The sequence below is a fragment of the Pseudomonas sp. 22490 genome (assembly GCF_052044465.1).
Lineage (GTDB): Bacteria > Pseudomonadota > Gammaproteobacteria > Pseudomonadales > Pseudomonadaceae > Pseudomonas > Pseudomonas aeruginosa.
The window spans coordinates 1-55897 of sequence record NZ_JBQENS010000038.1 but is presented as its reverse complement, the minus strand read 5'-3'; the positions used below and the strand labels follow the sequence as shown (position 1 = coordinate 55897).

Here is a 55897-nt window from a genome sequence, read left to right as displayed (position 1 = left end):
TGCCAGGAGCTTCGCGGGCCAGGGCACGATAACCACCCTGTTCGGCAGATCCGGGATCGATGTCAGCGAGATATCGATCGAGGGCGATGAGCAGGAGATCCTCTACGACAAGGGGACCGACATGCGCGTACTGCTCAGCGCCAAGGATGGGCAGGGTGTGACCCGTCGGGTGCTCGAAGAGGCCACGCTGGGGGAACGGAGCGGCCACGGCGAGGGACTGCTCGATGCCCTGGACCTGGCAACCGGGACGGATCGTTCAGGCAAGCCCCAGGAACAGGACCTGCGCCTGAGAATGCGCGGCCTCGACCTGGCCTGACCGGTCGACGGCAGAGACGGACACTCCCAAGGGGTGTCCGTTTTCATTTGCGCCGTACAGCGTCGGGCGCAATGGGCGGCAAGGAGGCCTGCCTGGCTGCCACCGGTTGGTGGCGGACACCGGTGCCCGGCGTCCCACCTCGATCCTGCGAACGAGACGCAGTCAGAATTCTCCGAGTATGCTTCCTGCATAACGAAACGATCGGAATAACTGTGGTAACTTTGCCGCCCACCGAGATGGCCTATTGATGGCTCATACGGTTCGTGCATCGCTTCCCGCACGATTCTTTCGGATTTCCAAGGCCGGCCGGGAGCGCCGGTTGATCGACGCATTCGTATTTCAAGGAAAGAAATCGTGGCCACCCCATTTCGCCCCTCGCCTTGGCGCGCCGCCGTGCCGCCTGGCCTTCCTCGATTTTCACTACGCCCTCTTTTCCGCACACGGGGCGGCTAGAAGCCGCTCCGCGTCGATAGCGTTTTTTTCCAGGAGAACCCCATGAGTCACAGCGCCAAGAAAGCACTACTGCCGCTCCTCGCCGTCGCCACCCTGGCCGGCCTGGCGGGCTGCGCCACCGAGACCTCCACCGCGTTGCCGGTACAGCAGGTCGAGAGCGTCAACCGACCCTACAGCGGCGTGCGTTCGCCGATTGCGGTAGGCAAGTTCGACAACCGCTCCAGCTACATGCGCGGGATCTTTTCCGATGGCGTCGACCGCCTCGGCGGCCAGGCCAAGACCATTCTCATCACCCACCTGCAGCAGACCAATCGCTTCAACGTGCTGGACCGCGACAACATGAGCGAGATCCAGCAGGAAGCGGCGATCAAGGGCCAGGCCCAGCGCCTGAAGGGTGCCGACTACGTGGTGACCGGCGATGTCACCGAGTTCGGCCGCAAGGAAGTCGGCGACCGCCAGCTGTTCGGCATCCTTGGCCGCGGCAAGTCGCAGATCGCCTACGCCAAGGTGGCGCTGAACATCGTCAACATCTCTACCTCGGAGGTCGTCTATTCGACCCAGGGCGCTGGCGAGTACGCCCTGTCCAACCGCGAGGTGATCGGCTTCGGCGGCACCGCCAGCTACGACTCGACCCTCAACGGCAAGGTTCTCGACCTGGCCATGCGCGAGGCGGTGAACAAGTTGGTCAACGCGGTCGATAGCGGGGCCTGGAAGCCACAGAACCAATAATCCACCAGAAACCAGGGAATCACGGCACACATGAGCAAGACGATCACATGGACGGCGGCGCTGCTGGGGAGCATGGCGCTGGCCGGGTGCAGCGGACCGAAGACGCTGTACCAGTGGGAGGGCTACCAGGCCCAGGTCCACGAATACTTCAAGGGTGAATCCAAGGAGGCCCAGGCGCAGGCGCTGGAAGCCGACCTCGAGAAGATCCGGGCGAAGAACGGCGCGGTGCCGCCGGGCTACCACGCCCAGCTGGGGCTGCTCTATTCCAGCATCGGCAAGGACGACCAGATGGTCCGCGAGTTCGAGACCGAGAAGGCGCTGTTTCCCGAGTCGGCGACCTACATGGACTTCCTCCTGAACAACGCCCGTGGAGGTGCCCGTTGAAACTCGCCCGACTGTCCGGCCTGGTGGCCGGTTTCACCCTGCTGGCCCTGCTCGGCGGCTGCGCGCCGACCAAGAGCGTCGATTACTCGGCGTTCAAGCAGGCCAAGCCGCGCTCGATCCTGGTCCTGCCGCCGCTGAACGAGTCGCCCGACGTGAAGGCGACCTACAGCATGCTCTCGCAGGTCACCTTCCCGCTGGCCGAGGCCGGCTACTACGTGGTGCCGGTGGCGCTGGCCGACGAGACCTTCCGCCAGAACGGCCTGACCAGCGCCGGCGACGTGCACCAGGTGTCCCCGGCCAAGCTGCGCGAGATCTATGGCGCCGACGCGGCGCTGTACGTCACGGTGAGCGACTACGGCACGCGCTACATGGTGATCAGCAGCGCGACCATCGTCACCGCCAGCGCCAAGCTGGTCGACCTGCGATCCGGCACCACCCTGTGGACCGGCTCGGCGACCGCCTCCAGCGAGGAAGGCAACGGCGGCAACAACGGCGGCCTGGTGGGCATGCTGATCACCGCGGCGGTCAAGCAGATCATCAACAGTTCGGTGGAGGACGCCGGTTATCCGATCGCCGGGATGACCAGTGCGCGCCTGCTCTCGGCCGGCCAGCCGGGCGGACTGTTGTACGGCCCGCGCTCGCCGAGGTACGGCAGCGACTGAGCCGTGCGCCGGGGCTACGGGGACGTCTCCGTGGCCTCGGCGCAAGCCGCCGGGAGGGGCTTGGCCGCTGCGTTGCGCTTGGCCATGTACTGGCGGATCAGGTCGTCGAGCAACGCCCGGATGGCGCGCCGCTCGTCCAGCCGCAGGCGGCCGATGGCCTCGAACTGCAGGCGCAGGTCTTCCGGTAGCGCCTGCCGCTCGCTGCGCTCGCAGACCAGCCAGTCGAGGGGCACCGCGAAACGTCCGGCGATGGTTTGCAGCACCACCAGCGACGGGTGCCCGCCCTTGGTTTCGAAGTGCCGCAACTGGCTCACGGTGACGCCCAATCGCTCGGCCATCTGCCGTTGGGTCAGGGCGTTCTGCTGGCGTAGGCGTAGGAGATTCTGCGCGAAGCTCATGGAAAACTCTCCAAGTCAGGGGAAATCCTTGCCACCGCCCCGGTGATGCGGGCGATGGCGGTTGTCTCCATCATCGGCGTTCGCACTCTTCGACTCTGCCCTACCGTTCCGGCGCGGGCCTGGGAAAGCTCCGGGTCGTGAGTCCGAGGTTTCCCCGCGTGCCGTCTTTTTCGATTCAGTAGAGGCTGAAGCGACGGGCTACCGTCCCGTTGGCCTGCGTCGGCGGCAGTTTGGCTCCGCGGCGAAGCGATAGGACGCGAGGGCCTTGCGCCTGGCGAGGACTAGTCCGCTTGCGCCCCCTGCGCCAGGGCGTTGCCGACGCCCACCAGCAGCGCCCGGGTCTGCGCCACGATGGCGCTGCGGTAGGCCTCGTAGCGGGCGTCGCTGATGGCGTTGTCGTTGCGCGCGCCGCCGCCGCTCGCCGGTACGCCGGTGTAGTAGTTGTTCATCACCGGGACATGGATGTGCCCGGCGGGAATCTCCAGGCGGAACGCGTCGCGCAGCACCGTGTTGCGGTAGGCGCTCTCGTTGGACAGGTAGTCGCCGCCACCGCCGTTGCGCGCGCAGATCCGTCGGTTCGGCGGGAGCACCAGGGAGGGATCGGGCATGGCGTTCATCACCCCGTTGGTCGGCACGTTTTCGGTGCGCGGGTTGGCGCAATCGGGGAAGAAGTCGTAGTTGGTGTGCCAGGTGACGTCGAAGCCTTCCGTGGCCTGGCTGGTAGCGCCCGGCGGCCGCTCGATGCCGCGCCAGGTATCGGCGGCGAGCAACTGGCGGACCGGCAGCGAGGCCTTGGAGAACTGTGCCGGCAGGTTCTGCCGCCAGCGGCTGGCGCTGTCGTAGCCGAGCCAGCGGCGCGGCGGGTTGATATTGCAGCCGGAGCCCCGCAGGGAAATCGGCGCGGTGCCGGGATTGGTCACGCTGCCCAGGGGAAGCACGTAGTTGGGCAAAGCGCTGTCGGCGGGGCAGTAGACGATGCCGTCGTTGCCGGCGGAGGAGCCGTGGAAGCGGCCGTTCCAGGCCTCCAGCCAGAACTGGTTGGCGCCGCCCTGGCTGATGGTGATGGAGGCGTCGACCCGGCGCGGGCCGGGGCGGAACCAGGGGCCCAGGGTGTCTTCCTGCATGCCGCGGTTGAACGGGTCGTAGCTGACCGGCAACAGGTAGGCCTCGATACGCAGCAGGCTGCCGTCGGCCAGCCTGAACTCGCGGCCGTCCAGCGCAAGGGCGGTGGCGCCCGAGGGGTTGCCGTTGCGCAGGCCGGTGTTCGCCGTCCCGGGAGTGCCCAGGGTGAAGACGTCGAAGCCGCTGATGATCATCCGCCGGTAGCGCGAGCCGTCGGCGGCGTAGCGGCGTGGCAGGTCGATGTCCAGCTGTCCGCGCGAGGCGCGTTCGAAGCGCCATTGCAGTGCCTGGGCCTGGGCCTTGCCGAGGTGGAAGGATGGCGCCCACTGGCGCAGGGTGCGGGTCATGTAGAGGCGCGTCCAGTAGAGCATGCGGTCATCGCTGGCCGGCAGCGCGCCGGCGGGAATGGCGCGGCGACCCTGGGCCCGGTCGACGGCGGCGCGCCACAGCGCGCGGCCCTCTTCGGTGACCAGCTTCAGTGCCTTGGCGTAGCTGGTGACCGGGGTGCGGCCGTCGGCGGCGCACAGGCGCTTGGCGAAGGCCGGTTCGAAGCCGTCGAAGCCGGCGCCCTTGACGATGCGCTCGGCCAGCGGCGTCTGGTCGTGGGTGACGACGTTGGCGCCGCTGAACGGCAGCGGCGTGTCGAGCCGGCGCTCCTCGTAGGACAACGCTGCCTCGCGGTTCCAGGAGCAGGCGACGCTGGGCGGCTTGCGGGCGCCGGCTAGGTCGCCGTTGGCGGCCCAGCCGGCGCCGGGCAGCAGGGCTGCCGAGACGGCCAGGGTGAAGAGGGAGTATCGGCTTGCGTGACGGGCGTAGCGCATCGGGTGGACTCCTGTTCTTGTTCGGTTCATGGGTCGATCGGTGCGGCGGGCGGAGCGCGGGCGAGCGGCGCCCGCCGGCGGCGGGGGCCGGGACCGACGCAAGGTGCGTCGCGGGTTGCTGCGGTGGCGGACGGGAGGGCGGTGCTAGGGGGCGCGTGTCGCCGGTAGACGGAGGCGCGCGGAGGGAGGGTTGCGGGACGACGCGGAGGCGTCTGGGAAAGTCAGGTCCTTTGCCATGGATGCACCGATCGTTGTTCTTGCTGTTGTGGGGCGTCGGTGGGTGCACGGCCGGACTTCGCACCCGTGCGGCATTCTTGGAGGCGCCGGCGCGGTGCGTCCAACGAATTTATGTGGCCGCTGGGGATAGGAAAAGTTGATGGCGAACCGGTGCCGAAGCCCCCTGCCCCGGTACTTTCGCTGGCGCTGCGGCAATCCACCGCACTGGCGCGTTCGCTCGGGCTGGTCTTTGCTCTCCGGGGTCCGGCGGCTCGCCGGCGAGTCTTGCGGTGCGCCGCGAGCGGACGGGCGTTCGGTCCTTCTGCAGGCAAATGCCCTTGTTTTCGGAGAAGGACACGGATCGTTGATCGCTGTTTCGACCAAGGAGGTCAGATGAAAAGGAAGATGCTGGCGGCTTCGCTGCTGCTGTGGATGTTCTCGCTGACGGCGCAGGCGGACTGCGCGGTGCTCGGGCCGGGGGAAGATCCCTGCGCGGGCCCGGTGCTGGGACCGACCGTCTGCGAGTGCCCGTGATGACCGACTGTACCCTCGACCAGGGATAGGGAGCGTTCGATTACCAACCAGGAGGTTGCAAATGAAGAAAGTACTGTTGGCTGTGTTCCTGCTCTGTGGCTTCTCTCTTACCGCCCAGGCCGCGTGCCCGGTTTTCGGCCCGTCCGAGGACCCGTGCAGCGGGCCGGTGTTCGGTCCGTCGACCTGCGAATGCCCTTGAGGTAGGTCGTCTGGCGGGCCCGGTGCAGCGGGCCCGCTTCCGGATGTATCGCTCGCTCGAAGTTGCCTTCTTTAATTCTCCATTCCCCGCGCCGCCCTACTTTTCCCGCTCGTCCATCGTCGCGTCGAACGTTGCCACGAAGTCAGCGTCGATGGACAACTCTTATATTCAATAGTTGTACGATCTGAGTTTGTTGTAGTCATTTGCTTAGTTGGCTATTCATATGATTGCCGTAAAGCAATTATAAGTTTAATTGGATTAGCCTTCTAAGTCTTTGGAAAGAGCCGTGAACGACCCTGTAATATCTGGTTGTAGAGCCGCGTAATGATGTTTCAGGATATTTCATTAATTTTGTAGATTATTGTTTTTCCTTTGTTTTTTTAAAAACAGCTACCAGATTTAGATAGATATTAATTAACTCGGCCACGTTTTTTCCTGTTCTATCATTGGCCTTCCTTGGGCGCAGGCCTGCCGAAACTGCTTATCTTCAGGTCCTCGAAAAGTTCATACATCGACCGCCTTGGGCGAAGCATTCGTACGCCGGAAATCTGTCCGGCCGCACGGATGTTTTCAGCATGTTCTCTGGATGAGTTTCCCGATAAACATCAATTAGAGGAGTTTCCCTATGTGCGGTCTCGCGGGTTGGGTGGATTACACGCGCAAGCTCGACGACGAATTTCCGGCGATCTTCGCCATGACCGATACGCTCGCCTTGCGCGGGCCGGATGCCGAGGGCATCTGGAAGCACCGCAACGCCCTGCTGGGTCACCGGCGGCTGGCGGTCATCGACCTCAGCGGCGGCGTGCAGCCGATGTCCTATCGCTTTCCCACCGGCCAGGAGGTCACCCTCGTCTACACCGGCGAGGTGTACAACCACGATGCCCTGCGCGAGCGGTTGCGCCGGGCCGGACATGAGTTCCGCACCCGCAGCGATACCGAGGTGGTCCTGCACGCCTATCTGCAATGGGGCGAGCGTTGTTGCGAGTACCTGACCGGGATGTTCGCCTTCGCCGTCTTCGATGGCCGCGACGGCCACCTGCTGCTGGTGCGCGACCGCCTGGGCATCAAGCCGCTGTATTACGCGCGGCACCGCGAGGGACTGCTGTTCGGCTCGGAGATCAAGTCCATCCTGGCGCATCCGGAATTCGCCGCCAGGCTCGACGCGGTCGGCCTGGTCGACCTCCTGACGCTGTCCCGGGGCACTTCGCAGACGCCGTTCCGCGAGGTCCAGGAACTGCTGCCCGGCCACCTGCTGTCCTGGCGTCCCAATTCCCAGGCGAAGTTGCGCCGCTATTGGGAGGTACGCCGCCAGGAGCATGCCGACGACCTGCAGAGCACCGTGCAGCGCACCCGCGAACTGGTCACCCGCGCCCTGGGGGCGCAATTGCACGCCGACGTTCCGGTGTGTTCGCTGCTATCGGGTGGGCTCGATTCGACCGCCCTGACCGGCATCGCCCAGCGCATCGCGAAGGCGGAGCACGGCGGCGACATCAATTCGTTCTCGGTGGACTTCGTCGGCCAGGCCGAGCAGTTCCGCAGCGACGACCTGCGTCCCGACCAGGACCAGCCGTTCGCCCTGCTGGCCGCGCAGTACATCGGCAGCCGTCATCGCACCGTGCTCATCGACAATGCCGAACTGGTCTGCGAACGAGCGCGCGAAGAGGTATTCCGGGCCAAGGACGTACCTTCCACCTTCGGCGACATGGATACCTCGCTGCACCTGATGTTCGGCGAGATCCGCCGGCATTCCACGGTGGCCATCTCCGGTGAAGGCGCCGATGAGCTGTTCGGTGGCTACGGCTGGTTCCGCGATCCGCAGGCGGTGGCTGCGGCGCGCTTCCCCTGGGCCTCCAGGGTGCGCCTGCCGGCCGGCTTCATCGACGCCGGTTTCAACCGCCGCTGCGATCTCCTCCAGTACCAGCAGGCCAGCTACGACGATGGGCTGCGCCAGGTCGAACACCTGGCCGGCGACAGCCCGGAGGAGCGGCGGATGCGCGAGTTCAGCCACCTGCATCTGAAGCGCTGGATGGTGCTGCTGCTCGAACGCAAGGATCGCCTGAGCATGTGCAACGGCCTGGAGGTGCGGGTGCCCTACACCGACCATGAGCTGGTGGAGTACGTCTACAACGTGCCCTGGTCGATCAAGAGCCGGGACGGCGAGGAGAAGTGGCTGCTCAAGCGGGCCTGCGCCGACTATGTCCCGGAAGCCGTGCTCAAGCGCCGCAAGAGCCCTTATCCGACTTCTGCCAACCTCGGCTACGAGCGTTTCCTGCGCGGGAGCGTGCGGCGCCTGCTGGAGGACGCGGCGAACCCGGTGTTCGGCATCGTTTCGCGAGAGTTCCTGGCCGCCGAACTGGAGCATCCGGAGGGGTACTTCAACACCCAGGTGAGCCGCCACAACCTGGAGACCGCACTGGCGCTGGAAGGCTGGCTCAGGTTGTACGGGCTCTCCGCCTGAGCGTGACGCGGGGCGTGGCGGGTTCGGGCTGCTGTCCGGCCCGCCGGCGTCTTCAGGCGTCGGGCATTTCGCCGCGTTCGCCGAGCCCCACCGGCATGCCTTCCACGCCGGCATGGAACAGCAGGGCTTCCACCGGTTCGGCCCCGGCTATCAGGCGATGGATGATGTTCATCAGGCAACCCGCCGCCTCGCCTTCCAGCACCCGCGTGCTCTGGGCTCCGTCGCGGGTCTCCAGGCGCAGTTCGCCCTTGAGCACGTAAAGCGCGCTGGGCATCGGATGGACCTGCCAGTCCAGGCGTTCGTGGGCGGCCAGGCTCAGGCGCTGCACGGTGAGCTGCGGCTGGCCAAGGGGATAGCCGAGGTAGAGCGAGCCGTTCCAGGCGCAGCCGCTGCGCAGCAGGGTTTCGCGGTGCGGACTGGTTGCGGCCGGGAGGTCGCGGCTGGGTGGGAACACATGCACGTGGCTGGGGCGAAGGTCCATCGGGCGTCCTGCGCTTGTCGGTGTTTTTCCTCAGTCAAGCCGGCTTTCACCGCCTGCTCCACTGCCGCTTCTGCTAGGCGGCAGCGGGCCATCAAGGAGGCGGTTGGTTCATCGCAGGCGGCGGCTTTCTCCTTTTAGCCTCGGCGCATCGGCGGATAACGCTGCGCGTTATGCGCCCTACGACTTCCCGATGAGAGGCGATGCCTTCTCAAGCCTCGCGGATGAACCGCACGGGTACCCGCTCGGTCAGCCAGACGCCGTTCTCCGCCTGGTGGAATAGGTGCCCGGCCAGATGCATGTCGCGCGCGTCGATTTCCAGCAGAACCGGGCTGCCGTAGCGGCGGCCGACTTCCAGGGCGGTGGCGCGGCGGGCGGAGAGATGGACGTGGTGGCGGCTGCCGGGAACCAGGCCGCGCTCGCGGATGGAGTCGAGGAAGCGGCTGGCGGTGCCGTGGTAGAGCACTGCGGGCGGGACCGCGGGGGCGTAGGCGATGGCCACCGCGGCATGCGAGTGGCCTTGCACGGCGCGGATGCGCTGGCCATCGGCGGAGAGGGCGAAGCGCTTCTTGTCGTTGTTCTCGACCACCGCGCCGAGCAGCACGCGGTCGAGGGCGCGGCCGTCCCGCGCCGCGCCGGCGATCAGGGCGTCGATGTCGGCCCAGCCTTCGCCGTCCAGCGTCAGGCCGATGGCCTCGGGCTGGTGGCGAAGGACATAGCTGAGGAACTTGCTGGTGTCGTCGAGGGTTTTCCGATCCATTCCATGGTCCTTGTGCGTGCCATCCCGGCTCGGGAACCTCAGGCGCCGCCGAGGAAGTCCATCTTGCCCAGTTCGACGCCGTTGTGGCGGAGGATGGCGTAGGCGGTGGTGACGTGGAAGAAGAAGTTGGGCAGGGCGAAGCCGAAGAGGAAGTCGCGGCCGTTGAAGCTGATCTCCTGGCCGCGCACCTTGAGGGTCACGTTGCGCTCTTCGGCGCCGTCCAGTTGTTCCTCGCGGATGCCCTCGAGGAACTCGACGGTGCGAGCGATGCGTGCCTGGAGTTCGTCGAAGGTGGTTTCCGTATCCGCGTAGCTCGGCACTTCCAGCCCGGCCAGCCGCGCGCCGGCGCCCTTGGCGGCGTCGCTGGCGATCTGCACCTGGCGCGCCAGGGGGAACATGTCCGGCGCCAGCCGGGCGTCGATGAAGATGCGCGGATCGATGTTCTTCGCTTCGGCGTGGGCGGCGGCTTTCTTCAGGATCGCCGAGAGGTTGCCGAGGGTGCGCAGGAAGGTCGGGATCGAAGCCTGGTAGATCGACAGGGACATGGACGTGCTCCAGACAGGGGATAAAGGTGCGTCGAAGGCGGCGCGTCCAGCAGTCTACCCGGCTTTCACGCCAGCGCCAGGGGGCCCGCCTCGTCCCAGTGCGGATCGGCCGCCATCCGTTCGACCAGGAAGTCCAGCAGCGCCCGCAGCGCCGGCGGCATCTGCCGGCGCGAGGCGTACACCGCGTGGATGCCGAGCACCTGCGGCGACCACTCCGGCAGCAGCGCCACCAGGCGTCCGCTACGGATCAGCGGGGCTGCCGAGTACAGCGGCTGCTGGCTGATCCCGGCACCGGCGGCGGCGGCCTCCAGCAGCACGGTGGATTCGTTGGCGCTGAGACTGCCACCCACCGGCACGCTGGTCGGCTCGCCGTCGCGCTCGAACTGCCAGAGACTGCGGCCGAAGTAGGAGTAGGTCAGGCAGTTGTGCAGCGCCAGGTCCTCCGGGCGCCGCGGGGTGCCGTGGCGGCGCAGGTAGTCCGGCGCGGCGCAGATCACCGAGCGGCATTCGCCGAGGCGGCGGGCGATCAGGTTGGGGTCGAGCTGGTTGGCGATGCGCAGGGCCAGGTCGATGCGCTCCTCCACCAGGTTGACCACCTGGCTGTTGACCTGCAGGTCGATGGCGGTGCCCGGGTAGCGCTCGACGAAGGCGGCGGCGGCACGGGTCAGCCAGGCCTGGGCGAAGGACAGGCTGCTGGTGATGCGCAGAGTGCCGCGCGGGCTGTCGCGGCGGGTCTGGCCGGTGGCCTGCATGGCGTCGGCCACGGCGAGCATCTCGCGGCACTGCGGCAACAGCTCCGCGCCGGCGTCGGTCAGGCTCAGGCGGCGGGTGCTGCGGTGCAGCAGGCGTGCGCCGACCCACTCCTCCAACTCGGCGAGGTAGCGCGAGACCATCGCCCGGGACATGTCCAGACGCTCGGCGGCGGCGGTCTGGCTGCCGCTGTCGATGACTTCGACGAAGACGCGAGTGGCGGTCAGGCGGTCCATGATTCGCTCGATCCATGCAACAAAGCTGTGATTATTGCGGGGCTTTTTGCGCGCTTTCAAGCAACTAACATGGCAAGCCTCTGATCCCACTGCCTGGAGAACCGCTCATGTCGCGCCATGGATTGCTTCGTTCCCTGTTCGCCGCCGCCGCCCTGCTGGGTGCCGCCGGCGTCTTCGCCGCCAGCGCCGAACCGCTGCGGCTGGAGGTCTACAACCCCGGCGAGAAGGCGATCTTCGCCGTGTCCTCGGAACTGCTGGTGGGCCAGCGCGAGGCGATGCTGATCGACGCGCAGTTCTCCCGCGCCGACGCCGAGCAACTGGTCAAGCGTATCCAGGCCAGCGGCAAGACCCTCAGCACTATCTACATCAGCCACGGCGACCCGGACTTCTACTTCGGCCTCGACGTGCTGAAGGCCGCCTTCCCCGAGGCGAAGATCCTCGCGACGGCGCAGACCGTCGCACACATCCAGGCGACCAAGGACGCCAAGCTGGCCTACTGGGGGCCGATCCTCAAGGACAACGCGCCGACGTCGCTGGTGGTGCCGGAGCCGCTGAAGGGCGACCAGTTGAAGCTGGAAGGCCATGCCCTGAAGGTGGTCGACCTGAAGGGGCCGAGCCCGGACCGCACGGTGCTGTGGATTCCGTCGCTGAAGACGGTGGTTGGTGGCGTGCTGGTGGAATCCGGTTCGCACGTCTGGACCGCCGATACCCAGACCCAGGCCTCGCGCCAGGCCTGGGTGGCGATGCTCGACCGGATCGAGGCGCTGCAACCGCGGCGCGTGGTGCCCGGCCATTTCACCGGCGAGGAGCCGAAGGGCCTGGACGGCGTGCGCTTCACCCGTGACTACCTGAAGGCCCTGGAAGCCGAACTGCCCAAGGCCAGGGATTCCGCCGCGCTGGTCGAGGCGATGAAGCGCCGCTACCCGAACCTGCCGGGCGAGGAAGGCCTGGAGCTGAGCGCCAAGGTGCTCAAGGGCGAGATGCAGTGGCCCTGAGCCGCGCCCGCCGATAGCCGCTGATCGAGGCGTCCCCTGCGGGGCGTCTCGTGGAGACCGAGATGAACGACCTCACCCTGCATTACCTCTACGATCCGCTCTGCGGCTGGTGCTACGGCGCCTCGCCGCTGCTCGCCGCCGCCTGCGAGGTGACGTGTCTGGACGTACGCCTGCATGGCGGCGGCATGATGACCGATGCCAACCGCCAGCCGGTCGGCGCCGGTCTGCGCCACTACGTGATGCCCCATGACCTGCGGATCGCCCAACTGACCGGCCAGCCGTTCGGCAAGGACTACTTCGACGGCCTGCTGCGCGACACCAGCGCGGTATTCGACTCGGCCCCGCCGACCGCCGCCGTGCTTGCCGCCGAAGCGCTCGACGGCCTCGGCGCGGCGATGCTGGCGCGGATCCAGCGTGCCCACTACGTCGAGGGCCGGCGTATCGCCGAGCGTCCGGTGCTGCTCGAGCTGGGTGCCGAACTGGGGCTTGGCGAGGGCTTCGCCGAGGCGTTCGACGCCTGCTCCGGCGAGCCGCTGCGCGCGCACTTCGCCGACAGTCGGCGGCTGATGAACCGTCTCGGCGCCGCTGGCTTCCCGACCTTCGCCCTGGAGCGCGACGGCCGCCTGCAGGTGCTCGACACCGGGCGCTACCTCGGCCAGCCGGACGACTGGCGGGCTTTCCTCGAAACGCAGCTGCGCCTTGCCGGCGGCAGCGGTGCCGTGGGCGGGGCCGCGGCGCCGCTCTGCCGCATCGACGGTTGCGCCTGAATCCCGCCGCCGCGCAAGCGGACTGAACTTGTCCGGCTGCGTCGTCCTCCCATGTAGACATGCCCGCTCGCCGACGCGAGCGGATGTCCATCCACAGCTCCGGAGGAGTCGACATGAAGAAGACGGCATCGGCGGTCTGGCAAGGCGGCCTGAAAGACGGCAAGGGCACCCTTTCCACCGAAAGCGGCGCGCTCAAGGACAACCCCTATGGCTTCAATACCCGCTTCGAGGGCGCACCGGGAACCAACCCGGAAGAGCTGATCGGCGCGGCCCACGCCGGCTGCTTCAGCATGGCCCTGTCGATGATGCTCGGTGAGGCCGGCCTGACCGCCGAACGTATCGAGACCCGCGCCGAGGTCACCCTCGACAAGCAGTCCGACGGTTTCGCCATCACTGCCGTGCACCTGGTGCTCAGGGCGCGCGTGCCGGGGGCGGACGCGCAGACCTTCGAGCAGATCGCCAACAAGGCCAAGGCCGGTTGCCCGGTATCCAAGGTGCTCAACGCGAAGATCAGCCTGGACGCCAGCCTCGACGGCTGAGCGGAACGCTTCCCCAGCCCGGCGAACTGGCCCTGGCCTGCCGCAGTCGAATGCGGCAGGATGCGCTGCGCAGCACTCGGCTGCCAGGCATCGACGAGGAGTGACGGGTCATGAAAACCATCGGGCTGGGGATTGCCGCCTTGCTGTTCAGCGCCACGGCGCTGGCCGCGCCGAAGCCGTGCGAGGAACTCAAGGCGGAGATCGAGACCAAGATCCAGTCGGCCGGGGTGACCTCCTACACCCTGGAGATCGTGCGCAACGACGAAGTCAGCGACCCGAACATGGTGGTCGGCAGTTGCGAGAACGGCACCAAGAAGATCATCTACCAGAAGAACGACGGCTGAGCCGCTGCGTTTCAGTACGGCGGGCAGCGGCTGGTCTGGAAGTTCGAACGGGCGACCACCTCGCCACGCTCGTCGCTCAGTAGCGCCAGCGCCCTGCGCAATTGCGGGCGCACCTCCAGGCGATAGCGCCGGCCCGCCTCGAAGCCGTCATAGACCACCTGCTGGTAGCAGTTGATCTGCACCGGCTCGCCGAAGCCGCCGCCCCCGCCGCCGGAACCGCCATAGAGTTCGTACTGGAAGCGCACCTCCAGCACATGGCGTCCCGGAGTGACCTGGAAGTAGCGCCCGTCGCTCAACCGCTCGCCGTCCAGGCGCTCGGCCAGCAGGGTGTTGGCCGGCGCGCTGCGCAGCTCGACCCAGGCCATCTGCGGGTCCGGCTGCGGCAGCGGTCCGGCGCAGCCGGCGAGGAGCAGCAGCGCGAGCGGGACGAGACGGGTGAGTGGACGCATGGGGCGGGCTCCGGAGGGCGTTCAGCTCCTAGCATAGCGCCCTCGCCTTGCGCCGTTCAGACCTTCGCGCAGCGTCCCTCGCGGCCGCGCGCCAGTTCCCTGTTGTCCTGGTCGTAGAGCTTCGCCCAGGGACGGAAGCCGATGTGCCCGGCCTCCAGGCGGTAGCGCTGGCCGGCGCTGAAGTCCTTGAACTTGAGGTTGAGCTGGCAATCGCGCCAGAGCGGGCTGTCCACGGGGCCGATGTTGGTCGGGTCGACGGTGAACTGGTAGCGCACCGTGAGTTCGCGGGTGCCGGGATCGACCTCGAAGTAGCGCGTGCGGTCCCAGCTCTTGTCGTCGACTTCCACGGCGGCGAGATCGGCGTCGGGCTGGGTATCGAGGTCGACCCAGGCGCGGTTCGGGTCGGGGGTGGGCATCATCAGTGAGCAGCCGCTCAGGACGAGCAGGCCACCGGCAAGCAGCAGCGTACGCATAGAAGACTCCGAAGCTCCTTTAACCCGGCCGCCATCCGTTGCGCCTTGGAAAAACGCCTTGCGTTCCTCCGCCTCGCCGGATCGCGGACCGGTGCTGGTAGGGCGGCGGGCGGTCCGCGTGCTGTGCTATGTTCCGCCCATGCCACGCCGCCTTCGCCATCCGCTTGCTGACCTTCGACTGCCCCGTTGGGTTCCCTGCCTGGCGCTGTTGGCGCTGAGCGGTTGCTCGACCGTCTCCTACTACGGGCAACTGGCCAGCGGCCAGTTCGCCCTGCTGCGCGCCCGCGAGCCGGCCGCCGCGGTGATCGCCGACCCGCAGCGCGACGCGCGCTTGCGCGAACGCCTGGCGAAGGCGGAAAAGGCCCGGCAATTCGCCAGCGAACGCCTCGGCCTGCCGGACAACCGCAGCTATCGCCTGTACGCCGATATCGGCCGGCCCTACGTGGTATGGAACGTGTTCGCCACCCCGGAGCTGTCGCTGCAGCCGGTCACCCATTGCTTCCCCATCGCCGGCTGCGTGGCCTACCGCGGCTACTACAGCGAGGCCGCCGCGCGCGCCGAGGCGGCGCGCCAGCGGGCGCTCGGCGACGACGTCTACGTCGGCGGGGTGCAGGCCTACTCGACCCTCGGCTGGTTCGACGATCCGATCCTCAGCAGCATGCTGCGCTGGGACGACGAACGGCTGGCGACCTTGATCTTCCACGAACTGGCGCACCAGAAGTTCTACCTGCGCGACGACACCGCCTTCAACGAATCCTTCGCCACCTTCGTCGAACAGGAAGGTACCCGCCAGTGGCGCGAATATCGTGGACTGCCGCCGGCGGACGGCCGCGAGGAGAAGCGCCGCGAGCAGTTCACCGCGCTGGTCCTGGCCAGTCGTGCGCGCCTCGAAGCACTTTATGCCGGGCCGTTGGACGATGCCGCCAAGCGTGCCGGCAAGGCTGCCGAATTCCAGCGCCTGCGCCGCGAGTACGCGGCGCTGAGCCAGCGCGAATGGGGTGGCGAGTCGCCGTTCAAGGCCTGGATCGACGCGCCGTTCAACAATGCCAAGCTGCTTCCCTTCGGCCTCTACGACCAATGGGTGGCGGCGTTCGCCGTGCTGTTCCGCCAGGTCGGCGGCAACTGGCCGGCGTTCTATGCGCGGGTCCGTGCCCTTGGCCAGCTCCCCCTGGCGGAGCGCCAGGCGGCGTTGCAGCGGCTGGCCGCCGCAGCGCCCTGACGCCTGCTCAGGCGGCGAGCTGGTCGGCGTAGCACCAGCGCGTGGCCAGCCGGCCGATCGGCCAGAGCAGCGCCAACAGGCCGACGCCGAGCAGCGCCACCAGCAGCGTATAGCCGATGCCAGCGGGCGCCAGGCCGAGGATCATCAGCAGCGCCAGCCCCCCGCCGACCGCCAGCAGCGCGACGCTCCAGAGCAGCATGGCGACCACCGCGAGCAGCAGCGCGCGGCCGGCGGCGAAGCGTTGCAGGCGCGCCGGCAGGCGCGTGCAGACGGCGCCGAAGAGCAGCGCCGCGGGCAGCGCCACGCCGCTCAGGTACAGGCCGTATAGCCAAGGCTCGTCGTAGCGCAGCAGGGCGTAGGGAAGGAACTGCATCAGCTTGAAACACAGCGTGGCGAAACACAGCGCGGCGCCCAGGGCGACCTGCCAGGCAGCGACGCGGGCTTCTTCCCCTTCGGCCAGGCGCGGCGAGTTCACCCGGCTGCCGAGCAGCACCAGCCCCAACGGCAGCAGGCTGCCCAGGAGCAGGTAGACCCAGCTCATCGCTTCGTTGAACGCCATCAGCCAGACGCCGTAGCTGGATTGCGCCGTCACCCACTGGTAGAACGGCAGCGTCAGCGGTGCCAGGCCGATCCCGGCGAGCATGCCGCAGACCAGGTTGAGCAGACCGTAGCCGATCAGCAGCAGCGCCAGCGGGCGGAACTCGATGAGCTGCCGCTTCTCGCGGTAGGCATGCAGCACCAGCAGGTTGGCCGCCGCGTAGAACACCAGGCCGGTGAACCAGTGCGGCGCCATCAGTTGCAGGTGCTCGGAGAAACGCTGGCGGATCTCGCCGATGTCGTTGTACCACTGGATGCCCAGGCTTACGGCGAAGGACAGGCAGGTGACCAGCGCCAGCACCGCGATGAACGCATAGGGCTGGGTGGTGGCGGGCACCTCTCTGGCCGGCGGCTGCACCGGGGCGGTGGGGGTGGCGAAGGGATTGTCGGTCATGTCAGGCGTCCTTGTCTGAAACGGAGCATGGGTCAGTGGGATTCCAACACCTGCCGCAGGGCGGCGAGGTCGGCGCAGTAATGGGTCGGCTGGTGCGCGCGCAGTTCGTCTTCGCTGCCGAAGCCGTAGCCGACGCCGATGCAGGCGACACCGTTGCGGCTGGCGCCGAGCAGGTCGTGCATGCGGTCGCCGATCATCAGGCAATGCTCCGCTGCCAGGCCTTCGCTGTCGAGCAGATGGCGGATCAGTTCGTCCTTGTGCGTGCGCGTGCCGTCCAGCTCGCTGCCGTAGATCGCCTTGAAGTGACGGTCGAAGGCGAAGTGGCGGGCGATCTCGCGGGCGAACACGCCGGGCTTGCTGGTCGCGACGTAGAGCGTGTGGCCGCGTCCGACCAGGGCTTCGAGCAGCTCGGGAATGCCGTCGAACACGCGGTTCTCGTAGAGACCGGTGACCCTGAAGCGCTCGCGGTAGTGGTTCACCGCCTCCCAGGCGCGCGCTTCGTCGAAGCCGTAGGTCTGCATGAAGCACTGCAACAGCGGGGGGCCGATGAAGTGTTCCAGGCGCGCCAGGTCCGGCTCGTCGATGCCCAGGCGGGCGAGGGCGAACTGCACCGAGCGGGTGATGCCCTCGCGTGGGTCGGTGAGGGTGCCGTCGAGATCGAAGAGGATGTTCGGGTAGCGCAGCGTGGCGTCACGCATGGTAGTCCTCGGCGATGTGCAGGTCCTTGAGCTTCACGTAGTTGCCGGCGGTGTAGGTGAAGAAGCCGCGCTCCCTGTCGCTCAGCGGACGGGCCTTCTTCGCCGGGCTGCCGACGTAGAGGAAGCCGCTCTCCAGCACCTTGCCCGGCGGCACCAGGCTGCCGGCGCCGAGGATCACTTGGTCCTCGATCACCGCGCCGTCCATGACGATCGAGCCCATCCCCACCAGCACCCGGTTGCCGATGCTGCAACCGTGCAGCAGGACCTTGTGCCCGACGGTCACTTCGTCGCCGATGCTCAGCGGAAAACCGTCCGGGTTGAAGGGGCCGGCGTGGGTGATGTGCAGCACGCTGCCGTCCTGGATGCTGCTGCGCTGGCCGATGCGGATGCGGTGCATGTCGCCGCGGATCACCACCAGCGGCCAGACCGAGCTGTCGGCGCCGATCTCGATGTCGCCGACGAGCACGGCCGAGGGATCGACGAAGACCCGCTCGCCGAGCAGTGGCGTTTTGCCCTGGTAGGAACGAATGGTCACGATAGTTTTCCTCAGGCTGCGGATGCCGCCGATTGTATTTAAGATGGTCGGGTATTTCCTTAGCCAAGGTTGCCAACGTGAGCGCGAATCCCCTTCTGCAGGCCTACGACCTGCCGCCTTTCTCCTCCATTCGCCCGGAACACGTGAAGCCGGCCATCGAGCGGATCCTCGCCGATAACCGCGCCGCCATCGCCCGCCTGCTGGAAACCCAGCGCGAGCAGCCGACCTGGAAGGGCCTGGTGCTGGCGATGGACGAACTCAACGACCGTCTGGGCGCCGCCTGGAGTCCGGTCAGCCACCTCAACGCGGTGTGCAACAGCGCCGAGCTGCGCGAGGCCTACGAGGCCTGCCTGCCGGAGCTGTCGGCCTACTCCACCGAGCTGGGGCAGAACCGCGCCCTGTTCGAGGCCTACGAGGCGCTGGCGAAGAGCCCCGAGGCGGCCGGCTTCGACGTGGCCCAGAAAACCATCCTCGAACACGCCCTGCGCGACTTCCGCCTGTCCGGCATCGACTTGCCGGCGGACAAGCAGAAGCGCTATGCCGAGGTGCAGTCGCGCCTGTCCGAGCTGGGTAGCCGTTTCTCCAACCAGCTGCTCGACGCCACCCAGGCCTGGACCAAGCATGTCACCGACGAAGCCGCGCTGGCCGGCCTGACCGATTCGGCCAAGGCCCAGATGAAGCAGGCCGCCGAGGCCAAGGGCCTGGACGGCTGGCTGATCAGCCTGGAGTTCCCCAGCTACTACGCGGTGATGACCTATGCCGATGACCGCGCCCTGCGCGAAGAGGTATACGCCGCCTATTGCACCCGCGCCTCCGACCAGGGCCCGAACGCCGGGCAGAACGACAACGGTCCGGTGATGGAAGAGATCCTCGACCTGCGCCAGGAGCTGGCCGGCCTGCTCGGCTTCGCCAACTACGCCGAGCTGTCGCTGGCGACCAAGATGGCCGAGTCCAGCGACCAGGTGCTCAGCTTCCTCCGCGACCTGGCGGTGCGCAGCAAGCCGTTCGCCGCCCGCGACCTGGAGCAGCTGCGCGCCTACGCCGCCGAGCAGGGCTGCGCCGAATTGCAGAGCTGGGACGCCGGCTACTACGCCGAGAAACTCCGCGAGGCGCGCTACAGCGTGTCCCAGGAGGCGCTGCGTGCCTACTTCCCGGTGGACAAGGTGCTTTCCGGCCTGTTCGCCATCGTCGAGCGCCTCTACGGCATCCAGATCCGCGAACTGCACGATTTCGAACGCTGGCACGCCGACGTACGCCTGTTCGAGATCCTCGAGAACGGCGAGCACGTCGGCCGCTTCTACTTCGACCTCTATGCCCGCGCCAACAAGCGCGGCGGTGCCTGGATGGACGGCGCCCGCGACCGCCGGCGCGACGCCCAGGGCCGGCTGATCGACCCGGTGGCCTACCTGGTGTGCAACTTCACCCCGGCGGTGAACGGCAAGCCGGCGCTGCTGACCCACGACGAGGTCACTACCCTGTTCCACGAGTTCGGCCATGGCCTGCACCACCTGCTGACCCGCGTCGAGCATGCCGCCGCCTCCGGGATCAACGGGGTGGCCTGGGACGCCGTCGAGCTGCCCAGCCAGTTCATGGAGAACTGGTGCTGGGAACCGGAAGGCCTGGCGCTGATCTCCGCCCACTACGAGACCGGCGAGGCGCTGCCGCAGGACCTGCTGGAGAAGATGCTGGCGGCGAAGAACTTCCAGTCCGGGATGATGATGGTCCGCCAGCTGGAGTTCTCCCTCTTCGACTTCGAGCTGCACGCCACCCACGGCGACGGCCGCAGCGTGCTGCAGGTGCTCGAGGGCATCCGCGACGAAGTGGCGGTGATGCGTCCGCCGGCGTACAACCGCTTCGCCAACAGCTTCGCGCACATCTTCGCCGGCGGCTACGCGGCCGGTTACTACAGCTACAAGTGGGCCGAGGTGCTGTCCGCCGATGCCTTCTCGCGTTTCGAGGAAGAAGGCGTGTTCAACCCCGATACCGGGCGTGCCTTCCGCGAGGCGATCCTGGCCCGCGGCGGCTCCCGCGAGCCGATGCTGTTGTTCGTCGATTTCCGCGGTCGCGAGCCGTCCATCGACGCCCTGCTGCGTCACTCCGGGCTGGTCGGGGAGGCCGCATGAGCCCGGCGATCACCAGGAAGCGCTTCATCGCCGGGGCGGTCTGCCCGGCGTGCAGCGAACAGGACAAGATCCAAATGTGGGAAGAGGACGGCGTGCCGCACCGCGAATGCGTGGCCTGCGGCTACGCCGACACGCTCAACGCCCAGGGCCAGTCGATCCCAAAGGAGCTGGGTACGCGGGTCAACCAGAACGCGCCGAAGCCGGCCAACCCGAAGGTGCAGTCGGTGCAGTTCTTCCCCAATCCCAAGCTGAAGAAGAAGCCCGACGCCTGACCGCTCGCCGCCGACCGGCGGCGATGGCTGTGGGCCGGGGCCCGGTGCGATACTGTATCCATATACAGTATTTCGCCGGGTTCCCCTCATGAGCGCTCCCCTGCCCCCGCGCGGTCGCGGTACCGCCAGCAACCCCCTCAACCGCTTCGCCCCGACCCACAGCGAGGCCTTCGACGATGGCTGGGAGCAGGACGTGCCGCCGATCCAGCTCACCGAGGTGCGCGAGGAGATCGCCCGCACGGTGATCTCCCGCAACCAGTCGCCGGACCTCCCTTTCGATCGTTCGATCAATCCCTACCGTGGTTGCGAGCATGGCTGCATCTACTGCTATGCGCGGCCCAGCCATGCCTATTGGGACCTCTCGCCGGGGATCGATTTCGAGACCCGGCTGATCGCCAAGAGCAACGTCGCCAGCGCGCTGGAGCAGGAACTGAGCAAGCCCGGCTATCGCTGCGCGCCGATCAACCTGGGCGCCAATACCGACCCCTACCAGCCGCTGGAGCGCGAACGCCGCCTGACCCGCCAGGTGCTGGAGGTGCTGCTGCGCTTCCGTCACCCGCTGACCATCGTCACCAAGGGCTCGCTGATCCTTCGCGACCTCGACCTGCTGCGCGAACTGGCGGAGCAGAACCTGGTGGCGGTGATGATCAGCCTGACCACCCTCGACGACGAGCTCAAGCGCATTCTCGAACCGCGCGCGGCGGCGCCCTCGGCGCGACTGCGGGCGATCCGCACGCTCAGCGGCAACGGCATCCCGGTGGGCGTGCTCTGCTCGCCGATGATCCCGATGGTCAACGACATGGAGCTGGAGCGCCTGCTCCAGGCGGCGCGGGACGCCGGCGCGCGCAGCGCCGCGTACATGCTCCTGCGCCTGCCGCGCGAAGTCGCCCCGCTGTTCGAGGAATGGCTGGCGGCGCACTACCCGCAACGCGCCGAGCATGTGATGAGCCTGGTCCGCCAATGCCGTGGCGGCGAGGTCTACGACAGCCGCTTCGGCCACCGCTTTCGTGGCCAGGGACCGTTCGCCGACCTGCTGGCGCAGCGTTTCGCGGTGGCGATGAAGCGCCTCGGGCTGGACCGCCGCGAGGGCTTCGGGCTGGATTGCAGCCGGTTCGCCGTGCCGGGGGCGCAGATGGCGTTGTTCTAGCGTTTTCCCCGCGGTGCAGCATTTCGTATAGGGCGGAGTAGCGGCGGAGCGTGCCGGTGGCGATATCCGCCCTGCGGGAAGAACCGCTGCCGCCGGGAAGCCGGAAACGTCGGAAGCAGCCGTCCCGGCGAACGCTCGACCTTCAGGCCGGTCGGGTCAGCGCGCCAGCCCCCTCAACGAAACGGCGACCCGAAGGTCGCCGTCGCGTTCGTGCCGGTAACGAGGCCGATCAGGCCTTGGCGCAGCTCGGCGGCGCCCAGTCGCCCATGTCCGGGCTGTTGCAGACTTCCCGGATCATGCCCTGGCCCTGGGAGGCCACCTTGTTGCCTTCGCTTTGCGCGTCCTGGGCCTTGCGGATGGTCTGCTCGGTGGCGACCGCTTCCTTCGGCACCTTGGGATTGCTGCCGGTCTTGGGCTTGCTGCCGCCTTTCGTAGTGCTGGCGCGGTTCTCGGCCTCGGCGACCTTGGTCACCTCGGCGCGCGGTACGCCGACCTGCTGCAGGTCTTTCTCGTAGGCCTGGGTGTAGTTGCTGATGTTCTCGCCGGCACGGCCGTTGGCGGCGACCAGCAAGGCGTTGGTCTCCTGCAGGCCGCTGACGATCTCGGCCAGGCGCTTGCGCCCTTCGGCTTCGTTGATCGACTTGTTCTTGCGACCGTCGAGCAGAGCCTTGAACTGGCTCTGGTAGCAGCTTTGCGCCGACTTGGCGTAGGCCACGCTACGGTTGATCTCGACGGTGCTGCGGTCGACGTCGGTACCGTAGGAGCCGATGCGCGCGCGGTCATCGCTGATCTGCTTCTGCTTCTCCATGTAGTAGCCCGCCGCGCCGCCGGCCAGGGCGCCGCCTGCGGCAGCGAGGGCGGCATTGCGGCCGCGGTTCTCGTCGCTGGCCAGGCCGCCGGCCAGGCCGCCCAGGAGGCCGCCGGTAATGGCGCCGGTGATGGCCGAATTGCGCACTGCGTTATCGGTGCTGCGCAGGTGCGACACCGGCTCGTAGCAGGACGGGTAGTATTCCGCGCGGGTGGTCTGGGCGACCGAGCCGACGCCGCTGCTGGCGCAGCCGCTGAGCAGCACGCCGCTGGCGGTCAACAGGCAGAGCGCGTAGCGCGCCGAGGTGATCAAACGGTTTTCGCTGGGTTGGCTCATTGCATCTCACTCCTGGTTTGATGAACCGCCCGGCTGCCGAGAGGGGCCGGACGGAACTCCTTCAACGCCCGCTGGACGCGAGCAATTCCTTCAATACCGCCTCCGGCTCGGCCCGGTGCTGCTGGCGATAATCTCCGACGTGTTTGACGAACAGGGTCGCGCGCTTGACCAGGCTCTTGCCCAGAACCGGGTTGCGATTGAGTTCTTCCTGGATGCGCTGGAACTGCGCCTGGATCACCGCGTCGGTGTAACGGGTGCCGGTGGCGAGGTTGTCGATGTAGATGGCCAATGCGCCATCGAGGGCGCTGCGCCCGTTGGCGATGGCGCCGGCATAGAGCTGGGCGGTCGCCTGATCCCTGGCTGCCACGGCTTTCTCCCTGTCCTTCTTGAGGTTGGTCAGGCGTATGTTGTAGTTGTTGATCGTCTCGGCGACCAGTGCCGCCGACTGTATCAGGTTTCCGGCGGCCTCTTCGCGCTGCCGGGCGATCAACGAAACGTTACGCTTGAGTTCCTCGTTTATCTGGGCCAACTGCGCCTGCATCTGCGGGTCGCGGGTGGCGGCAATGATTCCGTCCAATTGCTTGGTGGGATCTTGAGCGTCATCGATGGCATCGGTCAATGCCGCTAGTCGGCCTTCCTTCTGCCACTGGGCGAACAGCTCGGGATAGCGCGAGCGCGGCGCGGACAGCGCGCCGATGGCGACACGGAAACCGGTGGTCTCGTTGCGCTGTTCGCTGCCGTCGGCGGCGAACAGCGGGTATTCGCGGCGCATCCCGGTGAATAGAGTCATCTCGCCTTCGAGATAGTTCCCGCCCTTCACCACGAAACCGCCATATGTGCCCTGCCGGCGACCGGCGTGGACCAGTTGGAAGGACTCCTGGACCATCTCCGCGGCATTGCCGATCACGTCGAACAGGCCCAGCGGGTTCGGCCGCTTCATCCCTACCGGCAACAGTCGCGCGGCCTGCCCGGTGCCGCCGGCGACCTGGTTGTACACCGCCCAGTCGCCCAGCGGGCCTTCCTGGTCGCTGCCCTCGACCTTGCGCGGGAACAGCCGGCCTTCCAGTTCCTGGCGGCTTACCGCCTGGCCGCCGCGCGCGGCGAACTCCCACTCGACCTCGGTGGGCAGGCGGACGAAGCCGATGCCGCCGTCCTCGGGATTCTTGCCGCGGCCGCTGACCGGCAGCAGTTCCGGGTGGTTCTTCAGCAGCCAGGCGCTGTACACCGCGCCGAAGCGTTCGGCGTCGAAGCGCGAGAGGTTGACCTTGGGCAGCCGCGCGGCCATCCCGTCCGGCACGTCGCAGGCCGGCGCCTCGCCCTGGCCGGAGAGCGCGGCCGCCTGGCTCATCACCGCGGCGTACTGGCGGGCGGTCACCTCGTACTTGCCGATGAAGTACAGCATCGGCTTCAGCGGGGTGCCGGCGGCAGGCTTCGGCAGGCTGGCGGAGAGCTTCTGCTGCCAGGCCGGTGCCAGGTCGGCGAGGCTGAACTGGCCGTTCACGTAGTCGCGCCGGTAGCCGGAGATGAACGACTGCTGGTAGCCCGCCTCGCCTTCGTTGAAGGCGTAGCCGAGGTTGACCTCGCGATCGTCGAGGGCGCCTTCGGCGAGTACGTAGACATGCCGGAAGACCATCTCGCCGCCACACGGCAGCGGCAGGGCGACGTCGTCGGCCAGCGGCTTGGGATTGTCCGGCGAGTCGCCTTCGGCCCAGGCCGGCGCGGCAAATGCCAGGCAGGCGCCGAGGGCGAGCGGAAGAATGGCTTTCTCAAACATCGCGTAATCCCTCTGCGGCTTCGATCCGCGCCGCGCGCCAGCCGCCGCTGGCGGCGGCCAGGACGCTGCACAGCAGCGTGGCGAGCAGCGCCGTCAGGTAGTGGCTGGGTAGCAGGCGGCAGACGAACTCGCCGCTCTGGTTGTCGAACAGGTGGTTCAGCGCGCCGGCCGTGGCGGCGTACAGCAGCCCGGCGAGGAACAGGCCGAAGACGGCGCTGAACAGCGCCAGGAGCATGACGAAGCCGACCAGCGCGGCGGTCGGGAAGCCCAGCAGACGCAGCACCGCCAGGGCGCGGCGCTTGCGTTCGACGGCGGCCAGGCTGCTGGCGGCGATGGCGGCGAAGGCACCGCCGATGGCCAGCGCGGCGACGATCCAGAACACCAGGCCGAGGTTGCGGCTGAGGCTGCGCACCTGGGCGATGGCCTCGGCCTGGGTGGCGACTTCCACGCCACTCGCGACGAAGTGCCGGCGCAGCCCTTCCACCGCATCGAGGTCTCGGGCGTACAGGCGGAAGCCCGGGTAGATGCGTGCGCGCGGGGTCTCGCCGGCCTTCCCCGGCCAGCCGTAGGCGGCCACCGCGCGACCGTCGCGATAGTCCTCGGCGGCTTCCAGCAGGGCCAGCGGGGCGAACAGCGCGTCGCGGGCGAAACGCTCCTGCGGCAGCACCGCGAGCACTTCCAGCTCCAGGCGCTGGCTCTGTGCCTGGCCATCCATGCGCCGGCCGATGCGCGCGACGATGCGCTCGCCAGGCTGGGCGCCGAGTTTTTCCGCGGCGCCGTGGCTGAGCACCACGCGGGTCGGCCGGTCGGGTTGCGGCAGGCCGGCCAGCAGCGGGTCGCCGGTGGCGCTGGGAATCATCTCGACGCTCAGGGCGGTCTCGCCGCCGCCGCTGAGGTCGGCGGTGGCGGCGATCTGCCGGGTGCGCGGCACGGCGAAGGCGACGTCCGCGCGTGCGGCCAGGGCGGCGATGTCCTCGGCACGGTAGCGGGCGCCGCCGACCGGAATGATCTCGCGCACAGAAGGCGCGCGCTCCAGCCGCTCGGTGAGGGTGCTGACCAGGCCGTACTTGAGGCCGAACAGCACCAGCAGCGGGGTGATCACCGCCGCCAGGGCGAAGATCGCGCAGAGCGACAGGCGCGCCTCGCCGCGATAGTCGGCCCAGGCCAGCGAGAGCAGCAGGCCGGCGCGCATCAGCCAACTTCCTCGAGGCAGGCGCCGACGCTGTCGTCGGCCTCGCGTTGCCAGCGGATGGCCAGGACTTCCAGGCCGGCGGCGCGAGCCAGGCGCTCGTCGTGGGTGGCGACCACGGTGCAGGCGCCGCGCTCGCGGGCCTGCTCCACCAGCAGGCGCATCACCCGTTCGGCGTTCAGCGGGTCGAGCGCCGCGGTCGGCTCGTCGGCCAGCAACAGGCGCGGCGCATGCGCCAGGGCGCGGGCGATGGCGACCCGCTGGCGCTGGCCGACCGACAGCGCCGCCGGTTTCTTGTCCAGCTGGTCGCCGATTTCCAGCCGCTCGGCCAGCGCCTGCACGCGCTCGGCGGATGGGGCGCCGAGCAACGCGCAGGGCAGTCCGATGTTGCGCCGCACATCGAGGAACTCGAGCAACCCGCCGCTTTGCAGCACGTAGCCGCAGTGCTGCCGGCGCAGCGCCGCCAAGCGGTCCTGGCGGCCGTCGCGCCAGAGCGCGGCGATGTCCTGCGGGCGTTCCCCGGCGAGGAATTCGAAGCGCCCGCCCGGGTCCGGCGCCAGGGCCAGCGCCAGCAGGTCGAGCAGGGTGCTCTTGCCGCAGCCGCTGGGGCCGACGATGGCCAGCTGGCGACCCGCGCGCAATTCCAGCGCCGGCACCCGCAGGCGGTAGCGCTGGCGACCGGCGCCTTGGCTGCGGGCGACCTCGTGCAGGCGCAGGATCATGGCAGCGTCGACAGCGGCACGCGGTACAGCGCGTCGCCGGCGTCGGCGTCGCCGAACCGGACCCAGTTGGCGACGTCGTTGTGGAAGGTTTCGTAGAGGCGGATCTTCGACTCCAGTTCGTCGATGAAGTCCTGCTGTTCGGCGACGCTCAGCGACAGCCAGAGGTCCTGGGTCATGTTCAGCGACTTGCTGCGGTACGGCAGGCCTTCCAGGTATTCGCCGAGCACGCCGCTCTGCGCCAGGTTGCTGCCCTTCACCAGTTGCGCCGGGTCGCGGCTCATGTAGGCGCTGGCGCTGGCGATTTCCTGGAAGAAGTCCTTGGGCGAGGTCTGGGTGCGCTTGGCCGCGTCGACGATCAGTTTCAGCGACTGTTGCAGTTCGTTGAGTTGCAGCTTGCTCAGCAGCACGCAGACCTGGAACGCCGGCAGCGCCGGGTTGGTCAGGTCACGGTCGGCGGTCCAGGCGGTGACGACCTGCGGCGCGCGCACCGGGTCGCGGCGACCGAGGAATTCCATCTGCATGGCGTAGCCGATGGCCGCCGACTTGCTCGCCACGCTTGGCGCGGCGTCGAAGCGCGGCGCCTGCGGCTTGCGGTTGCCGGCGTCGTGGACCAGGTCGGCGAACACCGTGCCGATCTCCTTCACCGTGTTGCCGAAGGCGTTCACCTCGCCGCCGGCCACCGGGATGTAGAGGTCGGCGATCTTCGGGTTGGCGTCGGCGGTGAGGCTGCGGTACTGCTGCTCGGCGTAGCCGTGGTTGTTCTTCCCGGCCGGGGTGCGCAGGTGCAGGGCATAGATCTTCACGCCCTTGCGCAGCGCCGCCTGGCGGACCTCGGCCTCGTTCATCTGGGTGCGCCCGAGCGGGTCGTTCTTGCGCAGCGCGCCGGCGTCGGTGACCAGCAGCACCACGCGCCCGGCGTAGGGCGACCAGTCCATTTCGTCGACCGCCTGCATGATCCCGGCGAAGGCGTCTTCGTTGAACGAGTGGCTGGAGACGTCGGTGGCGCGCACCTGGCTGCTCAACTCGGCGAAGCGCTGCGCGTCGTTGCCCGGTTGCAGCGGCACCAGGGTCTTGCTGACGTATTCCAGGCCGGGGGTCTTGTCGGTGTTGTTGCGGAAACCGACCAGGCCGAAGCTGACCTTGTCCAGGTCGCCGCGCTCGCCGATCTGCCGCTGCAGGCCGTCGATCACCTCGCGCACGCGGTCGATGTAGGGCTGCATCGACACCGAGGTGTCCACCACCAGGACGATGCCGGTGCGGAAGGTGTCGCTCGCCGCGCCGCTGGCGCCGCCCTGCCCGGCCTGGCCCGGCGCCTGGGGTGCCGCGGCGCTGCCGCCGGGGTCGATCGAGGCGACCTCCAGCAACTGCGCCGGCTGGCCGTCGGCGTCGAAGCTTTCCTTCGAGTCGAAGATCGGCAGCAGGTAGAACTGGTCCTGGGGGATCGCCCGGTCGTTGGGCTCGACCGCGACCACCTGCGGATCGCCCTTGTGATCCACCGCCTGGGTCAGGGTGTCGCGCGCTGCGCGGGTATCGCCGAGCAGGCGCTCGACCTGCTCGGCGCTGTTGAGGAACATCACCGGCGCGCGGCCGGAGCGTTCGGTGAACTTCAGCACCAGGCTCTGCTTCCAGTCGCTCACCGCGCTGGCCGGCAGCCAGCCGTCGCCCTCGCCGTTGCTGGAGGCGCCGACGCGCAGCCAGGGGCTGCCGCCGACCTGCTTGCGGGCGTACACGTAGAGCACCGAGAAGGCCGGCACCGCGCCGGCCCGGGGCGGGCCGCCAGCCTCGGCGGAGATGGCCGCGCCGGGTTTGGTCAGGACGCGCTGGAACAGGGTCTTCTTGCCTGGCATCAGCAGCGGACGCTCGCCGCCGTCCTGTTCGGCATCGGCCACCGGGGTCTGCTGCTGCGGCTTGTCCGCCGGCGTCTGTCCCAGCGGCGCTGGATCGGCAGCGCTCGGCGCGTCGCCCGAGCTCAGCAGCCACCAGGCGCCGCCGCCGATCGCCAGGAGCACGGCGGCCGCGGCGGCGGCGATCAGCGGCGTGCGGCTGCCGCCGGCACGCGGCTTCGCCGGTGGCAGCGGAGGCGGCGGGGGCGATGGCGGTTTCGCCGCTTGCGATGGCGGAGGCGGGGGCGGCGTGGCGCCGCCGGCGCTGGGCGTGACCGGCGGCAACTGGATCGATACCGGTTGCAGGCCGCCGAGGTCGGCGGGCGGCATGGGCGCGGGTTCGGCCGGCGGCGGGTTGCTCGCTCGCGGCGAGCCCTGCGGCGTCGCCAGCGGACGGATCTGGGTGGCTTCCAGGGCGCTCGGCGCCAGGCGGTCGAGGGCGGCGATCAGCGCGCCGGCGGTTGGGAAGCGCTCGGCCGGGTCCTTGGCCAGCAACTGGCGCAGGATGTCCTGGTAGCGGCCCTGTTCGATCGGCAGTTCCGGCAGCGGCTCGGTGAGGTGGGCCAGGGCGGTGGAGAGCGAATCCTTGCCGTTGTAGGGCAGCTTGCCGGTGAGGATCTCGTAGAGCACCACGCCCAGCGCGTAGAGGTCGGCGCGGCCGTCGATCTCCTGCCCGCGGGCCTGCTCCGGGCTCATGTAGCTGGGGGTGCCGACGGCGAAGCCGACCTGGGTGAACTGGGTATTGTCCTCGATCGACTTGGCGATGCCGAAGTCCGAGAGCACCGCGGTGCCGTCGGCGCGGAACAGGATATTGGCCGGCTTCACGTCTCGATGCACCAGGCCCTGGGAGTGCGCGTAGCCGAGCGCGGCGGCCACCTGCCGTACGTAGACCAGGCCCAGCTCGGGATCGAGGCCCTGCTGGATGCGCTCCTTGAGCGTGCCGTTGGGCAGGTATTCCATGGCCATGTAGTAGCAACTGCCGACGTTGCCGATGTCGTGGATGGTCACCGTGTTCGGGTGCGACAGCCGCGCCAGGGTCCGACCTTCGCGCAGGAAGCGTTCGGCGAAGCTCGGGTCGGCGGCCAGCGCCGCGGCCATCACCTTCAGCGCCACCTTGCGCTGCAGCGAGCGCTGGGTGGCCAGGTAGACCGTGGCCATGGCGCCTTCGCCCAGCTCGCGTTCGATGTCGAATCCCGGAAGTTCTATGTCCATGTCCGTCTCAGAAGGCCCTGACCACCAGGGCCGTGATGTTGTCCGGGGCGCCGCGGGTCAGGCCCAGGTGGACCAGGCTGCGGACCACCGCATAGGGATCGCTGTGGCTGAGCACGTCGCGCAGTTCGCTGTCGTCGGCGGTCTTGTTGAGGCCGTCGCTGCAGAGCAGGAAGCTGTCGCCGGGCAGCACGTGCAGCGCGGCTTCCGACAGTTCCAGTTGCTCGTGCACGCCGACCGCGCGGGTGACCACGTTGGCGCGCGGATGGTGGCGCGCCTCTTCCTCGCTGATCAATGCGTTGTCGAGCAGCTCCTGGACGTAGCTGTGGTCCCGCGAGATGGCTTCCAGCACGCCGCCGCGCAGGCGGTACAGGCGGCTGTCGCCGGCCCACAGGCAGCTCGCCTGGTTGCCGCGCGCGGCGAGCAGTACCAGGGTGCTGCCCATCACGCTGACGCCACGCAGGCCGGCCTCCTGGCGAACCCGCTCGTTGACCTGGGCGAGGCCGGTGCGCAACGCGCCGACATAGGCCGGTAGCGAGGAGGCCGCCGGGATGCGCCGCAGGGTATCGACGATCAGGCTGCTGACGAAGTCGCCGGCGGCGTGGCCGCCCATGCCGTCGGCGACCACCCAGAGTCCCGCCTCGGGGGCGTCGAGACTGGCGTCTTCGTTGACCTTGCGGACCATGCCGACGTGGCTGTAGCTGGCCGACCTGTAGTAGCTGACTGAGTTGGGCACCATCAGTTGTCCTTAACCGGGTATGCCGGGAAAGAGCGGGATCACCTCGCCCTCTCCGGTGAGGAATCGTCCGAACGCCGGCGCCGGCGGCAGGCCCTGGTAGCGCATCAGGCCGGCGGAGATCCGTGCCGAGCCGCGTCCCCACCAGTGGCTGGCGCCGTCGCAGGCGTGCTGGGCCAGCGCGGCGAGGCGCTGCGCAGGGGTCACCGCTTCGCTGCGCAGCAGGTTGCCGCTGATCAGCGATTGTTCGATGCGCGGTCCGCAGGGCGGTGCCGGGAGCTGCGCCACCGCCTGCTCGAAGGCCTCGACCTCGGCCTCCGGTTCGAGGGTGGAGAGCAGCAGGCTCTCGACCTGTTCGAACCAGCCGTCGTCGCCGCCGACCAGCCCGCCGAGGTCGGCGTTCGCCGGTAGCAGGCAGGCGACGGTCAGCGGGAAATAGCGACCGACCCGGTCGATGCTCGGCATCACCACTCCGGTCACCGCTTCGCCGCCGAGCAGGCCGGGGGCGATGGCGAAGCGCCACAGCGGGCTGGTCAGGTAGGCGTCGAGCCAGGCCGCGCCGAGTTCGTCCTGGCTGGCGCGCATGCCGCTGGCCAGCCAGGCGTCCCAGGGTTCGACGAAGGTGTTCGGCAGGCCGCGGCTGACGAAATCGCCGCGGCCGGCCAGCTTGCCGTAGAAACCGACGCTGTTCAAAGGCGCTCCGGGAGGCTGAAGCCGGACACGACCCGGCTCTTGAAGGGGTTGAAGGCGCTGCTGGCGCGCAGCTCGCAGGCGATGCTGGAGCCGTCGATGCGCAGCCGCAGGGTGAAGCGGTCCGGCGAGTTGCCGCGTTCCAGGTCCGACTGGTCGAGCAGGCGGAACCAGGCCCAGGGGCCTTCCAGGGTCAGGCCGGAACGGCCGCTGCTGGGCGGCGGCGTCACCGTCAGGCGGACCACGCCGAGGCCGTTGGCGCTCGGCCACTGCATCGCCACTGGGCGGCTGGGGCCGTGGTCGTAGGTCAGCTGCTGGCCGTCGAGGTCGAGGATGAACTGGCTGATCGCCGCGTCCATGGTCACCGGCTTGAGCTCGAAGCGCACCGTCGGTTGCATGCCGCCGGAGCGGAAGAAGGCGTCGCGGATCGCCGCTGCGCGCTGGAAAGTGTGCAGCACGCCGGGGTTGATGCCGAGCTTCTGCGCCGCGCCGGGCTGCCAGCGCCAGGTGCTGGCGGAGGTGTCGACGTAGGGTTGCAGGTACTGGCGGAAGTAGCTGTCCATCACCCCGCCGGCACCGAAGAAGTGGCCGAAGTCTTCCAGGGTGGCGTCGCGCGAACTGCCGGCGGCGATCGGGTAGCGCCCGGCCAGGGATTGCCGGTAGACGCTGACCACGTCGCTGATCCAGGCCGCGTTGAGCTGGTTGCGCACGCTGCCCATCATGCTGCTGGTGGTGGAGTTGACCACGTTCTTCACCAGGCCCTGGACCACCGGCGGCTGGCGCTCGGCACTGAGGGCCACGCGCGAGGCGGCGGCGGCCACCTGGTTCTTGGCGTCGCCGAGCAGCGAGTCGCCGCTGGCTCCGGCCATGGCGCTGACCTGTACGTAGAGCGCGTTCATGTCCTCCAGCAGGCTGTCGATCGGCGCCGGCTCGTTGCCACCCTCGCCCTTGCTGACCAGGCTGTTGAGTTCGGCGAAGTGGGCGCTGATCGGGTCGCTGTCGACCTGCCGCGGCTGTTCGCGGGCGCCCTCTTCCTCCTGGCCGACCAGCGAGCCGAGGCGCTGCTTGAGCTTGTCCACGGTGCCGTCGGCGGCCTTCTTCACTTGCGCGGCGACCAGCCGGTCGCCCTTCTGCAGGTCGGTCTCGCGGGCCACCGCCTCGAGCAGCTTGCGGAACGGCGAGGTCGGTCCGGAGAGAATGCGCAGCACGTCGGCGGCCTGGGTGACATTGGTGATCGGCACTACGGTGAGGTCGGCGAGCAGGTCGTCCCACTGCCGCAGGTAGTCCTGGAAATACAGGCGACGCACGTCGAGGGCCAGGTTGGCGGCGTCGCCGGCATCGTTCAGGTCGCGCCCGAGCACCCACTGTTCCTCGGCGATGGTGCCGGCCTGGCTGAGGCTGGCGGTGAGGAACACCTCGCGATAGCCGCGGTAGGTGAAGAAGCCGCTGAGCGGGTCGGTGAGCGGCTTGCCGCTCTTGCGCGCGAACACCAGCGGCGCGTCGCGGCCGGCGGCGTCGCTGATGCGGAAGTCGGGCACGTCCTTGGGCAGCCTCTGCCGCTTGACTCGGTCGTAGACCCGCTGCGCCACCGGCAGTTGCTGCAACTGGCGGCGCAGGTCCTCGACCAGGTCCTGGTCCAGGCGCGCCGACGGCGGCCGTCGTTCGAGCAACGCGTCGAGGTGCGCGTGCAGCGCCTGGCGCTGTTCCGGCGAGAGGTCGCGCGGTAGGTTGCGTTCCCAGTCGAGGCTGATCCAGGCCTTGATGAAGTCGGCGTCGTAATGGTCCGGGCTGCCGAGCATCAGGTAGGCCTTCAGGCCCTCGTAGAGGAAATCGCTGCTGCCGCCGGAGCGCAACTGTTCCTCGATGCGGGTCACCAGGCGCGGGGCGAACACCGCGATCAGCAGCTTGCGGTAGACGCTGGCGGACTCCTCGCCGAGCATGTCGCCCTGGTACAGCCCGTAGCCTTCGGCCCAGCTCGGCGCGTCGCCGGCGAGATTCTGCACCGCGTTGAGCTGTGGCAGTACGGCCAGGACGTCGCGCTGGGCCGGGCTCAGCGACTCGATGCCGCGCGCCAGCGGGTCGACGCGCTGGTCGACCGCGGCGATGTAGCTCTGGTTGGCGCGGTAGCTGGCGATCCATACCGCCGTCACCGCCAGCACCACCAGCGCGGTGGCGCTCAGCGCGCCGATGGTCAGCCACTTGCGGCGGCGCTCGACCTTCGGGTTGGTGCCGACCAGGCCGCGTTCGCCGAACGCCACTTCGCGGAACAGCCGCTCGATGAAGTAGCTGCGCCCGGTTCCGGTCTGCCGCGCCAGGTGCTGGCGGTCGAGGTTCATCGACTGCGCCATGCTGCCGATCAGGCGGTCGATCGGACTGCCTTCCTGGGTTCCGCTGGTGAAGTACAGGCCGCGCAACAGCGGGCGTTCCTCGTAGGGGTTGGGCTTGAACACGCCGTTGAGGAACTCGCCGAGGCATTCGCGCAGGGCGGCGAATTGCTGCGGGAAGCCGTAGACCAGGTCGCGCCGCGCCGGGTCGCGCTCCTGCTGCAGGCGTTCCACCAGGCGCGCGGTGAGACGCTGTTCGAGCAGGGCGAATTCGCTGTCGAACACCGCCAGCGGGCCTTCCGCGCTCTTGCCGTCGTCGAGGGCGAAGGTCATCCCCCAGACCTGCGCGCGTTCCTCGCGGTTCAGGCTGTCGAAGAACTCCATGAAGCCCGGCACCAGGTCGAACTTGGTCAGCATCACGTAGATCGGGAAGCGCACCCCGAGCTGCTGGTACAGCTCCTGGATGCGTGCGCGGATCGCCTGGGCATGGGCGGCGCGCTCGGCGTCGCTGCCCAGCAGCAGGTCGGAAAGGCTGATGGCGATGAACGCGCCATCGATGGGGCGGCGCTTGCGCTGGGTCTTGAGCAGGTCGAGGAAGCCCAGCCAGGCGGCCTTGTCCACCTGGGCGTGGCTGTCCTGGGTGGTATAGCGGCCGGCGGTGTCCAGCAGCACCGCTTCGTCGGTGAACCACCAGTCGCAGTTGCGCGTGCCGCCGACCCCGCGGATCGCCCCGGCGCCCATCTGTGCGGCGAGCGGGAAGTCCAGGCCGGAATTCATCAGCGCGGTGGTCTTGCCCGAACCGGGCGGGCCGATGATCACGTACCAGGGCAACTCGTACAGGTTGCGCCGCTCGCTGCCGCCCAGCTTGGCCCGCTTGAGCAGGGCCAGGGCCTCGTCCATGCGTTGCTTGAGGGTCGCCAGCTCTTCGGCGGTGGCGACGCTGGCGGCGTCCGGCGCGCTGACCTCGGCGAGACTCTGCATGACCTTCGCCGCGTTGCGCCGGGCCTGCACGATGCGCAGCACGCGGAAGCCGATCCAGACCAGGAACAGCAGGACGATCAGCACCCAGCGGCTGGTCGCCGAGGCCAGCGGTTCGTAGTTGCCCAGGCGCAGCAGCGGGCCGAGGAACCAGATGATCAGGCTCAGGGCGAGCAGGCCGAGCACCGGCACCACCCAGCGCGCGAAGAAGTTGAGGAAGCCTTTCATTGCGCGCCCTCCGCGAATACGGTGATTTCCACCCGGCGGTTGCGTGCGCGGCCTTCGGCGCTGGCGTTGCTCGCCACCGGCTCGGTGTCGCTGCGCCCTTCGGCGGTGAAGCGGCCGGCGTCGCCGGTGGTCGCGCCGAGCAGGTCGGCGACCTCCTGGGCGCGGGCCTGGGACAGTTTCCAGTTGGACGGGTAGCGCAGCGTGGCGATCGGCCGGTTGTCGCTATGGCCGGTGACCAGCACCTGGCCCTTGACCTTGCGCAGGGCGTCGGCGATGCGCAGCAGCAGCGGCTGGAACTCGTCGCGCACGCTGGCGCTGGCGCTGGCGAACAGCTCGTCGCCGCGGATGGTCACCACCGAGCGGTCGACGGCGTCCTCCACCGCCACTCGCTGGGCCTTGATGTCGTCGGCGAGGAAGCGCGCCAGGCGTGGCCGCTCGATCACCCGCGGCTGCACCGCCGGGCGGTCGATGGCCTGCACCGGGATCTCGCCGATGGCGTGGATGCGCTTGAACACCGGCTCGGCGTCGGCGGCCAGCTTCATCCGCAGGCCGAACAGCAAGGCCAGCAGCAAGGCCAGGCCGATGGCGATACCGACCCACGGCGGCAGGTATTGCGAAAGGCGGTCGCGCATCACGCTGAGGCCGCGCCAGTGCGGCGACAGTTCGTGCTCGTACTCGCCGCGGGTGCTGCGGATCACCGCCGCGGTGCGCTCGCGCAGCGCCTCCAGTTGGCTGCGGCCGTCGTGCATGACCCGGTAGCGGCCTTCGAAGCCGAGGCTGGTGCACAGGTACAGCAGCTCCAGCAGGTGCAGGCGCTGGTGCGGGTTCTGCAGGCAGTGTTCGAGCAACTGGAAGACCTTCTCGCCGCCCCAGGCCTCGTTGTGCAGGGTGATCAGCAGGCTCTGCTTGCCCCAGTCGCTGGTGCTGCCCCACGGCGTGCTGAGCACCGCTTCGTCGAGGGCGGTGCAGAGCACGTAGCGCGCCAGCATCACTTCGTCCGGCGCCACGCCGGCCTGGCGTGCCTTCTCCTCGAACTGGCGCAGGTAGCCGAGCAGTTGCGCGCGCAGGCTGGCCGGCGCCGGATGGGCGATGGTGTTGCGCAGGCGGGTGAGCATCGCCAGCAGTGGGCCGGCGGCCTGCTCCAGCGGGTTGAGGCCGTCGCCGCGGCCGCTCAGCGGCGCCAGGCTGGCCATCGGCGGCGGCGTGTAGGGATCGCCGCCGCGGGGGCCGCCGGCCGGTTCCGGGGCGCGGCCGCCGGGACGCGGCATGATCATGGTGCGGTCGTCGGGCGGGCTTCCGTTGCCGCCGCCGGCCGGGGTGCCGAAGGGATCGTCGATGGGAGGCATCGTTGCTTATCCTCGAATGGCCCAGAAGGCCAGGTTCAGCCCGGGGAACTGGCCGGCGATGTGGAAGGCGAAGCCGCCGGAGTGCGTCAGCTGCTTCCAATGCGCGCTGCCGCGGTCCAGTTCGAAATAGGTGGAGCCGGCGTGGTAGGGGATCTGCCGCGGCGCCACCGGCATCGGCAGCAGGCCGATACCCGGCAGTTGCAGGTTGACCAGGTCGCGGATGTGCTCCACCGAGCCGACCTTGGCCTGCTGCGGGAAGTGCCCGCGCAGGCTCTCGCCGGGGACGTCGGCGCGCACCACCAGGACGAAGCTGGCGTTGTCGATCAGGCTGCGGTCGCTGAGCATCGCGACGTGCACGCCGTAGGCCTTCTCGACGATCGGGATGGCGATCGCCTTGGCGTCGATCACCGTCGCCAGCGCCTGGCGCAGGGCGAGCATCACCGGGGCGAAGCTGGCGGCCAGGTCGTCGTGGTTGTACACCGGGTACTCCTCGGGACGCCGCTGGCTGGCGGTGAAGGTACAGAACTCGCCGGCCAGGGCCACCAGTTCGCGGTACAGCTCCTGCGGGTGCAGCGGGCGCACGCGGGACAGGTGACCGGTGAGGGCCTCGGCGCGGTTGACCAGTTGCAGCAGCAGGAAGTCGGCGATTTCCGAGGCGCCCCCGGCGCTGGATGCCACCACCCGCCCGGCGAGGGCTTCGCCGCGCTGGTGGAGCAGGCCCAGCAGCTCCTTGGCGAAGGACGCCAGGGGCGGCGCGGCGGCAATGTCGAGTACCGGCGGCAGGTAGTCCTCGTCCAGGCTCAGGGCCTGGTCCGCGCGCTTCTCGCGGACCCGCGCGACGCCCACCGCGGCGTATTCGCCGAGGCCGTCGCGCTCGGTCAGCAGGCGGAACGCCTGGCTGCCCAGGGCCACCGGGGCGCGGCTCTCGAAGGCGGCATTGTCGTCGCGCACTTCCTGCACCTGGCTGACGTAGCGGGCGCCGCCGAGGGCCTCGCCCTCCTCTACCGTGTCGCGGGTGCCGACCCGCTTCAGCGGCAGGCCGAGGTAGACGATGCCATCGCGCAGGCTTTCCTCGACATTCAGCGGCGCCGGCGCCGGATCGTCGGCGGGGATGTTGAACGGCGTACCATCCGGCAGCACGCCGCGGGCGCTGACGATGGCCAGCTTGCCCTGGGTCAGCAGGGCATCGTCCAGCTTCAGCTCGGAAAAGCCCCAGCCGCCCGCCAGGAGCGAGCGGCAGCGGCCATCCACCAGGGTTTCCAGGTAGCGGTCGTGCTGCTGGAAATGTTGTGGCCGCAGGAACATGCCTTCGGACCACACCACGCGGTTATTCCAGGACATAGGGACTCCGAAGGTTCAGGGCGCGGGACGCGCGACGATGCCGATGGCCTGCGCGCCGAGCGTGATGTCGAGATGGCTGGTGCGTTGCCCCGGCACGGCGAGGACCTGGCGCCAGGTGGCGCGGTCGAGGTCGCGGTAGGCGGCGACGAAACCGAGCTGGCGGGTCTGCTCGTCGAGCGTGCGTTCGATGCGCCGTTCCTCGCCCGGACGCAGGAGGAACTCGTCCTGCTCCACCAGGTCGCCACCGAGGGTCGACTGGGCGTTGTCGGTGAGGGCGAAGTAGTCGGCGCGGCCGAACGCGGTGTCTTTCTTCAGCTCGTACAGCCGCAGGCGCAGCGGCGCCGCCTGGCCGGCGGCGGACGGGTTGAGGTTCGGTGCGGCGTGGAGCCAGATCACCACCCGGGTCGGCGGGGTTTCCGGCGGGCTGGACGAACAGGCGGCGAGCAGCAGCCCGAACAGCGCGACGATCAGTTTCTGCATGGTGTCGTCCTCATTGACGTTGTTTCTCCTGGTGTTCGTTGGCGTCAGGAACGCCGTAGTCGAGCGCTGTGTTCCTCGTAGGCGCGGCTGAATTCGCGGCCGAAAAGCTCCTGGAAGTCGTCCTCCGCCTCGCGCAGGATCTTCGCGTACAGCTCGGTGAAACTGTCCCAGTTCTGTGCCTGGCGGGCCCCCGGCAGCAGGCCGGAAAGCCCGGCCGGCTTGCCGAAGCGGGCTTCCAGCGCGGCCGGTTCGAAGCGCGCCAGCAGGTGGCGGATGGCGGCCTGCACGCCGGCCATCACCGCCAGCTGGTGCGCCTTGAGGTCTTCGAAGCTGTCGGCCACCGCGCGATCCGGCGCCATGAACGCCTGGTTGTCGCGGCGCAGCAGGAGCAGCATGGCCTCGTCGACGTTCGGCGCGAACTTCAGCGGGTTGTTCTGCACCGGCTGGATCATGGTCTGCGCCATGCGGAACTCGCCCTTCAGGCTGGCCCGCGCGCGCAGCACGTCCACCAGTCCTTCCACCAGGCCGCGATAGCTGCGGCCGATGGCTTCCATCTGCGCTTCGGCGCCGGCCGGGTCGACCTTCAACTGGGTCATGCCGGCGCCGCGCAGGAACGCTTGCAGCAGGTCGCCGCCGGCCGACGCGGCGGCGCTTGCCGGCGGCGTCGGCGCCGCCACGCTCGCTGGCTGTGGCTGTGGCTGTGGCTGTGGCTGTGGCTGTGGCTGTGGCTGTGGCTGTGGCTGTTGGGTGATCCCTGGGTCGGCGAAGGGCATCGCCAGCGGCGTCGGTTCGGCCGTCGGCAGCGGCTGGGCGACGGGCGTGGCGCTTGGCGCGGGCGTGTTGCCGAGCAGTTCGGCGAACGGGTCCCAGTCGGCCGGAATCAGCGGTGCGCCGCCAGCGGGCGGTGGCGCCGGGGTGGTCGCGGGGGGCGGCGGGATCACCGGTTCCGGCGGGCGGAAGTCGTGCTGTTCGGCCGGTACATGGTCCGGACGCGGCGCCGCGCCGGGCGGCGGCGGGGTGAGGAAGTCGAACAGGTCGGGCTTGGTGTCCAGCGGCGAGCCGCCCTGGAAATGCGCCGTCACCGCGGGGTGCGGGGTGGGCGCCGGTTCGGCGAAGGCAGGCGCCGATCCGGCGGCCTGCCGGCTCATCAGGGCGTCGAAGCTGGTGAACGGATCGGTCTGCGGATTGCCGCTGCCGGGCAGGGCGATGTCATGGCCGAGCTGGACGAGGATGTCGTATTCGCCGAGGCGGACGGTCTCGCCGTCCTGCAGCGGCTCGCTGTTGCCGCGGCGCAGGCGGTGCCCGGCATTGACCAGCAGCACGCCGTTGGTGCTGGTGTCGGTGAGGTAGTACACCCCGTCGCGGTTGAGGATGGTGCAGTGGCGGCTGGAGACCAGGCGCTCCGGGTCCGGCAGGACCCAGTCGTTGTCCGGGCCCCGACCGATGGTCAGCTGTCCCTGGTCCAGTACCTTTTCCGAACACTGACCGGGGGTCAGCTTGTGGTAGCTGGTGATGGTCAATCGCAGCGGCATTGCTACTCCTTGCATTGCCAGCGCCCGGCTCTTCCAGGCGCTCACCCCCGTGCCCGAGGGATTTCGGTTCGCATCCAGGCTGGCCCGACGGCTTTCCGGCGTTTCGTCGCCTCGGGAAGACACATCGGGTGATACCGGATTATAAAAGACTAATCCTACGTCTTTTAAAGATTTGTCCGATCTGCGGTGTCATGCAACTAGTGGCGTTGTGCCTTCCTTGACAAGCCTTGCGGCATGCCACAAGAATTTTGCCAACCTTTCGAGTCATCCGATATTCATCAATGGCTCCTACAAGATCCGACGGAGTGGATCTTACAAGCGAAGGTGAGGGCCGCGCAGCGGCTTCGATGATAGGGAGATCGTCACCGTGCTGGATGTACCCGTTTTGCTGGCTGCCGTATCCCCGGACTCGCCCTGTGGCGACGATCTGGAGTACGACGCCGCGTTCCTCGAACTCGAACGCATCGCCCAGGGCCAACCCGAGCGCCAGATGGGCGATGCCGTGCTGCCCGCCGAGCCGCCGGAGTGGCCGCGCGTACGCGCGCTGGCCAGCGAACTGTTCGGCCGTAGCAAGGACCTGCGGGTAGCCAACCTGCTGCTGCAGAGCAACGTCGCCCTCGACGGCCTGGACGGGCTCGCCGACGGCCTGCTGCTGGTCCGCGAGCTGCTCGGCCAGTACTGGGACGGCGTCTATCCGCTGCTCGACGCCGATGACGACAACGACCCCACCTTCCGTATCAACGCCCTCACCGGCCTGGTCGCCGAACCGTTGCTGCAACTGGTCTGGGCGATCCCGCTGGTGCGCTCGCGGGCGTTCGGCCCGGTCAACCTGCGCGCCGCGCTGAACGCCGCCGGGCTGCAACGCTTCGCCAGCGAGACCCTGAGTCCCGAGCAGATCGCCGGCGCCTTCGCCGATGCCGACGCCGATGCGCTGGCCGCCACCCGGCGCGCCCTGGAAGGCGCCCAGGAACATGCCCTGGCCATCGAGAGCGGCGTCGCCGAACGGGTCGGCTCGGCCCAGGGACTCGACCTCGGTCCCCTTCGTCAACTGCTGCGCCAGGCCCTCCAGGTGTTCGACCTGTACGGCCCGCAGGGCGCCGGCGAGCCCTTGGCGCCGGGCGCCGAAGCGGCCGCCGACGAGCAGGGGGGCGCCGCGCCTGTCGCAGCCGTCGCCGCGCCGGCACCGCGAGCCAGCGGCGAGATCGCCAACCGCGAAGACGTCCTGCGCCAGCTCGACCGCCTGCTCGAGTATTACGTTCGCCACGAGCCGTCGAGCCCGGTGCCGGTGCTGCTCAAGCGCGCCAAGACACTGGTGACGGCCGACTTCGCCGAAATCGTGAGGAATCTCATCCCCGATGGGATTTCCCAGTTCGAAACCCTGCGAGGCCCGGAAAGCGAGTAACGCCTAGCGGCCGTCCGGGCCAACGCTGCAAGCCGCCGGGGCGATTCCGACGGCGCTAACAACCGCCGTCGCGCGAGGGAGAAACAAGATGGGAAGCACTACCAGCAGTCAGAAGTTCATCGCCAGGAACCGGGCGCCACGCGTGCAGATCGAGTACGACGTGGAGTTGTACGGTGCCGAGAAGAAGGTCCAGCTGCCCTTCGTCATGGGTGTCATGGCCGACCTCGCCGGCAAGCCCGCCGAACCCCAGGCGGCGGTCGCCGACCGCAAGTTCCTGGAGATCGACGTGGACAACTTCGATGCCCGGCTGAAGGCGATGAAGCCGCGGGTGGCCTTCAACGTACCGAACGTGCTGACCGGCGAAGGCAACCTGAGCCTGGACATCACCTTCGAGAGCATGGACGACTTCAGCCCCGCCGCGGTGGCGCGCAAGGTCGATTCGCTGAACAAGCTGCTCGAGGCGCGTACCCAGCTGGCCAACCTGCTGACCTACATGGACGGCAAGACCGGCGCCGAGGAAATGATCATGAAGGCGATCAAGGACCCGGCCCTGCTTCAGGCCCTGGCCAGCGCGCCGAAGCCCAAAGACGACGAGCCGCAGGCGTAAGAGGATTCCAGCATGGCCGAATTGAGCACCGAGAACCTGGCCCAGGGCCAGACCACCACCGAGCAGACCAGTGAGTTCGCCAGCCTGCTGCTGCAGGAGTTCAAGCCCAAGACCGAGCGCGCCCGCGAAGCGGTGGAGACCGCCGTGCGGACCCTCGCCGAGCATGCCCTGGAGCAGACCAGCCTGATCTCCAACGACGCGATCAAGTCGATCGAGTCGATCATCGCGGCGATCGACGCCAAGCTCACCGCGCAGGTCAACCTGATCATGCACCACGCCGACTTCCAGCAACTGGAAAGCGCCTGGCGCGGCCTGCACTACCTGGTCAACAACACCGAGACCGACGAGCAACTGAAGATCCGCGTGCTGAACATCTCCAAGCCGGAGCTGCACAAGACCCTGAAGAAATTCAAGGGCACCACCTGGGACCAGAGCCCGATCTTCAAGAAGCTCTACGAAGAGGAATACGGCCAGTTCGGCGGCGAGCCCTATGGCTGCCTGGTCGGCGACTACTACTTCGACCAGTCGCCGCCGGACGTCGAGCTGCTCGGCGAGATGGCGAAGATCTCCGCCGCCATGCACGCGCCGTTCATTTCCGCCGCCTCGCCGACGGTGATGGGCATGGGTTCCTGGCAGGAACTGTCCAACCCGCGCGACCTGACCAAGATCTTCACCACCCCGGAATACGCCGGCTGGCGTTCGCTGCGCGAGTCCGAGGACTCCCGCTACATCGGCCTGACCATGCCGCGCTTCCTGGCGCGCCTGCCCTACGGCGCGAAGACCGATCCGGTGGAAGAGTTCGCCTTCGAGGAAGAAACCGACGGCGCCGACAGCAGCAAGTACGCCTGGGCCAACTCGGCCTACGCGATGGCGGTCAACATCAACCGCTCCTTCAAGCTCTACGGCTGGTGCTCGCGGATCCGCGGCGTCGAGTCCGGCGGCGAGGTGCAGGGCCTGCCGGCGCACACCTTCCCCACCGACGACGGCGGCGTGGACATGAAGTGCCCGACCGAGATCGCCATTTCCGACCGCCGCGAGGCGGAGCTGGCGAAGAACGGCTTCATGCCGCTGCTGCACAAGAAGAACACCGACTTCGCCGCCTTCATCGGCGCGCAGTCGCTGCAGAAACCCGCCGAGTACGACGATCCGGACGCCACCGCCAACGCCAACCTGGCGGCGCGCCTGCCCTACCTGTTCGCCACCTGCCGCTTCGCCCATTACCTGAAGTGCATCGTTCGCGACAAGATCGGTTCCTTCAAGGAGAAGGACGAGATGCAGCGCTGGCTGCAGGACTGGATCCTCAACTACGTCGACGGCGACCCGGCCCACTCCACCGAGACCACCAAGGCCCAGCACCCGCTGGCGGCGGCCGAAGTGGTGGTGGAGGAAGTCGAAGGCAATCCGGGTTACTACAACTCGAAGTTCTTCCTTCGCCCGCACTACCAGCTCGAGGGACTGACGGTATCGCTACGCCTGGTATCCAAGCTGCCTTCGGCCAAAGAGGCCTGAGGCATTCAACGACAGCGCCTGCCATGGTGGCGGGCGCTTGCATAGCGTAGTGGCGCGAGCCACACGGGAGGAAAGATGGCTGTTGATATGTTCATCAAGATCGGCGACGTCAAGGGTGAGTCCAAGGACAAGACTCACGCCGAGGAAATCGACGTGCTGGCATGGAGCTGGGGCATGTCCCAGTCCGGGTCGATGCACATGGGCGGTGGCGGCGGCGCCGGCAAGGTCAACGTGCAGGACCTGTCGTTCACCAAGTACATCGACAAGTCCACGCCCAACCTGATGATGGCCTGCTCCAGCGGCAAGCACTATCCGCAGGCGAAGCTGACCATCCGCAAGGCCGGCGGCGAGAACCAGGTCGAGTACCTGATCATCACCCTGAAGGAAGTCCTGGTGTCCTCGGTGAGCACCGGCGGCAGCGGTGGCGAGGATCGCCTGACCGAGAACGTGACCCTGAACTTCGCCCAGGTCCAGGTCGACTACCAGCCGCAGAAGGCGGATGGCGCGAAGGACGGCGGTCCGGTCAAGTACGGCTGGAACATCCGCCAGAACGTGCAGGCCTGATGAGCCGGCTGCCGGTCATGGCGTGGCCAGGCCATGCCGTGGCCGGTGCGAGCGCCCGCCATGCCGGGTGCCGAAGGCGCGCGCGGCGCGCCGCGGACCTCGTCCGCCCGACCTCCTGCCGGAGGTACTGAATTCCACCGGGTCGTCCGTCGCGTCCGCCGGGCGCCATGGCCGACCCTTCATTCGCATCCGGGCGCCTGGGCTCCCGGCTACAGGGAAGTATCGCGATGATCGCCGAAGAACTGTTGCGCGCCGGGCGCCTGGACGATGCCTTGAAAGCCTTGCAGGAACAGGTGCGCAGCCAGCCGTCGAACGCTACCCTGCGGATCTTCCTGTTCCAGCTGCTGGCCGTGATGGGCCAGTGGGCGCGGGCGCAGAACCAGCTCAAGGTGGTCGGCGAACTGGATGCCTCGGCGCTGCCGATGGTACAGACCTACTCCACCGCCATCGACTGCGAGGCGCTGCGCCGCGAGGTGTTCGCCGGGCGCCTGACGCCGGTGATCCTCGGCCAGCCGGCGGAATGGATCGCGCCGCTGTTGCAGGCCCTGAGCCTGGACGCCGAAGGCCATGGCGAGGCCGCCCAGGCCCTGCGCGAGCAGGCCTTCGACGCCGCGCCGGCGGTGCCCGGGCGGATCGGCGAAGCGCCGTTCGCCTGGCTGGCGGATGCCGACACGCGCCTCGGCCCGGTGCTCGAGGTAATCGTCAACGGTCGCTATGCCTGGTTGCCGATGAGCAACCTGCGCAGCCTCAAGGTCGAGGCGCCGAGCGACCTGCGCGACCTGGTCTGGCTGCCGGCCGAACTGACCCTGGCCAACGGTGGCGCCACCGTCGCGCTGCTGCCGGCGCGCTACGCGGAAACCGTCGAGCACGGCGACGACGCCGCGCGCCTGGGGCGCAAGACCGAATGGCTGGATAGCGGCCTGCCGGTCGGCCAGCGGCTGTTCGTCACCGATGCCGGCGAGACCGCGCTGTTCGACCTGCGTGAACTGGACTTCGAGCCGACGGACGCCTGACATGGCCGAACTGACCCTCCAGGAGCGCCTGCAGCCGTCGCTGCTCGACCGCCTCACCGACGACGAGCCGGGCAACCTCAAGGAAGCCGCGGAGCGCCGGGTGCTGACCCTGAGCCAGCTGAAGGCCTCGGTGCTGCGCGACCTGGCGTGGCTGTTCAACACCACCTCGCTGTTCGACCCCGGCCCCGCCGCACGGATGCCGGCCGGCAACTCGGTGCTCAACTACGGGCTGCCGGCGCTGGCCGGGCACACCGCGTCGAGCGTCGACGTGCATGCCATCGAGGCGCTGCTCACCGAGACCATCGCCACCTTCGAGCCGCGCATCATCCGTTCTTCGTTGCGGGTGCGCGCGCAACTGCTGCCCGGCGAGATGGACCACAACGCCCTGAGCTTCGAGATCGAGGGCGACCTCTGGGCCGAACCGGCGCCGCTGCGCCTGCTGCTGACCACCAACCTGGACCTGGAGACCGGCCACGTGCGCGTCGCCCAGGGCGAGCGGAGGCGTACATGAACCCGCGCCTGCTCGAGTACTACAACCAGGAATTGCAACACATCCGCGAAAGCGCCGCGGAGTTCGCCGAGGAATTCCCGAAGATCGCCGGGCGCCTGTCGCTGTCCGGCTTCGAGTGCGCCGACCCCTACGTCGAGCGCCTGCTGGAAGGCTTCGCCTATCTCACCGCGCGGGTCCAGCTGAAGCTCGACGCGGAGTACCCGACCTTCACCCACAACCTGTTGGAAATCGCCTACCCGCACTACCTGGCGCCGACCCCGTCGATGACCGTGGTGCAGCTGCGCCCGGACCCCAACGAAGGCGCCCTGAGCAGCGGCTTCAGCGTCGAGCGCGGAGCCTCCCTGCGCGGCCAGCTCGGCCCCGATGACCAGACCGCCTGCGAATACCGCACCGCCCACCCGGTGACCCTGTGGCCGCTGGAAGTGGCCCAGGCCGACTACTTCGGCAATCCCGCCGCGGTGCTCGGCCGCCTCGCCGCCAGCGAGCCGCGGGCCAAGGCCGGCCTGCGCATCCGCCTGCGCAGCGGCGCCGGCATCCCGTTCGACAGCCTGTCGCTGGACGCCCTGCCGCTCTACCTGCACGGCGCCGACGAACAACCCTACCGCCTCTACGAACAATTGCTCGGCAACGCCTGCGCGGTGTTCGTCCGCGCCCCGGACAATGCCTGGGTCGAACGCCTGCCGACGAGCAGCCTGCGTGCGCGCGGCTTCGACGACGAGGACGCGCTGCTGCCGGTGGTGCCGCGGGCGTTCCAGGGCTACCGCCTGCTGCAGGAATACTTCGCCCTGCCGGCGCGCTTCCTGTTCGTCGAGTTCTCCGGCCTGAACCGCGCCCTGCGTCGATGCCACGGCGAGGAGCTGGAACTGGTCGTGCTGTTCGGCAAGCACGACCAGCGCCTGGAGGGCACGGTGGACGCGGAGCAACTGGTGCCGTTCTGCACCCCGGCGATCAACCTGTTCCCGCGCCGCTGCGACCGCATCCACCTGTCCGACCGGGTCAACGAGCATCACGTGATCGTCGACCGCACCCGTCCGCTGGATTTCGAGGTGCATTCGCTGCAACAGGTGAGCGGCCACGGCAGCGGTCCGGAGCAACCCTTCCAACCGTTCTATGCGGTGCGCGACCCGGCGCGCTACGGCCGCGAGCAGGCCTACTTCAGCGTGCGCCGCGAACCGCGCGTGCTGTCCAGCAAGCAGCGGCGCAAGGGCCCGCGCTCGACCTACGTCGGCAGCGAGACCTTCGTCGCCCTGGTCGACGCCAACCAGGCGCCCTATCGCCACGACCTGCGCCAGCTCGGCATCGCCGCGCTGTGCACCAACCGCGACCTGCCGCTGTTCATGCCGATCGGCGCGCACAAGAGCGACTTCACCCTGGAGGACAGCGCGCCGGTCATGCAGGTGCGCTGCCTCGCCGGACCGAGCCGGCCGCGCGCCAGCCGTGCCCACGATGCCAGCGCCTGGCGGCTGATCAGCCAGCTGTCGCTGAACTACCTGTCGCTGGCCGAGCGCGGCCAGGGCGCCGCCGCCCTGCGCGAGCTGCTGCGGCTCTACGGCGACAGCGGCGATCCGGCGCTGCAATTGCAGATCGAGGGCCTGCGCGAGGTCAGCAGCAAGCCTTGCACGCGGCGCCTGCCGATGCCCGGGCCGATCGTCTTCGGCCGTGGCCTGGAGATCACCCTGGACTTCGACGAGAACGCGTTCCGCGGCACCGGGGTGTTCCTTCTCGGCGCTGTGTTCGAGCGCTTCCTGGCACGCTACGTGTCGATCAACAGCTTTACCGAGACGGTGCTGCGCACCGGCGAACGGGGCGAGGTGATGAGATGGCAGGCGAAGCCGGGCAGCCGTCCGAACCTCTGAACCTGCTCGCCGGGATGGCGGCGGCGCCCTGGGACTATGACTTCTTCCAGGCGCTGCGGCGCATCGAGTGCGAGTCGCCGCAACTGCCGCGCCTCGGTCATTCGGTGCGGCTGGCGGACGACCCGCTGCGTCTCGGGCAGAAGCCCGACTGCACCTTCGCGCCCTCGACCCTGGCCTCGGTGAGCCAGGCCGGCACCGCTGCGGTGCCGCGCCTGGACCAGTTCTTCTTCGGCCTCACCGGCCCCAACGGGCCGCTGCCGCTGCACCTCACCGAATACGCCCGGGAACGCCAGCGCAACGTCAACGACGCGACCTTCAAGCGCTTCATGGACGTCTTCCACCACCGCCTGCTGACCCTGTTCTACCGGGCCTGGGCGGAGGCGCGGCCGGAGATCAGCCACGACCGGATCGACGACGACTACTGGTCGGCGCGCCTCGCCGCGCTCTCCGGGCGCGGCATGCCGAGCCTGCGGGGGCGCGAGCCGCTGGCGGATACCGCACGCTACTACTACACCGGCCACCTCGCCGCGCAGACCCGCTACCCGGACGGCCTGCGGGTGATCCTCGCGGAGTATTTCGAGGTCCCGGTGGCGGTCGAGGAATACGTCGGCCAATGGCTGGAGCTGCCCGAGCGCAGCCGCCTCGGCGTCGACTCGACGAGCCTGGGCATGGACGTCTGCCTGGGCACCCACGTCTGGGACCGCCAGCACAAGTTCCGCCTGCGCCTGGGGCCGCTGGACCTCGATCAATACCAGCGCTTCCTGCCCGACGGCGACCACTTCGTCGAGCTGGCCGCCTGGGTCGCCGAATACCTGGGCGAGGAGCTGGACTGGGACGTCAACCTGGTCCTGCAACGCCACGAAGTACCCCCGCTGGGCCTGCAGGGCGGCGGGCGGCTCGGTTTCAACACCTGGCTGGGCGATCCCGGCCAGGACGCCAGGGATCTACTGCTGGCCCGCCAGTACGCCACTGCGCGGCCGCACGAGCACAAGGAGAAGGAACATGAGTGAGATCAGTCGCGTTGCGCTGTTCGGCAAGCTGAACAGCCTGGCCTACAAGGCCATCGAGGCCGCCACGGTATTCTGCAAGCTGCGCGGCAATCCCTATGTCGAGCTGGTGCACTGGTTCCACCAGATCCTCCAGTTGCCGGACTCGGACCTGCACCAGATCGTCCGCCAGTCCGGGATCGACCCGGCGCGCCTGGCCAAGGACCTGACCGAGGCCCTCGACCGCCTGCCGCGCGGCTCGACCTCGATCACCGACCTGTCCTCCCATGTCGAGGAAGCGGTGGAGCGCGGCTGGGTCTACGGCAGCCTGATGTTCGGCGAGAGCCAGGTGCGCACCGGCTACCTGGTGATCGGCATCCTCAAGACGCCGAGCCTGCGCCATGCCCTCACCGGGCTGTCGGCGGAATTCGCCAAGCTCAAGGTCGAGGCGCTCACCGAGCGCTTCGACGAGTACGTCGGCGCCTCGCCGGAGAACGGCCTGTCGGCCAGCGACGGCTTCAACGCCGGCGCCGCCCCGGGCGAGGCCAGCGGCGCCCTGGCGCCGAGCGCGATGGGCAAGCAGGAGGCGCTCAAGCGCTTTACCGTGGACCTCACCGAGCAGGCCCGTAGCGGCAAGCTCGACCCCATCGTCGGGCGTGACGAGGAGATCCGCCAGTTGGTGGACATCCTCATGCGCCGCCGGCAGAACAACCCGATCCTCACCGGCGAGGCCGGCGTCGGCAAGACCGCGGTGGTGGAAGGCTTCGCCCTGCGCATCGTCGCCGGCGACGTCCCGCCGGCGCTGAAGGACGTCGAACTGCGCGCCCTCGACGTCGGCCTGCTGCAGGCCGGGGCGAGCATGAAGGGCGAGTTCGAGCAGCGCCTGCGCCAGGTGATCGAAGACGTGCAGAGTTCCGAGAAGCCGATCATCCTGTTCATCGACGAAGCCCACACCCTGGTCGGCGCCGGTGGCGCGGCCGGAACCGGCGACGCCGCCAACCTGCTCAAGCCGGCCCTGGCGCGCGGCACCCTGCGCACCGTGGCGGCGACCACCTGGGCCGAGTACAAGAAGCACATCGAGAAGGACCCGGCGCTGACCCGGCGTTTCCAGGTGGTGCAGGTGGACGAGCCGTCCGAGCACAAGGCCATCCTGATGATGCGCGGTGTCGCGTCGACCATGGAGAAGCACCACAAGGTGCAGATCCTCGACGAGGCGCTGGAGGCGGCGGTCCGGCTGTCGCACCGCTACATCCCGGCGCGCCAGCTGCCGGACAAGTCGGTGAGCCTGCTGGATACCGCCTGCGCGCGCACCGCCATCAGCCTGCACGCGGTGCCGGCCGAGGTCGACGATAGCCGCCGGCGCATCGAGGCGCTGGAAACCGAGCTGGCGATCATCCGCCGCGAGAGCGCCATCGGCGTCGCCACCGCCGAACGCCAGCGCAACGCCGAGACCCTGCTGGCCGAGGAGCGCGAGCGCCTGGCCGCCCTGGAGCAGCGCTGGGCCGAGGAAAAACGCCTGGTCGACGAACTGCTGGAGACCCGCGCCCGTCTGCGTGCCGCCGCCGAAGCGGTGGACGTCGGCGGCGTGCCGCTGGGCGAAGGCGAGGCGCGTCTCGACGAGGAACAGCGCCAGGCGCTGCATGCGCGGCTGGCGGAGCTGCAGGCGCAACTGAGCGCGTTGCAGGGCGAAGAGCCGCTGATCCTGCCGACCGTGGACTACCAGGCGGTGGCCTCGGTGGTCGCCGACTGGACCGGCATCCCGGTCGGCCGCATGGCGCGCAACGAGATCGAGACCGTGCTCAACCTCGACCGGCACCTGAAGAAGCGCATCATCGGCCAGGACCACGCGCTGGAGATGATCGCCAAGCGCATCCAGACTTCCCGCGCCGGCCTCGACAACCCGAGCAAGCCGATCGGCGTGTTCATGCTCGCCGGCACCTCCGGGGTGGGCAAGACCGAGACCGCGCTGGCCTTGGCCGAGGCCATGTACGGCGGCGAGCAGAATGTCATCACCATCAACATGAGCGAGTTCCAGGAAGCCCACACCGTCTCCACCCTCAAGGGCGCCCCGCCCGGCTACATCGGCTACGGCGAGGGTGGCGTGCTGACCGAGGCGGTGCGTCGCAAGCCCTACAGCGTGGTGCTGCTGGATGAAGTGGAGAAGGCCCACCCGGATGTCCACGAGATCTTCTTCCAGGTCTTCGACAAGGGCGTGATGGAGGACGGCGAAGGCCGGGTGATCGACTTCAAGAACACCCTGATCCTGCTCACCACCAACGCCGGCACCGAGATGATCGCCAGCCTCTGCGCCGATCCGGAACTGATGCCCGAGCCGGAAGCCATCGCCAAGTCGCTGCGCGAACCGCTGCTGAAGATCTTCCCGCCGGCGCTGCTCGGCCGCCTGGTGACCATCCCCTACTACCCGCTCAGCGACGACATGCTCAAGGCCATTTCGCGCCTGCAACTGGGGCGGATCAAGAAGCGCGTGGAGGCGACCCACAAGGTGCCGTTCGAGTTCGACGAGGGCGTCGTCGACCTGATCGTCTCGCGCTGCACCGAGACCGAGAGCGGCGGCCGGATGATCGACGCGATCCTCACCAACACGCTGTTGCCGGACATGAGCCGCGAGTTCCTCACCCGCATGCTCGAAGGCAAGCCGTTGGCCGGGGTACGTATCAGTAGCCGCGACAACCAGTTCCACTACGACTTCGCCGAGGCCGAGTGACAACCGGCGACACGCAGAGCAGTAGAAGGAACCGTCGATGGGATTGATGCAACTGACCCGCCTGGTCCAGGTGGATTGCCCGCTGGGGCCGGACGTGCTGCTGTTGCAGCGCATGGAGGGACGCGAGGAACTGGGACGGCTGTTCGCCTACGAGCTGCACCTGGTATCGGAAAATCCCAACCTGCCGCTGGAGCAGTTGCTCGGCAAGCCGATGAGCCTGTCGCTAGAGCTGCCCGGCGGCAGCCGGCGCTTCTTTCACGGCATCGTCGCGCGCTGTAGCCAGGTGGCCGGGCACGGCCAGTTCGCCGGCTACCAGGCCACCCTGCGGCCCTGGCCGTGGCTGCTGACGCGCACCTCGGACTGCCGCATCTTCCAGAACCAGAGCGTGCCGGAGATCATCAAGCAGGTGTTCCGCGACCTCGGCTTTTCCGATTTCGAGGATGCCCTCACGCGCCCCTACCGCGAGTGGGAATACTGCGTGCAGTACCGCGAGACCAGCTTCGACTTCATCAGCCGGCTGATGGAACAGGAAGGCATCTACTACTGGTTCCGCCATGAGCAGAAGCGCCACATCCTGGTGCTCTCCGACGCCTACGGCGCGCATCGCAGCCCGGGTGGCTACGCCAGCGTGCCGTACTACCCGCCGACCCTCGGCCATCGCGAGCGCGACCACTTCTTCGACTGGCAGATGGCACGCGAGGTCCAGCCCGGTTCGCTGACCCTCAACGACTACGACTTCCAGCGCCCCGGCGCGCGCCTGGAGGTGCGTTCGAACATCGCCCGGCCGCACGCGGCGGCCGACTACCCGCTGTACGACTATCCCGGCGAATACGTGCAGAGCCAGGACGGCGAGCAGTACGCGCGCAACCGCATCGAGGCGATCCAGGCGCAGCACGAGCGCGTGCGCCTGCGCGGCGTGGTGCGCGGGATCGGCGCCGGGCACCTGTTCCGCCTGAGCGGCTATCCGCGCGATGACCAGAACCGCGAGTACCTGGTGGTCGGCGCCGAATACCGGGTGGTCCAGGAACTCTACGAAACCGGCAGCGGCGGCGCCGGCTCGCAGTTCGAGAGCGAGCTGGACTGCATCGACGCCAGCCAGTCGTTCCGTCTCCTGCCGCAGACTCCGGTACCGGTGGTGCGGGGTCCGCAGACCGCGGTGGTGGTCGGACCCAAGGGCGAGGAGATCTGGACCGACCAGTACGGCCGGGTCAAGGTGCACTTCCACTGGGATCGCCACGACCAGTCGAACGAGAACAGCTCCTGCTGGATTCGCGTATCCCAGGCCTGGGCCGGGAAGAACTGGGGTTCGATGCAGATCCCGCGGATCGGTCAGGAAGTGATCGTCAGCTTCCTCGAAGGCGACCCGGACCGGCCGATCATTACCGGGCGGGTCTACAACGCCGAGCAGACGGTGCCCTACGAGCTGCCGGCGAACGCCACCCAGAGCGGGATGAAGAGCCGTTCGAGCAAGGGCGGCACGCCGGCCAACTTCAACGAGATCCGCATGGAGGACAAGAAGGGCGCCGAGCAGTTATACATCCACGCCGAGCGCAACCAGGACAACCTGGTCGAGAACGATGCCTCGCTGTCGGTCGGCCACGACCGCAACAAGAGCATCGGCCACGACGAGCTGGCGCGCATCGGCAACAACCGCACCCGCGCGGTGAAGCTCAACGACACCCTGTTGGTGGGCGGGGCGAAGAGCGACAGCGTCACCGGCACCTACCTGATCGAGGCCGGCGCGCAGATCCGCCTGGTCTGCGGCAAGAGCGTGGTGGAGTTCAACGCCGACGGCACCATCAATATCTCCGGCAGCGCCTTCAACCTCTACGCCAGCGGCAACGGCAACATCGACACCGGCGGCCGCCTCGACCTCAATTCCGGCGGCGCCAGCGAGGTCGACGCCAAGGGCAAGGGCGTGCAGGGCACCATCGACGGCCAGGTACAGGCGATGTTTCCGCCGCCGGCGAAGGGCTGAGGCGGCGGCATCCTGGCTGCCCGCCCTTGGGCAGGACGCCGCGGGAGCCTTGACGATTCGCGCATGTCCTCGCCAGGCAGAAGCGGCGGTCGCTCAAGACCGATGGTGTTGCGCTCAGGGCAGATCGACCTTCAGGCCGCGGCCAGTGCGTATACCGACGTAATAGGCGTCCTTGAGGGCCCTGGAGAGTTCCGGGTCGGTTTCGTCGAATTCCTTCACGGCGATGCTGCCGAGGGTCAACCGGTGCAGTGCGGAACGATCCAGGCTGCGGTCGAGCAGGACGGACCTGATGTACTGCAATTGCTTTTCCGCGGACAGCAGGACCTCGTATCCCGGATAGCGGGCCAGCCGGTCGACGACCAGCGCCAGAGCGCGGTCGATGTATTCGATGGGTGTCATGATCCCTCCCGGGGAAGCAGACCGAAGGAGCCTTTCTCGTTGGAGAACAGTTGTTGCGCGCCGCCTTTGGCGGGATATGACTGTCCCTTTACCGACCAGAAGTCATCGGTCGGCGCAGCGGTGCTGCGCAGGACCTCGACCTTCTGGGTCGTCCTGTAGGAGTTGAGGACCTTGGGTTCGATGGTGTTCGCCGCCCGGTTGGTGCCCATGGGGTTGATTCCCAGCTCCGTGGGCTGCACGCGCGGGCTGAGTGTATACCAGTTGCCCTGCGGCGCTCCGGGGGACTGGTACTGCCACAGGTTCTTGCCGGGCGCGAGGGTTTCCACACGGACCGGATGGTTGAAGTCCAGGCCGTTCATGTACGACTCGGCATCGGCAGGATCGATGTCCTTCGACTTGAAGAACTTGGCGGCGGTTTCACGATTCCCGCGGTAGTTGATGTCGTGGTCGAGGTTGCCGGAACGACCGAACTTGTTGTTCAGGTAGGCGCGTCGTTGCGCGGTTTCGGAGGTCACCGCTGCCGGACGACGACCGGCGAGTTTCGGCCCGAAGCCCAGCAATGCCATCCCCGCCACGCCCTGGAACAGGTCGCGGTAGCCGGGACCGAGGCGGTCGCCGAGGTCGCCGAGCAGGGCCATGCCGCCCATCATCAGCCCGCCGATGGCGACGAAGCCGGCCAGCGCCGCGACCCCGGCCATCGCCGCCAGCAGCAGGCCGCCGGCAAGGGCCGCCAGGCCCAGCGCCTCGAGGCCGGTGTGCAGCCATTCCTCCAGGTCGAGGACGAAGGCCACCCGCTCGGTGGGGCCGCCGATGAAGGTGTCCTGGCTGCCGGTCTTGATGTGCGCGCCGCAGACCATCTTGCTCTGCAGGCGCGCCGCCGGCTTGCCGTTGATGTACACGGTGGCGCTGCCTTCGGCGATCAGCACCGGGAACGGCCACAGCGGATGGTTCAGCGGCAGGCCGCTGCAGGTGGCGGAGACGTCGTCGCCGGCGCGCATCGCGTTGCGACTGTTCACGTAGACGTTGAAGCTGCCGCGTATGAGCACCCCGGTGGTCGGCTCGGGTAGCTCGAAGATGGTGGTCAGGCCCTTGACGATCTGGAACATCGACAGCCCGCCGGCGGCGATCGAACCGGCCAGGATCACCGCGGCCAGGCCGCCGGTGGCGGCGGTGGCGGCGACCACGGCGGCGCCGATCAGGGCTCCGGCCACGGCTCCGGCGACCATCGCGGCGACACCGAAACCGTGGGCTATCTCATCGCCCAGTCGGGCGGCGGCTTGCGCATCCATGCGTCGGTACTCGGGTCAGCTAGGGGTCGGGCGCGGGACCAGGGTCTGCATCGCCTGCTTCCAGGCCGGCTCGTGGTGCGGCAGGTCAGCCGGGGTGGTGGTCAGGGTGGTGATCAGCACCGCCGGGCGGCGCTCGATGAATACCTGGCGCAGCATCAGGTCGCGGCCCTCGCGCTGCCACTGGTAGTCGAGGAGCACGGCGGCGTGGCCGTGAATGTTGATGTCCCAGCGCTTGTGCAGCTTGAAGCCGGGCAATTGCTTCTCGGCGTTTTCCAGTTGGCGGGCGACATAGTCGGCGAACGGCGCGTCGCCCTGGCTGGCGTCGCGGCTGATGACGAAACTGGCTTCGCGGGCGGGGCCGCTGGCGGGGAGCTTGAAGATGTTGATGCTCTGGTCCTGCCAGGCATCGGGAATCTCGAGATCGGCTTCGTGGAGGCGATAGAGCGTCACTGTGTTAACCCCTTCCCTAGGATTCTGAGTGAGTCATTGCTGGACAAAAGCTTTACGGAATGTTGCTCGCGAATCAAGGCTTTCCTGGCCCGAAGCGGCCTTTCGTGATGGCCTTCTGCCTGTTCGCCGTCGGTCGGGGCGCTCGTCGGAATCTGTGTCACGCATCTCCCCTTTCCACCGCATCCGCGCCTATGCTGCTTGGGTGGTGCCGCTCCAACGGCGCCAGTGATGGACGTGGATCAAGGATGATTTCATGGCACTTGCGCAACAGACCCGCCTGGTCCGGGTCGACAGTCCGCTCGGCGCGGAGGTCCTGCAATTGCAGCGAATGGAGGGTCGCGAAGAGCTCGGCCGGCCGTTCGCCTACGAGCTGGAACTGATCTCGGAAAACCCCGACCTGCCACTCGACGGGCTGCTGGGCAAGCCGGCCAGCCTGGCGCTGGAACTGCACGACGGCAGCCGGCGGCATTTCCACGGCATCGTCGCCGCTTGCAGCCAGGGATCCGGCAACGGCCAGTTCGCCAGCTACCAGGTCACCCTGCGCCCCTGGCTGTGGCTGCTGACGCGCACCTCCGACTGCCGCATCTTCCAGAACCAGAAGGTCCCGGACATCATCAAGCAGGTGTTCCGCGACCTCGGCTTCTCCGACTTCGAGGACGCCCTGAGCCGCTCCTACCGCGAGTGGGAATACTGCGTGCAGTACCGCGAGACCAGTTTCGACTTCGTCAGCCGGCTGATGGAGCAGGAAGGCATCTACTACTGGTTCCGCCACGAGCAGAGCCGCCACATCCTGGTGCTCTCCGACGCCTACGGCGCGCACCAGAGCCCGCCGAACTACGCCAGCGTGCCCTACTACCCGCCGACCCTGGAACAGCGCGAGCGCGACCATTTCTACGACTGGCACATGGCGCGCGAGGTGCAGTCCGGCTCACTGAGCCTCAACGACTACGACTTCCAGCGTCCCGGCGCGCGCCTGGAGGTGCGTTCGAACATCGCCCGCTCGCACGCGGCGGCCGACTACCCGCTGTACGACTACCCCGGCGAATACGTGCAGAGCCAGGACGGCGAGCAGTACGCGCGGACCCGTATCGAAGCCTTGCAGGCGCGCTACGAACGGGTGCGCCTGCGCGGCCGCGCCCGCGGCCTGGGTTCGGGCCACCTGTTCAAGCTCAGCGGCTACCCGCGCGAGGACCAGAACCGCGAGTACCTGGTGGTCGGCGCCGAGTACCGGGTGGTCCAGGAACTCTACGAGACCGGCGGCGGCGGGGTCGGCGCGCAGTTCGAAAGCGAGCTGGACTGCATCGATGCCGGCCAGGCCTACCGCCCCTTGCCGACCACTCCGCTGCCGATCGTCCGTGGCCCGCAGACTGCGGTGGTGGTCGGGCCCAAGGGCGAGGAGATCTGGACCGACCAGTATGG

51 protein-coding genes and 1 pseudogene (1 of these 52 cut by a window edge) are annotated in these 55897 nt (G+C 68.4%); 26 read left to right on the top strand and 26 right to left on the bottom strand.

All coding sequences use genetic code 11. The annotated features are described in order from the left end of the window. The 4 genes from exoT to ACTJJX_RS29845 all read left to right on the top strand — a co-directional run. Positions 1–316: the end of a T3SS effector bifunctional cytotoxin exoenzyme T gene (gene exoT, locus ACTJJX_RS29860; protein WP_003118558.1), read on the top strand. The gene continues 1058 nt to the left of window position 1, outside the view; only the last 316 of its 1374 coding nucleotides appear in the window; its start codon lies beyond the left edge, outside the window; its stop codon occupies positions 314–316. A 495-nt stretch (positions 317–811) separates the two neighbouring features. Further along, positions 812–1498, top strand: coding sequence for a CsgG/HfaB family protein (locus ACTJJX_RS29855; RefSeq protein WP_003111706.1), 687 nt, complete (start codon positions 812–814; stop codon positions 1496–1498). A 30-nt stretch (positions 1499–1528) separates the two neighbouring features. Beyond that, positions 1529–1882 (top strand): DUF4810 domain-containing protein, encoded by a 354-nt coding sequence (locus tag ACTJJX_RS29850; protein ID WP_003083569.1) that lies wholly within the window; start codon positions 1529–1531, stop codon positions 1880–1882. Continuing rightward, positions 1879–2544: a DUF799 domain-containing protein gene (locus ACTJJX_RS29845; protein ID WP_003083573.1), complete on the top strand. Its 666-nt coding sequence runs from the start codon at positions 1879–1881 to the stop codon at positions 2542–2544. Before ACTJJX_RS29850 ends, ACTJJX_RS29845 begins: the two co-directional genes overlap by 4 nt. A 14-nt stretch (positions 2545–2558) precedes the next feature. Here the strand turns inward: ACTJJX_RS29845 and ACTJJX_RS29840 are convergent, their stop codons facing one another. Beyond that, positions 2559–2942: a helix-turn-helix domain-containing protein gene (locus ACTJJX_RS29840; protein WP_003104304.1), complete on the bottom strand. Its 384-nt coding sequence runs from the start codon at positions 2940–2942 to the stop codon at positions 2559–2561. A 281-nt stretch (positions 2943–3223) separates the two neighbouring features. Further along, entirely contained in the window at positions 3224–4885 is a 1662-nt protein-coding gene (locus ACTJJX_RS29835; protein WP_003104301.1) for a hypothetical protein, read from the bottom strand. A 609-nt stretch (positions 4886–5494) separates the two neighbouring features. On the opposite strand from ACTJJX_RS29835, the gene ACTJJX_RS29830 reads away from it, so the two are divergent. The 3 genes from ACTJJX_RS29830 to asnB all read left to right on the top strand — a co-directional run bounded on the left by ACTJJX_RS29830 (position 5495) and on the right by asnB (position 8292). After that, positions 5495–5635: a PA0050 family protein gene (locus ACTJJX_RS29830; RefSeq protein WP_003083582.1), complete on the top strand. Its 141-nt coding sequence runs from the start codon at positions 5495–5497 to the stop codon at positions 5633–5635. A gap of 61 nt (positions 5636–5696) precedes the next feature. Then, positions 5697–5834, top strand: coding sequence for a PA0050 family protein (locus ACTJJX_RS29825; RefSeq protein ID WP_003083584.1), 138 nt, complete (start codon positions 5697–5699; stop codon positions 5832–5834). Between the two features lie 625 nt (positions 5835–6459). Continuing rightward, positions 6460–8292 carry an asparagine synthase (glutamine-hydrolyzing) gene (asnB, locus tag ACTJJX_RS29820; RefSeq protein ID WP_003104299.1) on the top strand — a complete coding sequence of 611 codons (1833 nt, stop codon included), beginning with the start codon at positions 6460–6462 and terminating at the stop codon, positions 8290–8292. A gap of 52 nt (positions 8293–8344) precedes the next feature. Here the strand turns inward: asnB and ACTJJX_RS29815 are convergent, their stop codons facing one another. From ACTJJX_RS29815 to osaR, 4 genes are all read right to left on the bottom strand, one after another. Next, entirely contained in the window at positions 8345–8773 is a 429-nt protein-coding gene (locus ACTJJX_RS29815; protein WP_003083588.1) for a cupin domain-containing protein, read from the bottom strand. Positions 8774–8981: 208 nt separating this feature from the next. After that, positions 8982–9530: an RNA 2'-phosphotransferase gene (locus tag ACTJJX_RS29810; protein WP_003104297.1), complete on the bottom strand. Its 549-nt coding sequence runs from the start codon at positions 9528–9530 to the stop codon at positions 8982–8984. Between the two features lie 38 nt (positions 9531–9568). Next, positions 9569–10075: a DUF1993 domain-containing protein gene (locus ACTJJX_RS29805; protein WP_003083593.1), complete on the bottom strand. Its 507-nt coding sequence runs from the start codon at positions 10073–10075 to the stop codon at positions 9569–9571. A 65-nt stretch (positions 10076–10140) separates the two neighbouring features. Then, a complete protein-coding gene (gene osaR, locus ACTJJX_RS29800) occupies positions 10141–11061 on the bottom strand; it encodes an oxidative stress response transcriptional regulator OsaR (protein ID WP_003083596.1) in 921 nt (306 codons plus the stop codon). Between the two features lie 107 nt (positions 11062–11168). On the opposite strand from osaR, the gene ACTJJX_RS29795 reads away from it, so the two are divergent. From ACTJJX_RS29795 to ACTJJX_RS29780, 4 genes are all read left to right on the top strand, one after another. Further along, complete coding sequence (locus tag ACTJJX_RS29795) at positions 11169–12056, top strand: MBL fold metallo-hydrolase (protein ID WP_003083599.1); 888 nt, start codon at positions 11169–11171, stop codon at positions 12054–12056. A 62-nt stretch (positions 12057–12118) separates the two neighbouring features. Further along, entirely contained in the window at positions 12119–12823 is a 705-nt protein-coding gene (gene dsbM, locus ACTJJX_RS29790) for a disulfide reductase DsbM (RefSeq protein WP_003104294.1), read from the top strand. Positions 12824–12906: 83 nt separating this feature from the next. Beyond that, complete coding sequence (locus ACTJJX_RS29785; RefSeq protein ID WP_003118563.1) at positions 12907–13362, top strand: OsmC family protein; 456 nt, start codon at positions 12907–12909, stop codon at positions 13360–13362. 110 nt (positions 13363–13472) lie between these two features. Continuing rightward, the gene (locus ACTJJX_RS29780; RefSeq protein ID WP_003122274.1) at positions 13473–13706 is read left to right on the top strand and encodes a DUF1161 domain-containing protein; all 234 of its coding nucleotides are present in this window, start codon (positions 13473–13475) and stop codon (positions 13704–13706) included. A gap of 11 nt (positions 13707–13717) precedes the next feature. Here the strand turns inward: ACTJJX_RS29780 and ACTJJX_RS29775 are convergent, their stop codons facing one another. Together ACTJJX_RS29775 and ACTJJX_RS29770 are read right to left on the bottom strand one after the other, a co-directional pair. Beyond that, positions 13718–14155 carry a PA0061/PA0062 family lipoprotein gene (locus tag ACTJJX_RS29775; protein ID WP_003083612.1) on the bottom strand — a complete coding sequence of 146 codons (438 nt, stop codon included), beginning with the start codon at positions 14153–14155 and terminating at the stop codon, positions 13718–13720. A gap of 56 nt (positions 14156–14211) precedes the next feature. Beyond that, complete coding sequence (locus ACTJJX_RS29770) at positions 14212–14628, bottom strand: PA0061/PA0062 family lipoprotein (protein WP_003122273.1); 417 nt, start codon at positions 14626–14628, stop codon at positions 14212–14214. Between the two features lie 91 nt (positions 14629–14719). On the opposite strand from ACTJJX_RS29770, the gene ACTJJX_RS29765 reads away from it, so the two are divergent. Then, entirely contained in the window at positions 14720–15847 is a 1128-nt protein-coding gene (locus ACTJJX_RS29765; protein WP_003118564.1) for an aminopeptidase, read from the top strand. Between the two features lie 7 nt (positions 15848–15854). Here ACTJJX_RS29765 and ACTJJX_RS29760 read toward each other — a convergent pair whose 3' ends face one another. From ACTJJX_RS29760 to ACTJJX_RS29750, 3 genes are read right to left on the bottom strand one after another with little or no spacing between them, the layout of a single operon-like run. Further along, positions 15855–16838, bottom strand: coding sequence for a hypothetical protein (locus ACTJJX_RS29760; protein ID WP_003118565.1), 984 nt, complete (start codon positions 16836–16838; stop codon positions 15855–15857). Between the two features lie 32 nt (positions 16839–16870). Then, positions 16871–17536, bottom strand: coding sequence for an HAD family hydrolase (locus ACTJJX_RS29755; protein ID WP_003106611.1), 666 nt, complete (start codon positions 17534–17536; stop codon positions 16871–16873). Then, complete coding sequence (locus tag ACTJJX_RS29750; RefSeq protein WP_003142343.1) at positions 17529–18071, bottom strand: gamma carbonic anhydrase family protein; 543 nt, start codon at positions 18069–18071, stop codon at positions 17529–17531. Before ACTJJX_RS29750 ends, ACTJJX_RS29755 begins: the two co-directional genes overlap by 8 nt. A 77-nt stretch (positions 18072–18148) precedes the next feature. Here ACTJJX_RS29750 and prlC point away from each other — a divergent pair, with 77 nt between their 5' ends. The 3 genes from prlC to ACTJJX_RS29735 all read left to right on the top strand — a co-directional run bounded on the left by prlC (position 18149) and on the right by ACTJJX_RS29735 (position 21613). Then, complete coding sequence (gene prlC / locus ACTJJX_RS29745; RefSeq protein WP_016852309.1) at positions 18149–20194, top strand: oligopeptidase A; 2046 nt, start codon at positions 18149–18151, stop codon at positions 20192–20194. Further along, positions 20191–20466, top strand: a complete 276-nt coding sequence (locus tag ACTJJX_RS29740; protein WP_003083624.1) for a YheV family putative zinc ribbon protein — start codon at positions 20191–20193, stop codon at positions 20464–20466. The genes prlC and ACTJJX_RS29740 overlap by 4 nt, the downstream gene beginning before the upstream one ends. An 88-nt stretch (positions 20467–20554) precedes the next feature. Continuing rightward, positions 20555–21613: a PA0069 family radical SAM protein gene (locus tag ACTJJX_RS29735; protein WP_003118567.1), complete on the top strand. Its 1059-nt coding sequence runs from the start codon at positions 20555–20557 to the stop codon at positions 21611–21613. Between the two features lie 229 nt (positions 21614–21842). On the opposite strand, the gene tagQ is transcribed toward ACTJJX_RS29735, so the two are convergent. From tagQ to tagH, 12 genes are all read right to left on the bottom strand, one after another. After that, a complete protein-coding gene (gene tagQ / locus ACTJJX_RS29730; protein ID WP_003106614.1) occupies positions 21843–22757 on the bottom strand; it encodes a type VI secretion system-associated lipoprotein TagQ in 915 nt (304 codons plus the stop codon). A gap of 61 nt (positions 22758–22818) precedes the next feature. Further along, on the bottom strand, positions 22819–24531 hold the full coding sequence (gene tagR, locus ACTJJX_RS29725) for a type VI secretion system-associated regulator TagR (protein ID WP_003106615.1): 1713 nt from the start codon (positions 24529–24531) through the stop codon (positions 22819–22821). Then, complete coding sequence (gene tagS / locus ACTJJX_RS29720; protein ID WP_003142347.1) at positions 24524–25723, bottom strand: type IV secretion associated ABC transporter permease TagS; 1200 nt, start codon at positions 25721–25723, stop codon at positions 24524–24526. The genes tagR and tagS overlap by 8 nt, the downstream gene beginning before the upstream one ends. Next, a complete protein-coding gene (gene tagT / locus ACTJJX_RS29715) occupies positions 25723–26442 on the bottom strand; it encodes a type IV secretion associated ABC transporter ATP-binding protein TagT (RefSeq protein ID WP_016852310.1) in 720 nt (239 codons plus the stop codon). The genes tagS and tagT overlap by 1 nt, the downstream gene beginning before the upstream one ends. Continuing rightward, a complete protein-coding gene (gene ppkA, locus ACTJJX_RS29710; RefSeq protein WP_004351957.1) occupies positions 26439–29537 on the bottom strand; it encodes a serine/threonine protein kinase PpkA in 3099 nt (1032 codons plus the stop codon). The genes tagT and ppkA overlap by 4 nt, the downstream gene beginning before the upstream one ends. A gap of 7 nt (positions 29538–29544) precedes the next feature. Beyond that, entirely contained in the window at positions 29545–30273 is a 729-nt protein-coding gene (gene pppA / locus ACTJJX_RS29705) for a serine/threonine phosphatase PppA (protein WP_003106965.1), read from the bottom strand. Between the two features lie 9 nt (positions 30274–30282). Then, complete coding sequence (tagF, locus tag ACTJJX_RS29700) at positions 30283–30963, bottom strand: type VI secretion system-associated protein TagF (protein WP_003106966.1); 681 nt, start codon at positions 30961–30963, stop codon at positions 30283–30285. Further along, a complete protein-coding gene (gene tssM / locus ACTJJX_RS29695; protein WP_003106968.1) occupies positions 30960–34490 on the bottom strand; it encodes a type VI secretion system membrane subunit TssM in 3531 nt (1176 codons plus the stop codon). Before tssM ends, tagF begins: the two co-directional genes overlap by 4 nt. Then, positions 34487–35836 carry a DotU family type VI secretion system protein gene (locus ACTJJX_RS29690; RefSeq protein ID WP_003118500.1) on the bottom strand — a complete coding sequence of 450 codons (1350 nt, stop codon included), beginning with the start codon at positions 35834–35836 and terminating at the stop codon, positions 34487–34489. The genes tssM and ACTJJX_RS29690 overlap by 4 nt, the downstream gene beginning before the upstream one ends. 6 nt (positions 35837–35842) lie before the next feature. After that, the gene (gene tssK, locus ACTJJX_RS29685; RefSeq protein WP_003115052.1) at positions 35843–37177 is read right to left on the bottom strand and encodes a type VI secretion system baseplate subunit TssK; all 1335 of its coding nucleotides are present in this window, start codon (positions 37175–37177) and stop codon (positions 35843–35845) included. A 15-nt stretch (positions 37178–37192) separates the two neighbouring features. Further along, positions 37193–37657, bottom strand: coding sequence for a type VI secretion system lipoprotein TssJ (gene tssJ / locus ACTJJX_RS29680; RefSeq protein WP_004351964.1), 465 nt, complete (start codon positions 37655–37657; stop codon positions 37193–37195). 44 nt (positions 37658–37701) lie between these two features. Next, positions 37702–39189, bottom strand: a complete 1488-nt coding sequence (tagH, locus tag ACTJJX_RS29675; RefSeq protein WP_012613438.1) for a type VI secretion system-associated FHA domain protein TagH — start codon at positions 39187–39189, stop codon at positions 37702–37704. A gap of 367 nt (positions 39190–39556) precedes the next feature. Here tagH and tssA point away from each other — a divergent pair, with 367 nt between their 5' ends. The 10 genes from tssA (at position 39557) to vgrG1a (ending at position 52340) form a co-directional block, all read left to right on the top strand. Then, complete coding sequence (gene tssA, locus ACTJJX_RS29670; RefSeq protein ID WP_003104975.1) at positions 39557–40591, top strand: type VI secretion system protein TssA; 1035 nt, start codon at positions 39557–39559, stop codon at positions 40589–40591. 88 nt (positions 40592–40679) lie between these two features. Beyond that, on the top strand, positions 40680–41198 hold the full coding sequence (gene tssB / locus ACTJJX_RS29665; protein ID WP_003083666.1) for a type VI secretion system contractile sheath small subunit: 519 nt from the start codon (positions 40680–40682) through the stop codon (positions 41196–41198). A gap of 12 nt (positions 41199–41210) precedes the next feature. Further along, complete coding sequence (gene tssC / locus ACTJJX_RS29660) at positions 41211–42707, top strand: type VI secretion system contractile sheath large subunit (protein WP_003104973.1); 1497 nt, start codon at positions 41211–41213, stop codon at positions 42705–42707. Between the two features lie 75 nt (positions 42708–42782). Beyond that, positions 42783–43271, top strand: a complete 489-nt coding sequence (gene hcp, locus ACTJJX_RS29655; protein ID WP_003083670.1) for a type VI secretion system receptor/chaperone Hcp — start codon at positions 42783–42785, stop codon at positions 43269–43271. Between the two features lie 167 nt (positions 43272–43438). Then, positions 43439–44284 carry a type VI secretion system accessory protein TagJ gene (gene tagJ / locus ACTJJX_RS29650; protein ID WP_003119488.1) on the top strand — a complete coding sequence of 282 codons (846 nt, stop codon included), beginning with the start codon at positions 43439–43441 and terminating at the stop codon, positions 44282–44284. A 1-nt stretch (position 44285) separates the two neighbouring features. Further along, positions 44286–44795 (top strand): type VI secretion system baseplate subunit TssE, encoded by a 510-nt coding sequence (tssE, locus tag ACTJJX_RS29645; RefSeq protein ID WP_003083674.1) that lies wholly within the window; start codon positions 44286–44288, stop codon positions 44793–44795. Further along, a complete protein-coding gene (gene tssF, locus ACTJJX_RS29640) occupies positions 44792–46651 on the top strand; it encodes a type VI secretion system baseplate subunit TssF (RefSeq protein WP_003083676.1) in 1860 nt (619 codons plus the stop codon). The genes tssE and tssF overlap by 4 nt, the downstream gene beginning before the upstream one ends. After that, positions 46615–47661, top strand: a complete 1047-nt coding sequence (gene tssG, locus ACTJJX_RS29635; RefSeq protein WP_003104969.1) for a type VI secretion system baseplate subunit TssG — start codon at positions 46615–46617, stop codon at positions 47659–47661. The genes tssF and tssG overlap by 37 nt, the downstream gene beginning before the upstream one ends. Further along, a complete protein-coding gene (gene tssH / locus ACTJJX_RS29630; RefSeq protein WP_016852313.1) occupies positions 47654–50362 on the top strand; it encodes a type VI secretion system ATPase TssH in 2709 nt (902 codons plus the stop codon). The genes tssG and tssH overlap by 8 nt, the downstream gene beginning before the upstream one ends. A gap of 46 nt (positions 50363–50408) precedes the next feature. Beyond that, complete coding sequence (vgrG1a, locus tag ACTJJX_RS29625; protein ID WP_003142374.1) at positions 50409–52340, top strand: type VI secretion system spike protein VgrG1a; 1932 nt, start codon at positions 50409–50411, stop codon at positions 52338–52340. A 114-nt stretch (positions 52341–52454) separates the two neighbouring features. Here the strand turns inward: vgrG1a and ACTJJX_RS29620 are convergent, their stop codons facing one another. The 3 genes from ACTJJX_RS29620 to eagT6 are packed head-to-tail and all read right to left on the bottom strand — an operon-like array spanning position 52455 to position 54478. After that, on the bottom strand, positions 52455–52739 hold the full coding sequence (locus ACTJJX_RS29620) for an immunity protein Tsi6 family protein (protein ID WP_003104961.1): 285 nt from the start codon (positions 52737–52739) through the stop codon (positions 52455–52457). Further along, complete coding sequence (gene tse6 / locus ACTJJX_RS29615; RefSeq protein ID WP_003104959.1) at positions 52736–54028, bottom strand: NAD(P)+ glycohydrolase Tse6; 1293 nt, start codon at positions 54026–54028, stop codon at positions 52736–52738. The genes ACTJJX_RS29620 and tse6 overlap by 4 nt, the downstream gene beginning before the upstream one ends. A gap of 15 nt (positions 54029–54043) precedes the next feature. After that, entirely contained in the window at positions 54044–54478 is a 435-nt protein-coding gene (gene eagT6, locus ACTJJX_RS29610; protein WP_003083692.1) for a type VI secretion system effector EagT6, read from the bottom strand. Between the two features lie 253 nt (positions 54479–54731). On the opposite strand from eagT6, the pseudogene vgrG1b reads away from it, so the two are divergent. Further along, positions 54732–55897 (top strand): annotated as a pseudogene (gene vgrG1b / locus ACTJJX_RS29605) (type VI secretion system spike protein VgrG1b); the annotation flags it as partial.

Bases quoted from the DNA above. Each gene is read 5' to 3' on its own strand.
- ACTJJX_RS29855 (WP_003111706.1), top strand. From the start codon at position 812: ATGAGTCACAGCGCCAAGAAAGCACTACTGCCGCTCCTCGCCGTCGCC.
- ACTJJX_RS29850 (WP_003083569.1), top strand. From the start codon at position 1,529: ATGAGCAAGACGATCACATGGACGGCGGCGCTGCTGGGGAGCATGGCG.
- ACTJJX_RS29840 (WP_003104304.1), bottom strand. From the start codon at position 2,942: ATGAGCTTCGCGCAGAATCTCCTACGCCTACGCCAGCAGAACGCCCTG.
- ACTJJX_RS29835 (WP_003104301.1), bottom strand. From the start codon at position 4,885: ATGCGCTACGCCCGTCACGCAAGCCGATACTCCCTCTTCACCCTGGCC.
- ACTJJX_RS29830 (WP_003083582.1), top strand. From the start codon at position 5,495: ATGAAAAGGAAGATGCTGGCGGCTTCGCTGCTGCTGTGGATGTTCTCG.
- ACTJJX_RS29825 (WP_003083584.1), top strand. From the start codon at position 5,697: ATGAAGAAAGTACTGTTGGCTGTGTTCCTGCTCTGTGGCTTCTCTCTT.
- asnB (WP_003104299.1), top strand. From the start codon at position 6,460: ATGTGCGGTCTCGCGGGTTGGGTGGATTACACGCGCAAGCTCGACGAC.
- ACTJJX_RS29815 (WP_003083588.1), bottom strand. From the start codon at position 8,773: ATGGACCTTCGCCCCAGCCACGTGCATGTGTTCCCACCCAGCCGCGAC.
- ACTJJX_RS29810 (WP_003104297.1), bottom strand. From the start codon at position 9,530: ATGGATCGGAAAACCCTCGACGACACCAGCAAGTTCCTCAGCTATGTC.
- ACTJJX_RS29805 (WP_003083593.1), bottom strand. From the start codon at position 10,075: ATGTCCCTGTCGATCTACCAGGCTTCGATCCCGACCTTCCTGCGCACC.
- osaR (WP_003083596.1), bottom strand. From the start codon at position 11,061: ATGGACCGCCTGACCGCCACTCGCGTCTTCGTCGAAGTCATCGACAGC.
- ACTJJX_RS29795 (WP_003083599.1), top strand. From the start codon at position 11,169: ATGTCGCGCCATGGATTGCTTCGTTCCCTGTTCGCCGCCGCCGCCCTG.
- dsbM (WP_003104294.1), top strand. From the start codon at position 12,119: ATGAACGACCTCACCCTGCATTACCTCTACGATCCGCTCTGCGGCTGG.
- ACTJJX_RS29785 (WP_003118563.1), top strand. From the start codon at position 12,907: ATGTCCATCCACAGCTCCGGAGGAGTCGACATGAAGAAGACGGCATCG.
- ACTJJX_RS29780 (WP_003122274.1), top strand. From the start codon at position 13,473: ATGAAAACCATCGGGCTGGGGATTGCCGCCTTGCTGTTCAGCGCCACG.
- ACTJJX_RS29775 (WP_003083612.1), bottom strand. From the start codon at position 14,155: ATGCGTCCACTCACCCGTCTCGTCCCGCTCGCGCTGCTGCTCCTCGCC.
- ACTJJX_RS29770 (WP_003122273.1), bottom strand. From the start codon at position 14,628: ATGCGTACGCTGCTGCTTGCCGGTGGCCTGCTCGTCCTGAGCGGCTGC.
- ACTJJX_RS29760 (WP_003118565.1), bottom strand. From the start codon at position 16,838: ATGACCGACAATCCCTTCGCCACCCCCACCGCCCCGGTGCAGCCGCCG.
- ACTJJX_RS29755 (WP_003106611.1), bottom strand. From the start codon at position 17,536: ATGCGTGACGCCACGCTGCGCTACCCGAACATCCTCTTCGATCTCGAC.
- ACTJJX_RS29740 (WP_003083624.1), top strand. From the start codon at position 20,191: ATGAGCCCGGCGATCACCAGGAAGCGCTTCATCGCCGGGGCGGTCTGC.
- ACTJJX_RS29735 (WP_003118567.1), top strand. From the start codon at position 20,555: ATGAGCGCTCCCCTGCCCCCGCGCGGTCGCGGTACCGCCAGCAACCCC.
- tagQ (WP_003106614.1), bottom strand. From the start codon at position 22,757: ATGAGCCAACCCAGCGAAAACCGTTTGATCACCTCGGCGCGCTACGCG.
- tagR (WP_003106615.1), bottom strand. From the start codon at position 24,531: ATGTTTGAGAAAGCCATTCTTCCGCTCGCCCTCGGCGCCTGCCTGGCA.
- tagS (WP_003142347.1), bottom strand. From the start codon at position 25,723: ATGCGCGCCGGCCTGCTGCTCTCGCTGGCCTGGGCCGACTATCGCGGC.
- tagT (WP_016852310.1), bottom strand. From the start codon at position 26,442: ATGATCCTGCGCCTGCACGAGGTCGCCCGCAGCCAAGGCGCCGGTCGC.
- ppkA (WP_004351957.1), bottom strand. From the start codon at position 29,537: ATGGACATAGAACTTCCGGGATTCGACATCGAACGCGAGCTGGGCGAA.
- pppA (WP_003106965.1), bottom strand. From the start codon at position 30,273: ATGGTGCCCAACTCAGTCAGCTACTACAGGTCGGCCAGCTACAGCCAC.
- tssM (WP_003106968.1), bottom strand. From the start codon at position 34,490: ATGAAAGGCTTCCTCAACTTCTTCGCGCGCTGGGTGGTGCCGGTGCTC.
- ACTJJX_RS29690 (WP_003118500.1), bottom strand. From the start codon at position 35,836: ATGCCTCCCATCGACGATCCCTTCGGCACCCCGGCCGGCGGCGGCAAC.
- tssK (WP_003115052.1), bottom strand. From the start codon at position 37,177: ATGTCCTGGAATAACCGCGTGGTGTGGTCCGAAGGCATGTTCCTGCGG.
- tssJ (WP_004351964.1), bottom strand. From the start codon at position 37,657: ATGCAGAAACTGATCGTCGCGCTGTTCGGGCTGCTGCTCGCCGCCTGT.
- tagH (WP_012613438.1), bottom strand. From the start codon at position 39,189: ATGCCGCTGCGATTGACCATCACCAGCTACCACAAGCTGACCCCCGGT.
- tssB (WP_003083666.1), top strand. From the start codon at position 40,680: ATGGGAAGCACTACCAGCAGTCAGAAGTTCATCGCCAGGAACCGGGCG.
- tssC (WP_003104973.1), top strand. From the start codon at position 41,211: ATGGCCGAATTGAGCACCGAGAACCTGGCCCAGGGCCAGACCACCACC.
- hcp (WP_003083670.1), top strand. From the start codon at position 42,783: ATGGCTGTTGATATGTTCATCAAGATCGGCGACGTCAAGGGTGAGTCC.
- tagJ (WP_003119488.1), top strand. From the start codon at position 43,439: ATGGCCGACCCTTCATTCGCATCCGGGCGCCTGGGCTCCCGGCTACAG.
- tssE (WP_003083674.1), top strand. From the start codon at position 44,286: ATGGCCGAACTGACCCTCCAGGAGCGCCTGCAGCCGTCGCTGCTCGAC.
- tssF (WP_003083676.1), top strand. From the start codon at position 44,792: ATGAACCCGCGCCTGCTCGAGTACTACAACCAGGAATTGCAACACATC.
- tssG (WP_003104969.1), top strand. From the start codon at position 46,615: ATGGCAGGCGAAGCCGGGCAGCCGTCCGAACCTCTGAACCTGCTCGCC.
- tssH (WP_016852313.1), top strand. From the start codon at position 47,654: ATGAGTGAGATCAGTCGCGTTGCGCTGTTCGGCAAGCTGAACAGCCTG.
- vgrG1a (WP_003142374.1), top strand. From the start codon at position 50,409: ATGCAACTGACCCGCCTGGTCCAGGTGGATTGCCCGCTGGGGCCGGAC.
- ACTJJX_RS29620 (WP_003104961.1), bottom strand. From the start codon at position 52,739: ATGACACCCATCGAATACATCGACCGCGCTCTGGCGCTGGTCGTCGAC.
- tse6 (WP_003104959.1), bottom strand. From the start codon at position 54,028: ATGGATGCGCAAGCCGCCGCCCGACTGGGCGATGAGATAGCCCACGGT.